Origin of the sequence: Paraburkholderia sp. BL21I4N1, from assembly GCF_002973525.1 — a bacterium.
In the GTDB taxonomy this organism is placed as follows: domain Bacteria; phylum Pseudomonadota; class Gammaproteobacteria; order Burkholderiales; family Burkholderiaceae; genus Paraburkholderia.
The window spans coordinates 228,664-285,250 of sequence record NZ_PVEN01000006.1; the positions used below are offsets into that span (position 1 = coordinate 228,664).

54 protein-coding genes (1 of these 54 cut by a window edge) are annotated in these 56,587 nt (G+C 63.3%); 25 read left to right on the plus strand and 29 right to left on the minus strand.

Annotated elements, in window-relative coordinates; translation table 11 throughout:
- The 10 genes from motB to B0G83_RS38670 all read left to right on the plus strand — a co-directional run.
- Positions 1-535, plus strand: partial view of a flagellar motor protein MotB gene (gene motB / locus B0G83_RS17885; RefSeq protein WP_105508936.1) — the 3' portion only. 455 nt of this gene lie to the left of the window's left edge; the window shows 535 of its 990 coding nt (coding positions 456-990); its start codon lies beyond the left edge, outside the window; it ends in the stop codon at positions 533-535.
- 93 nt (positions 536-628) lie between these two features.
- Positions 629-1,312 carry a Pr6Pr family membrane protein gene (locus tag B0G83_RS17890; protein WP_105508709.1) on the plus strand — a complete coding sequence of 228 codons (684 nt, stop codon included), beginning with the start codon at positions 629-631 and terminating at the stop codon, positions 1,310-1,312.
- 179 nt (positions 1,313-1,491) lie between these two features.
- On the plus strand, positions 1,492-1,770 hold the full coding sequence (locus tag B0G83_RS17895; RefSeq protein ID WP_105508710.1) for a CsbD family protein: 279 nt from the start codon (positions 1,492-1,494) through the stop codon (positions 1,768-1,770).
- A gap of 390 nt (positions 1,771-2,160) precedes the next feature.
- Positions 2,161-2,931, plus strand: a complete 771-nt coding sequence (locus B0G83_RS17900; RefSeq protein ID WP_105508711.1) for a 2Fe-2S iron-sulfur cluster-binding protein — start codon at positions 2,161-2,163, stop codon at positions 2,929-2,931.
- Positions 2,932-2,944: 13 nt separating this feature from the next.
- Complete coding sequence (locus B0G83_RS17905; RefSeq protein ID WP_105508712.1) at positions 2,945-3,946, plus strand: xanthine dehydrogenase family protein subunit M; 1,002 nt, start codon at positions 2,945-2,947, stop codon at positions 3,944-3,946.
- Positions 3,943-6,165, plus strand: a complete 2,223-nt coding sequence (locus B0G83_RS17910) for a xanthine dehydrogenase family protein molybdopterin-binding subunit (RefSeq protein ID WP_105508713.1) — start codon at positions 3,943-3,945, stop codon at positions 6,163-6,165. Before B0G83_RS17905 ends, B0G83_RS17910 begins: the two co-directional genes overlap by 4 nt.
- 194 nt (positions 6,166-6,359) lie before the next feature.
- Positions 6,360-6,947, plus strand: a complete 588-nt coding sequence (locus tag B0G83_RS17915; RefSeq protein WP_105508714.1) for an NTP transferase domain-containing protein — start codon at positions 6,360-6,362, stop codon at positions 6,945-6,947.
- Positions 6,948-7,007: 60 nt separating this feature from the next.
- Positions 7,008-8,489, plus strand: coding sequence for a UdgX family uracil-DNA binding protein (locus B0G83_RS17920; protein WP_105508715.1), 1,482 nt, complete (start codon positions 7,008-7,010; stop codon positions 8,487-8,489).
- Positions 8,490-8,661: 172 nt separating this feature from the next.
- Positions 8,662-9,366, plus strand: a complete 705-nt coding sequence (locus B0G83_RS17925) for a PIG-L family deacetylase (RefSeq protein WP_105508716.1) — start codon at positions 8,662-8,664, stop codon at positions 9,364-9,366.
- A 139-nt stretch (positions 9,367-9,505) separates the two neighbouring features.
- On the plus strand, positions 9,506-9,658 hold the full coding sequence (locus tag B0G83_RS38670; protein ID WP_167444599.1) for a hypothetical protein: 153 nt from the start codon (positions 9,506-9,508) through the stop codon (positions 9,656-9,658).
- Between the two features lie 74 nt (positions 9,659-9,732).
- Here B0G83_RS38670 and B0G83_RS17930 read toward each other — a convergent pair whose 3' ends face one another.
- From B0G83_RS17930 to aepX, 3 genes are read right to left on the minus strand one after another with little or no spacing between them, the layout of a single operon-like run.
- Positions 9,733-10,800: a 2-aminoethylphosphonate aminotransferase gene (locus tag B0G83_RS17930; RefSeq protein WP_105508717.1), complete on the minus strand. Its 1,068-nt coding sequence runs from the start codon at positions 10,798-10,800 to the stop codon at positions 9,733-9,735.
- Between the two features lie 29 nt (positions 10,801-10,829).
- Entirely contained in the window at positions 10,830-11,993 is a 1,164-nt protein-coding gene (gene aepY / locus B0G83_RS17935) for a phosphonopyruvate decarboxylase (RefSeq protein ID WP_105508718.1), read from the minus strand.
- Complete coding sequence (gene aepX, locus B0G83_RS17940; RefSeq protein WP_105508719.1) at positions 11,990-13,705, minus strand: phosphoenolpyruvate mutase; 1,716 nt, start codon at positions 13,703-13,705, stop codon at positions 11,990-11,992. Before aepX ends, aepY begins: the two co-directional genes overlap by 4 nt.
- Between aepX and B0G83_RS38205 the strand changes: the two genes are divergently transcribed.
- From B0G83_RS38205 to B0G83_RS17955, 4 genes are all read left to right on the plus strand, one after another.
- On the plus strand, positions 13,704-14,012 hold the full coding sequence (locus tag B0G83_RS38205; protein ID WP_146120255.1) for a hypothetical protein: 309 nt from the start codon (positions 13,704-13,706) through the stop codon (positions 14,010-14,012). The genes aepX and B0G83_RS38205 overlap by 2 nt on opposite strands.
- A gap of 328 nt (positions 14,013-14,340) precedes the next feature.
- Positions 14,341-15,882: a methyl-accepting chemotaxis protein gene (locus tag B0G83_RS17945; protein ID WP_105508720.1), complete on the plus strand. Its 1,542-nt coding sequence runs from the start codon at positions 14,341-14,343 to the stop codon at positions 15,880-15,882.
- 424 nt (positions 15,883-16,306) lie between these two features.
- Positions 16,307-16,930 (plus strand): trimeric intracellular cation channel family protein, encoded by a 624-nt coding sequence (locus B0G83_RS17950; RefSeq protein WP_105508721.1) that lies wholly within the window; start codon positions 16,307-16,309, stop codon positions 16,928-16,930.
- A gap of 25 nt (positions 16,931-16,955) precedes the next feature.
- Positions 16,956-18,689, plus strand: coding sequence for a penicillin-binding protein 2 (locus B0G83_RS17955; protein ID WP_105508722.1), 1,734 nt, complete (start codon positions 16,956-16,958; stop codon positions 18,687-18,689).
- 45 nt (positions 18,690-18,734) lie between these two features.
- Here the strand turns inward: B0G83_RS17955 and B0G83_RS17960 are convergent, their stop codons facing one another.
- Positions 18,735-19,865 (minus strand): diguanylate cyclase, encoded by a 1,131-nt coding sequence (locus B0G83_RS17960; protein WP_105508723.1) that lies wholly within the window; start codon positions 19,863-19,865, stop codon positions 18,735-18,737.
- Positions 19,866-20,204: 339 nt separating this feature from the next.
- Here B0G83_RS17960 and B0G83_RS17965 point away from each other — a divergent pair, with 339 nt between their 5' ends.
- From B0G83_RS17965 to B0G83_RS17970, 3 genes are all read left to right on the plus strand, one after another.
- Positions 20,205-20,462: a DUF2866 domain-containing protein gene (locus B0G83_RS17965; RefSeq protein ID WP_035555897.1), complete on the plus strand. Its 258-nt coding sequence runs from the start codon at positions 20,205-20,207 to the stop codon at positions 20,460-20,462.
- Positions 20,463-20,564: 102 nt separating this feature from the next.
- On the plus strand, positions 20,565-20,687 hold the full coding sequence (locus tag B0G83_RS39170) for a hypothetical protein (RefSeq protein WP_258167934.1): 123 nt from the start codon (positions 20,565-20,567) through the stop codon (positions 20,685-20,687).
- A gap of 144 nt (positions 20,688-20,831) precedes the next feature.
- Positions 20,832-21,200 carry a hypothetical protein gene (locus B0G83_RS17970; RefSeq protein ID WP_105508724.1) on the plus strand — a complete coding sequence of 123 codons (369 nt, stop codon included), beginning with the start codon at positions 20,832-20,834 and terminating at the stop codon, positions 21,198-21,200.
- A gap of 65 nt (positions 21,201-21,265) precedes the next feature.
- Here the strand turns inward: B0G83_RS17970 and B0G83_RS17975 are convergent, their stop codons facing one another.
- A complete protein-coding gene (locus B0G83_RS17975; RefSeq protein ID WP_105508725.1) occupies positions 21,266-21,892 on the minus strand; it encodes a LysE family translocator in 627 nt (208 codons plus the stop codon).
- Positions 21,893-22,210: 318 nt separating this feature from the next.
- Between B0G83_RS17975 and B0G83_RS17980 the strand changes: the two genes are divergently transcribed.
- Together B0G83_RS17980 and B0G83_RS17985 are read left to right on the plus strand one after the other, a co-directional pair.
- Positions 22,211-22,792, plus strand: a complete 582-nt coding sequence (locus B0G83_RS17980) for a YigZ family protein (RefSeq protein ID WP_105508726.1) — start codon at positions 22,211-22,213, stop codon at positions 22,790-22,792.
- A gap of 341 nt (positions 22,793-23,133) precedes the next feature.
- The gene (locus tag B0G83_RS17985; RefSeq protein WP_105508937.1) at positions 23,134-23,640 is read left to right on the plus strand and encodes a hypothetical protein; all 507 of its coding nucleotides are present in this window, start codon (positions 23,134-23,136) and stop codon (positions 23,638-23,640) included.
- On the opposite strand, the gene B0G83_RS17990 is transcribed toward B0G83_RS17985, so the two are convergent.
- The 11 genes from B0G83_RS17990 to B0G83_RS18040 all read right to left on the minus strand — a co-directional run bounded on the left by B0G83_RS17990 (position 23,624) and on the right by B0G83_RS18040 (position 36,636).
- The gene (locus B0G83_RS17990; RefSeq protein WP_181156941.1) at positions 23,624-24,394 is read right to left on the minus strand and encodes a heparin lyase I family protein; all 771 of its coding nucleotides are present in this window, start codon (positions 24,392-24,394) and stop codon (positions 23,624-23,626) included. The two genes, B0G83_RS17985 and B0G83_RS17990, sit on opposite strands and share 17 nt — an antisense overlap.
- A gap of 28 nt (positions 24,395-24,422) precedes the next feature.
- Positions 24,423-25,145: a WecB/TagA/CpsF family glycosyltransferase gene (locus tag B0G83_RS17995; protein WP_308701465.1), complete on the minus strand. Its 723-nt coding sequence runs from the start codon at positions 25,143-25,145 to the stop codon at positions 24,423-24,425.
- Between the two features lie 41 nt (positions 25,146-25,186).
- Positions 25,187-26,254, minus strand: a complete 1,068-nt coding sequence (locus B0G83_RS18000) for a glycosyltransferase family 4 protein (protein ID WP_146120256.1) — start codon at positions 26,252-26,254, stop codon at positions 25,187-25,189.
- Positions 26,221-27,483 carry a hypothetical protein gene (locus tag B0G83_RS18005; RefSeq protein WP_105508730.1) on the minus strand — a complete coding sequence of 421 codons (1,263 nt, stop codon included), beginning with the start codon at positions 27,481-27,483 and terminating at the stop codon, positions 26,221-26,223. Before B0G83_RS18005 ends, B0G83_RS18000 begins: the two co-directional genes overlap by 34 nt.
- The gene (locus B0G83_RS18010; protein ID WP_105508731.1) at positions 27,480-28,751 is read right to left on the minus strand and encodes a hypothetical protein; all 1,272 of its coding nucleotides are present in this window, start codon (positions 28,749-28,751) and stop codon (positions 27,480-27,482) included. Before B0G83_RS18010 ends, B0G83_RS18005 begins: the two co-directional genes overlap by 4 nt.
- Positions 28,752-28,798: 47 nt before the next feature.
- Positions 28,799-30,043 carry a UDP-N-acetyl-D-mannosamine dehydrogenase gene (gene wecC / locus B0G83_RS18015; RefSeq protein ID WP_105508938.1) on the minus strand — a complete coding sequence of 415 codons (1,245 nt, stop codon included), beginning with the start codon at positions 30,041-30,043 and terminating at the stop codon, positions 28,799-28,801.
- 31 nt (positions 30,044-30,074) lie between these two features.
- Positions 30,075-31,220, minus strand: coding sequence for a non-hydrolyzing UDP-N-acetylglucosamine 2-epimerase (gene wecB / locus B0G83_RS18020; RefSeq protein WP_105508732.1), 1,146 nt, complete (start codon positions 31,218-31,220; stop codon positions 30,075-30,077).
- Positions 31,221-31,246: 26 nt separating this feature from the next.
- Positions 31,247-33,454: a polysaccharide biosynthesis tyrosine autokinase gene (locus B0G83_RS18025; protein WP_105508733.1), complete on the minus strand. Its 2,208-nt coding sequence runs from the start codon at positions 33,452-33,454 to the stop codon at positions 31,247-31,249.
- A 3-nt stretch (positions 33,455-33,457) separates the two neighbouring features.
- Positions 33,458-33,895: a low molecular weight protein-tyrosine-phosphatase gene (locus B0G83_RS18030; RefSeq protein WP_105508734.1), complete on the minus strand. Its 438-nt coding sequence runs from the start codon at positions 33,893-33,895 to the stop codon at positions 33,458-33,460.
- Positions 33,892-35,091, minus strand: coding sequence for a polysaccharide biosynthesis/export family protein (locus B0G83_RS18035; RefSeq protein ID WP_374954925.1), 1,200 nt, complete (start codon positions 35,089-35,091; stop codon positions 33,892-33,894). The genes B0G83_RS18030 and B0G83_RS18035 overlap by 4 nt, the downstream gene beginning before the upstream one ends.
- 129 nt (positions 35,092-35,220) lie before the next feature.
- On the minus strand, positions 35,221-36,636 hold the full coding sequence (locus tag B0G83_RS18040) for an undecaprenyl-phosphate glucose phosphotransferase (RefSeq protein ID WP_105508736.1): 1,416 nt from the start codon (positions 36,634-36,636) through the stop codon (positions 35,221-35,223).
- A gap of 308 nt (positions 36,637-36,944) precedes the next feature.
- Here B0G83_RS18040 and B0G83_RS18045 point away from each other — a divergent pair, with 308 nt between their 5' ends.
- Positions 36,945-37,922 carry a 2-dehydropantoate 2-reductase gene (locus tag B0G83_RS18045; RefSeq protein WP_105508737.1) on the plus strand — a complete coding sequence of 326 codons (978 nt, stop codon included), beginning with the start codon at positions 36,945-36,947 and terminating at the stop codon, positions 37,920-37,922.
- Positions 37,923-38,028: 106 nt separating this feature from the next.
- On the opposite strand, the gene B0G83_RS18050 is transcribed toward B0G83_RS18045, so the two are convergent.
- The 3 genes from B0G83_RS18050 to oxlT all read right to left on the minus strand — a co-directional run bounded on the left by B0G83_RS18050 (position 38,029) and on the right by oxlT (position 42,027).
- Entirely contained in the window at positions 38,029-39,480 is a 1,452-nt protein-coding gene (locus tag B0G83_RS18050; RefSeq protein ID WP_105508738.1) for an aldehyde dehydrogenase family protein, read from the minus strand.
- A gap of 93 nt (positions 39,481-39,573) precedes the next feature.
- Positions 39,574-40,653 carry a LysR family transcriptional regulator gene (locus B0G83_RS18055; RefSeq protein WP_105508739.1) on the minus strand — a complete coding sequence of 360 codons (1,080 nt, stop codon included), beginning with the start codon at positions 40,651-40,653 and terminating at the stop codon, positions 39,574-39,576.
- Between the two features lie 30 nt (positions 40,654-40,683).
- Positions 40,684-42,027, minus strand: a complete 1,344-nt coding sequence (gene oxlT / locus B0G83_RS18060; protein ID WP_105508740.1) for an oxalate/formate MFS antiporter — start codon at positions 42,025-42,027, stop codon at positions 40,684-40,686.
- A gap of 417 nt (positions 42,028-42,444) precedes the next feature.
- Here oxlT and B0G83_RS18065 point away from each other — a divergent pair, with 417 nt between their 5' ends.
- Positions 42,445-43,392, plus strand: a complete 948-nt coding sequence (locus B0G83_RS18065; RefSeq protein ID WP_105508741.1) for a LysR family transcriptional regulator — start codon at positions 42,445-42,447, stop codon at positions 43,390-43,392.
- Between the two features lie 167 nt (positions 43,393-43,559).
- On the opposite strand, the gene B0G83_RS18070 is transcribed toward B0G83_RS18065, so the two are convergent.
- The 4 genes from B0G83_RS18070 to B0G83_RS18085 all read right to left on the minus strand — a co-directional run bounded on the left by B0G83_RS18070 (position 43,560) and on the right by B0G83_RS18085 (position 46,835).
- Complete coding sequence (locus B0G83_RS18070) at positions 43,560-44,381, minus strand: fumarylacetoacetate hydrolase family protein (protein ID WP_105508742.1); 822 nt, start codon at positions 44,379-44,381, stop codon at positions 43,560-43,562.
- Between the two features lie 11 nt (positions 44,382-44,392).
- The gene (gene frc, locus B0G83_RS18075) at positions 44,393-45,640 is read right to left on the minus strand and encodes a formyl-CoA transferase (protein ID WP_105508743.1); all 1,248 of its coding nucleotides are present in this window, start codon (positions 45,638-45,640) and stop codon (positions 44,393-44,395) included.
- A gap of 276 nt (positions 45,641-45,916) precedes the next feature.
- Complete coding sequence (locus tag B0G83_RS18080; RefSeq protein ID WP_035555864.1) at positions 45,917-46,636, minus strand: GntR family transcriptional regulator; 720 nt, start codon at positions 46,634-46,636, stop codon at positions 45,917-45,919.
- A complete protein-coding gene (locus B0G83_RS18085) occupies positions 46,614-46,835 on the minus strand; it encodes a hypothetical protein (RefSeq protein WP_105508744.1) in 222 nt (73 codons plus the stop codon). The genes B0G83_RS18080 and B0G83_RS18085 overlap by 23 nt, the downstream gene beginning before the upstream one ends.
- A 369-nt stretch (positions 46,836-47,204) precedes the next feature.
- Between B0G83_RS18085 and shiA the strand changes: the two genes are divergently transcribed.
- From shiA to B0G83_RS18100, 3 genes are all read left to right on the plus strand, one after another.
- A complete protein-coding gene (shiA, locus tag B0G83_RS18090) occupies positions 47,205-48,524 on the plus strand; it encodes a shikimate transporter (protein WP_105508745.1) in 1,320 nt (439 codons plus the stop codon).
- 355 nt (positions 48,525-48,879) lie between these two features.
- Positions 48,880-50,283, plus strand: coding sequence for an OFA family MFS transporter (locus B0G83_RS18095; RefSeq protein WP_105508746.1), 1,404 nt, complete (start codon positions 48,880-48,882; stop codon positions 50,281-50,283).
- A gap of 10 nt (positions 50,284-50,293) precedes the next feature.
- Positions 50,294-50,422, plus strand: coding sequence for an oxalate:formate antiporter (locus B0G83_RS18100; protein WP_105508747.1), 129 nt, complete (start codon positions 50,294-50,296; stop codon positions 50,420-50,422).
- Between the two features lie 65 nt (positions 50,423-50,487).
- Here B0G83_RS18100 and B0G83_RS18105 read toward each other — a convergent pair whose 3' ends face one another.
- The gene (locus B0G83_RS18105; RefSeq protein ID WP_105508748.1) at positions 50,488-50,913 is read right to left on the minus strand and encodes a DUF3830 family protein; all 426 of its coding nucleotides are present in this window, start codon (positions 50,911-50,913) and stop codon (positions 50,488-50,490) included.
- Between the two features lie 518 nt (positions 50,914-51,431).
- Complete coding sequence (locus B0G83_RS18110) at positions 51,432-52,343, minus strand: helix-turn-helix domain-containing protein (protein ID WP_105508749.1); 912 nt, start codon at positions 52,341-52,343, stop codon at positions 51,432-51,434.
- 184 nt (positions 52,344-52,527) lie between these two features.
- Between B0G83_RS18110 and B0G83_RS18115 the strand changes: the two genes are divergently transcribed.
- The gene (locus tag B0G83_RS18115) at positions 52,528-53,529 is read left to right on the plus strand and encodes a LuxR family transcriptional regulator (RefSeq protein ID WP_105508939.1); all 1,002 of its coding nucleotides are present in this window, start codon (positions 52,528-52,530) and stop codon (positions 53,527-53,529) included.
- A 145-nt stretch (positions 53,530-53,674) separates the two neighbouring features.
- Here the strand turns inward: B0G83_RS18115 and B0G83_RS18120 are convergent, their stop codons facing one another.
- The 4 genes from B0G83_RS18120 to B0G83_RS18135 form a co-directional block, all read right to left on the minus strand.
- Positions 53,675-54,199: a phenylacetic acid degradation protein PaaY gene (locus tag B0G83_RS18120; protein WP_105508750.1), complete on the minus strand. Its 525-nt coding sequence runs from the start codon at positions 54,197-54,199 to the stop codon at positions 53,675-53,677.
- A 60-nt stretch (positions 54,200-54,259) separates the two neighbouring features.
- Positions 54,260-54,652 (minus strand): nuclear transport factor 2 family protein, encoded by a 393-nt coding sequence (locus B0G83_RS18125; protein WP_105508751.1) that lies wholly within the window; start codon positions 54,650-54,652, stop codon positions 54,260-54,262.
- Positions 54,653-54,661: 9 nt separating this feature from the next.
- On the minus strand, positions 54,662-55,447 hold the full coding sequence (locus tag B0G83_RS18130) for an SDR family NAD(P)-dependent oxidoreductase (protein WP_105508752.1): 786 nt from the start codon (positions 55,445-55,447) through the stop codon (positions 54,662-54,664).
- Positions 55,448-55,520: 73 nt separating this feature from the next.
- Positions 55,521-56,399, minus strand: a complete 879-nt coding sequence (locus B0G83_RS18135) for an alpha/beta fold hydrolase (protein ID WP_105508753.1) — start codon at positions 56,397-56,399, stop codon at positions 55,521-55,523.
- Positions 56,400-56,587 lie beyond the last annotated feature (188 nt).

Genomic DNA, 56,587 nt, shown 5'->3' on the forward strand with positions numbered 1-56,587 from the left:
GAAGGCGTTCAAGGATCAGATCCGCATTTCGATCACCAACGAAGGTTTGCGCATCGAGATCGTCGACTCGCAAAACCGGCCGATGTTCGCCTCCGGCAGTTCGAAGCTGCAGCCTTATGCGGTGACGATCCTCACGCAGATCGGCGCGGCGCTCAACGACGTCGACAACCGTATTTCGATTGCGGGTCATACGGATGCGGTGCCGTACACCGCGGGCCCGGACGGCTACTCGAACTGGGAGTTGTCGTCGGAGCGCGCCAACGCGGCACGCCGCGCGCTGGTGGCGGGCGGCATGCATGGCGAGAAGCTCTTGCAGGTGCGCGGCCTCGCCGATGTCTTGCCGTTGAACAGCAAGGTTGTCGACGAGCCGACCAACCGCCGCATCAGCATTCTCGTGCTGAACAAGGCGGCGGAACTGGCCTTTTTCCACGATGGCGGCCGTACCGCGATCGATGAAGCCACGCCGGCAAGCTCGGCCATTCCAGCGGTCGTGGAACGTCTGCAGCCGGTGAGCGGCGTGCCCGGCAAGCCCTAACGTTCTGCGTCGGTGTTGGAGCGGCGCAACCTGAACGCATGCGATCGATAGCGCACACTGCGCAGCCCCAAGGGCGCGTATAAAATCGATCGCATGCGCCCTGCCCCTCATCAGCAACGGGAGCCCGATCTTCCGCTGCATACGCCCAGTGTTTCGTCGGTGACGTTAGCGGCGATTATTGCCGTCATCGCGTGGCTCGCGATCGTCGCGCAAGCCGAAGTGACACTCAACCGCACGCTATCGCGCGGGCTGACCGTGCTCGACGGGCTGGCCCGCATGAGCAGCTACCTGACCAACCTCACGGTGCTGGCGTGCGCGATCTGTTTCACGTGTGTGGCGCTGCGTGGACAGCGGTCGCCGCTACCGCGTTTTTTCCGGCAGCCAACCGTCGTGACCGCGGTGGTAGGCTACATGGTGTTTGTCGGCATCGCCTATAACCTGCTGTTGCGCGGCTGGTGGACACCGACCGCATTCCGGATGCTGCTCAACGAATCGCTGCACAGCATTTTGCCGATGCTGTCCGCGCTCTACTGGCTGCTGTTCGTACCGCGCTTCCAGTTGAAACTGCGCCACGGTCTGCTATGGCTCGTGTATCCGCTGGCCTATCTCGCCGTGACCTTCTGGCGCGGCGGTCTGTCCGACTACTACCCCTATCCGTTCATCAACGTCGGGCGGCTGGGTGTCGCGCACGCGGCGCTCAATTCCGCGCTGCTGTTCGGCGGATTTCTGATGCTGATGGCGGTGTTCGTCGGCATCAATTCGCGTCGCAGACGTTGAGTCCGTCACGCGCTTAATCCCTTTTTCGGCCCTGTTCCGTGATATTCCCGGGCGCACTTCTTGCGCCCTGTCTGGTGGACGTACGCCGCCTTTCGCGAGGCGGTTGCGCGAAACCCTGGTGTGGCGCGTTGCGATGAGAAACGCCCCACGCGTAAATATGACAATGGGAGCAAAAACGTATGGACACCAATTCAGCGGAAGGTGCGGTCAACGAAGTGGCAGGCAAGGTGGAAAGTGCGGTCGGCGACGTGTTGGGCGATACCGGCACGCAGTTGGCCGGCAAAGCGCGCGAGCTCAGCGGTAAGGCGCAACAGCTGTGCGCGAGCACGACGAGTCTCGTGCGTGAGACCACGGCTGAAAGTCCGTTCACCGCGATTGCGGTGGTCGCGTTGGCCGGGTTCGTGGCGGGCGCGCTGTGGGCGCATGGTGCGTCCGGGCGCGATTATCGTCGGTATTGAGTCACGGCAAGGACGATCGGCGGCCAATGAAATTTGGCCGCCGGTCGCCCCCCAACCTCGCGCATGAGATTGCCGCGCCTTTAGCACGGGTGCCTCGATCAACGAAGCGCAGCGAACACCCGCCGATTCAAATCTGAATGCGCAAAACTGTAGTGCGCGAACCGGCAGGCATCGCCGAAGGGCGCGCGCCTGCTCGGCGTTCCGCGCACAACACAGCACCCACACCGCCGCCGGTCACTGAGAATCGCTTTGCTGTCTCCCCTTTTTTCTAATACCGTTGTACTCACAACGGCATCCAAATTGCTGTATGAAATCCGTTGGATCGCGATGCCTCGGAGTTCGACGCTTCGCTAGCCTGCATTGACCTTTCAATGGAGTCGACAGAACGTCATGCCCACGCATACCGATCATCCGGATTCGAGCGACGTACCCGCCGCCACGCCCCATCAACCTTCACGCCGCCGCTTTCTGCAAACCGCCGCCGCTGCCGCGACGGTCGGCGCGGCACCGCATCTGCACGCGCAGACCCAAACGCCGGCCGCACCGCCCGCGCCGGTCCGGCAACCCGTGCCGCCGCGTCCGGTCACGTTGACCGTCAACGGCCGGCCTTACACGCTGCAACTCGAGCCGCGCGTGACTTTGCTCGACGCGCTGCGCGAATACGCGGGCCTGATGGGCACGAAGAAAGGCTGCGACCGCGGGCAATGCGGCGCCTGCACGGTGCTCGCCGACGGCCGCCGCATCAACGCCTGTTTGACGCTCGCGGTCATGCACGAAGGCGAGCAGATCACGACCGTCGAAGGACTCGCCAGCAACGGCGTTTTGAGTCCGATGCAACGCGCGTTCATCGAACACGACGCGTTTCAGTGCGGCTACTGTACGCCCGGGCAGTTGTGTTCCGCGACTGCCCTGCTGAACGAATTCCGCGGCGGCACGGCCAGCACCGTCACCGCCGACGTGCGCAGCCGCCCCGCGCAACTGTCCGAGGCTGAAATCCGCGAACGCATGAGCGGCAATATCTGCCGCTGCGGCGCCTACGCGAACATCGTCGCCGCCGTACGCGCGGTACACGAGGGCGGCGGCCAGCCCGGCAACGCGGCCGCCGGCCAGTTGCAAGGTCAGCAAGGCGAGGCGCAAGACAGCGCCCAGCGCAACGCGTAACGGAGCGACCAGCATGGATGCGATCTCTTACGAACGCGCCGGCGACGTCGCCGGCGCCGTGCGCGCGGCGCAGCAGCCGGGTGCGGTGTTTATCGGCGGCGACACCAATCTGCTCGATCTGATGAAGGGCGGTGTGGCGCGGCCGCTGCGGCTGATCGATATCACGCATATCGGCGGACTCGACACGGTCACGACGCAACCCGGTGGCGGCATTCGCATCGGCGCGCTGGTGCGCAATAGCGACGCGGCCAATCACGCGGTGGTGCGCGAGCAATACCCGTTGCTTTCGCAAGCATTGCTGGCGGGCGCGTCGTCGCAATTGCGCAATATGGCGACCGTTGGCGGCAATCTGCTGCAGCGTACCCGCTGCGGTTACTTTTACGACATCGCCTTCACGCAGTGCAACAAGCGCATGCCAGGCAGCGGCTGCGCGGCGCTCGAAGGCCTGAACCGCACGCACGCGATTCTCGGTACGAGCGCGCAGTGCATTGCCGTGAATCCGTCCGACATGAGCGTGGCGCTCGCGGCGCTCGATGCCGTGGTTCGCGTCAGCGGTCCCGCCGGCGAACGCGTGATTCCGTTCGCCGAGTTTCATCGGCTGCCGGGCGATCGCCCCGACGTCGACACGACCTTGCAGCCCGGCGAATTGATCACCGCCGTCGATCTGCCGCCGCCGCTCTTCAGCAGCCACGCGCATTATCTGAAAGTGCGTGACCGCGCCAGTTACGCATTCGCGCTGATCTCCGTGGCGGCCGCTTTGCAGATGGACGGCGATCGGGTGAGCACCGCGCGTATCGCGTTGGGCGGCGTCGCGCACAAACCGTGGCGCGCGAGTGCGGCCGAACAGATGCTCAACGGTCAGACGCTCACGCAGGACACGCTGCGCAACGCGGCCGCCGCCGCATTACGCGACGCACGTCCGCAGCGCGACAATCGCTTCAAGGTGCAGCTCGCGCAGCGCGCGATCGTGCGTGCCGTGAACCAGGCCGCCGGCCTTGCGGGAGGTGTCGTATGACTCTGATCGGACAACCGGTCGACCGCATCGACGGTCTGCTCAAAGTGACCGGCGAAGCGCGCTACGCCGCCGAATTCCCCGAAGCGCGTCTCGCGCATGCGGTGCTCGTGACCAGCACGATTGCGCGCGGCACGATTGCGTCGATCGACGCGAGCCGCGCGCAGGCGCTGCCCGGTGTGCTACTGGTGATGACGCATCAGAACGCGCCGCGTCTGCCGAACGGCGGCAAACCGGCGCTCGCGCCGCCGGCGGGCCGGCGTCTTTCGCTGCTACAGGACAACGAGGTCCACTACAGCAACGAGCCGGTCGCGGTAGTGGTCGCGGACACGCTCGAACATGCCACCGATGCCGCGCGCCAGTTACGTATCACCTACCAAAGCAGCGCGGCGAGCGTGGACTTCACGCAGGCGAAACCGAACGCGCATGCACCGGATCGGCCGCAAGGCAGGCAGACCGATACGCAACGCGGCAGTTTCGACGACGGCATGCGCAGCGGCGCCGTGCAGGTGGACGCGACCTACACCACGCCGATCGAGCATCACAACCCGATGGAGCCGCACGCCACGATGGCGCGCTGGGACGGTCCGCAGCTCACGCTGTACGACGCGACGCAGGGAGTCAGCAGCGCGGCGCAGGCCATCGCCAAAACGTTCGGCATGTCGCCCGCCGACGTGCGCGTGATTTCGCCGTTTGTAGGCGGCGGCTTTGGTTGCAAGGGCTCGTCGTGGTCGCATGTGTCCTTGTGCGCGATGGCCGCGCGGCAGACCGGCCGGCCGGTGCGGCTCGCGCTCGAACGGCCGCAAATGTTCGGCCCGGTCGGCGCGCGGCCGCATACGGAGCAGCGCTTCATTCTGGCCGCGCGCCACGACGGCGCGCTGACCGCCATGCGTCACGACAGCATGTCGAATACTTCCGTGATCGAAGACTGGACCGAGACCTGTTGCATGGTCACGCGCATGCTGTACGCGGTGCCCAACCAGGTGACCACGCACCGGATCGTGCCGCTCAATCTCGGCACGCCGACCTTCATGCGCGCACCGGGCGAGACCACCGGTTCGTTCGCGCTCGAATCGGCCATGGACGAACTCGCAGCCGCGCTGAAGATGGATCCGCTCGCGCTGCGTCTGAAGAATTACGCCGAGGCCGATCCGCAGGAAAACAAGCCATGGTCGGGCAAGTCGTTGCGCGAGTGCTATCAGATCGGCGCGCAAAAATTCGGCTGGTCGCGGCGCAACGCCGCGCCGCGCTCCATGCGCGACGGCAACACCCTGATCGGCCTCGGCATGGCGACCGCGACCTATCCGGCCAACCGCAGCGAAGCGGCGGCCATTGCGCGAATTCTGCCGGATGGCACCGCAATGGTGGCCTCCGGCACGCAAGATCTCGGCACCGGCACCTACACCGTGATGACCCAGGTCGCCGCCGATGCGCTCGGCTTCGCGCCCGAGCACATCCACTTCGCGCTCGGCGATTCCTCGCTGCCGCGTGCGCCGGTGTCGGGCGGTTCGCAATCGGCGGCGAGCGTGTCGCCGGCCGTGCGCGACGCGGCCAACCAGGCGCGCAGCCAGTTGATCACGCTGGCGCTCGCCGACGAGGCTTCCCCCGTGTTCGGTATCGCGCTCGAGAACATCACGGTGATCGACGGCTGGGTGACGAGCCGTTCGCAACCGGGCAAACGCGATCCGGCGGCCGCGATCATCGCGCGGTCGGGCGGCAAGCCGATCGAAGCGACTTCGACCGTCAAACCCGGCGACGAAAAGCAGAAGTACTCGTTCCACTCGTTCGGTGCGGTATTCGTCGAGGTGCACGTCGACGCCGACTTGGGCACGATTCGCGTGCCGCGCGTCGTGGCCGCTTACGACGTGGGCCGCGTGCTGAATCTGAAGACGGCGCGCAGTCAGTTGATGGGCGGCATCGTCTGGGGAATCGGCGCGGCGCTGCAGGAGGAAACCCTGCTCGATACGCGCCATGGACGCTTCACCAACGCGAATCTCGCCGAGTATCACGTGCCGGTGAATGCGGACATCGGTTCGCTCGACATTACGTTTATCGATCGGCCCGATCCGTACATCAACTCGCTCGGCGTGCGCGGCATCGGCGAGATCGGGATTACCGGCGTGCCGGCCGCGATCGCGAACGCGGTGTATCACGCGACAGGGGTACGGGTACGTGATTTGCCGGTGACGCTCGATAAGGTGATGGGGGCGATGCCGGTGTGAGAAAGGCACGCTCGTTGGCCGAACACGTTTCGTCGTGAGGCGATGAAAGCGTGGCCGCGTGACCTCGAGAAGCAGCAACCTTCGACGAAAGCGATGTGAATTTAGACGGCAAGCGCCGGGCGTCTGCATTGGCGCTTGCCTGTGTCTGGGTTGCATCGCACAATCGGTCTCATTCTTTCTACCGGTGCCCGCCCATGGCTTACGCCTCACTTGCCACTGGCGTGTTGCTCGCCGCCGGCTTCGGCTCCCGTTTCGATCCCGAGGGCCTCCACAACAAACTTTTAGCGCGCATGCCCGACGGCACGCCGGTCGCGCATGAAGCCGCGCATCGGCTGCTGCGCGTAGTGACGCGCGTGCTCGCGGTGGTGCGGCCGGGCTCGGACGCGCTCGCGCGGCTGCTGAACGACGCCGGTTGCGACGTGGTGTTCGCCGCCAACGCCGAGCGCGGCATGGGCGCGAGCCTCGCCGCCGGCATCGAAGCCAGCGACGACGCCGAAGGCTGGATCGTCGCACTGGCGGATATGCCGCGCATCGCCACCGCCACGATCGAGGCCGTCGCCCATTCGCTCGATGGCGGGGCGTCGCTGGTCGCACCGTTTTACCAGGGGCAGCGGGGGCATCCGGTGGGTTTCGGGATCGAACATCGCGAGGCGTTGCTGACGCTCGACGGCGATACCGGCGCGCGCGCTTTGCTGATGTCGCAACGAGTGACGCGGCTGGATGTCGACGATCCGGGCATTTTGCGGGACGTGGATACGCCGGAAGATCTGCTCAAGGTCTAGCGGCTTGATCTCTGCGGCGGTTTAGGCGGATACTGTATATTTATACAGTATTTTGCCGGCATGAACCGCATTCCAATCGAACCGTTTTTTGCCGCATGGCGTCGCGAGGCGCGAGCCCTGCTGCGGCAGCAGATCGAGCCGACGCAGATCGAGTGGGTCGAGCTGGAGGGCGATCGTTTGGACGCGGGGCAAGAGACGTTGCGACCAGCGGCGGTTGGTGCGGCAGACGTGACGGCCACAGCGGCCACCTCGGCGACTCCGGCCGCCACCGCTCCGCCCGCCATCCCACGCGAATTGCTTGTGCGGCTAAAAGCGGCCGCCTGCTACCGCGCCCCCGACCGCTGGGCGTTTCTCTACCGCATTCTCTGGCGCTGGACTCACGGCGAGCGTCAGGCCATTGCCCTCGACGATCCCGACGGCGCTCAACTCGCACAACGCATCGAGTCGGTCGATCACGAATCCGAAGACCTGGTGGCCCTCACGCTATTCCGGCGGCGCGATCCGTCGATGGGGCCGCCGGAGTTCGTCGGCTGGTACGAGCCGCATCACGATCTGCTGGAACGCGCCGCTGCGTATTTCGGCAAGCGTATGGGCGACTCCACGTGGATGCTGGCCACGCCGCAGGGCGCGGCGTTCTGGAACGGAATGCTACTGCGGATCGGCCGCCCGGCCACCGAGGACAGCACGCACGCCCTTCACGCCTTAGCCGCCAGCGCCATGACCGGCGAGGCGATCACCAGCGAACCCACCGAGGCGCTGTGGCTCGCCTATTACGCCAGCGCCTTCAACGCCGAACCGGCGCCCGTGCCGTTGCGCTACTGGCGCATGCCGGCCGCCGGCCCACCGTTGCCCGCACGCCTCGCGCGCGAGCGCAGCCGTCTCGGCGCGCAGCGTGCCGCCGTTACCGTGCCGGAGAGGCCGCCCGTCGAATATTCAGCGGTGACGCCGCCGTTGCGCGAGCCCACCGGACCGCTCGCTACCTGCCGTCGCTGCGCGCTGTGGCGCAACGCGAAACAGGCGGTCGCGGGTGCCGGACCCGATCGGGCGGCGCTCATGGTGGTCGGCGAACAGCCCGGCGAGGATGAGAACCAGCACGGCGAGCCGCTCACCGGACCGGCCGGTCAGTTGCTGGACACCGTGCTCGCGCGCGCCGGTCTCGAACGGTCGGCGCTGTACCTGACCTATGCGGTCAAACATTACAAGTGGGAAACGCTCGACCAGCAGCGCATTCATCGCACGCCCGCGCCGCGCGAGGTCGAGGCTTGCCAGTACTGGCTGGAACGGGAGCTGGCGCAGGTCGCGCCGCGCGTGGTCGTGACGCTCGGCGCGACCGCGCTGAAGGCGCTGACCGGCGCGCATGTCAATCTGTCGGAATACCTCGGGCAGACCATTGCGCGCGACGGGCGCCTGATCGTGCCGACGTGGCATCCGTCGTACGCCCTGAGAACGGCCGATACCCGCTTGCGCGAGGATATCGTCGCGACCATCGTGAGCGCGTTCAGGCGTGCGGTGGAATTGACGGGCCCAGAGACCCGACGGTGAGCCTTTGCGGGAAACATGCAACGTGCAGGCACGTCGCTTGCACATCCCACAACGGCCGCGCAAATCGCGCTGTTTCCGCCTAAGCTGATGAGACGCCGCGATTTCCACGCCGCGCCAGCGCCACGCCAGCGCCCCACACAGGGCAGGCGTCCCTGAAACCACCACACGTCCCATGAGCGAAACCAGCCCGCGTCTGTTCATCGTCTCGCCCCATTTCGACGACGCCGTCTTCAGTTGCGGCGAACTCCTCGCCGCGCATCCCGACACGGCGATCTGCACGGTCTTCGCCGCGCCGCCCGAGCAGGAGATGCAAACGGAATGGGATGAAAAATCGGGCTTCACGGGCGCCTTTCAGGCCATCCACGCGCGCACGCGCGAAGACAACCTCGCACTGGAAATACTCGACGCGATTCCGCTGCGCATGCCGTTCCGCGACGGCCAGTACCGCGACTCGCCGTCCATCAGCAAACTGGCCGCGGCGCTGGAAGAGACCATTTACCGAACCACGGCGAACACCTTGCTGATGCCTCTCGGTCTGCATCACGACGACCACGTGCGGGTTTTCGAAGCCTGCTGCGAAATCCTGCCGCGGCTGTCGCATCTGGAATGGTTCGGTTATGAGGAAGCGATTCACCGGCGCACGCCCGGCGTCGTGCAGGCGCGCCTCGCCGATCTCGTGCAGCGCGGTGTGGTCGCCACACCGGCCCAGCCGAGCGCGGGCCACACGATCGACGCCCAGCGTCGCGCGCAACTCAAACGCGAGGCGGTCAATGCGTATGGAAGCCAGTTGCAGGCGTTCGGCGCAGGCAATTACGACGACGTCTTCGCCGCCGAACGCTATTGGCAACTGAGCGTGGGGCGTCGGACGAGAAAGTAAGCGGACAAGCCGTCGTGCGAACGGCTAGGCTTGAAGAGGAAGGAGCAGCCGGCGCGAGGTGCGGCCGCGGTTGAAGGTTGAACGTCTCGACCGCGAGCCGTTAGCCGGCCTGCACATCGCTCAACCATGAGGTGAAGCCATGAGCTACGACATGCATACCAGTCCGATTCCCGATCCCAATGCCGATCCGAATCGCGACCCGGAAGCCGATCCGCTGGTGCCACCGTCGCCCGGCCATCACCCCGAGGAGCCGCAGCGGCCCGACGGGCCGCCGGACAAAGATCCGGTGTAGAAACCGCGTGGCCGACGGCGCGACGTCGCACCAGCGAGGAAGCCGCCGCGCGCGAAAAGCGGCGGCGGCCCGAATCAGCCCATCAGCTCGGTAAAACCCTGCAACAGACGATCGATATCGGCGGCGTGAATATTGCCCATCGTCGAAATGCGGAACAGTTCGGCCGACAGCCCGCCTTGCCCCGCATAGATGACGAAACCGCGCGCCTTCAGCGCATCGTGCAATTGCGGATACGCAATGCCCTTCGGCAAGCGATACGCGCGCAGCACCACCGACGACTGCTCCGGCGGCAACACGCTGTCCATGCCGCGCTCCGCCAGCCCGACCCGCGCCTGCTCCGCGAGCGCCGCGTAGCGTGCGTGACGCGCGCGCCAGCCGCCTTCGTCGGCGAGTTCGCGCAGCGCTTCGACGAGCGCGTAATACGCGTGCACCGAAGGCGTGAACGGCGTATTGCGCTGGTCCTGCAAACGCGCGAGACGGCCGAGGTCCAGGTAGTACGTGCGGCTCGCCGCCTGTTCGAGCGCCGCGCGCCGCACCAGCACGAACGACGCGCCCGGCACGCCATGCAGACATTTATTCGCCGTGGCGGCGACCGCGTCGAGACTGCTGTCGGCGAAATCGATCGCTTCCGCGCCGAAGCTGCTGACGCCATCCACCAGCAGACGCAGGCCGCGTTCGCGGCACAAGGCGCCGAGCGCCGTCAGATCGTTCAGGCGGCCGGTGGTCGTCTCGTGATGAATCACGGCGAGGTGCGTGAACGCCTTGTCGGCATCGAGACGTTCCGCGATCTTCGCCAGATCAGGCGCCTGCATCCATTCGTGTTTCAACGACTCGTGCGCAATGCCGTACTGCGTCGCGATCTGCGAAATACGCTCGCCGTACACGCCGTTTTCCACCACCAGCAGCTTGCCGTTTTTCGGCACCAGCGCCGCGGTCATGCTTTCCACGGCAGCCGTGCCGGAGCCGGTCATCAGCACCGCTTGCCACTCGCTGGCGTCGAGGCCGTACAGATCGACCAGACGCGTGCGCGCCTCTTCCTGCAAGTCGAAAAACTCGCTTTCGCGATGGCACAGATCCGTCTGCAACAGGCTGTTGCGGACACGTTCGGTGAGCGTCACCGGGCCGGGATTGAGTAGCAGCATGAGCGTTCCTGGACAGGTACTTGGGTACGTTAAGCGGCGCCGATGTGGCGCATCAGGCGCGTCTTCACATCGGGCGGTGTGATGGTGGGACGCGGCAGGCCGTCGGGCGTGCCACGGCGAATCGCCAGACGCGCGAAGCGCGGGCCGTCGAGCGGTGCGCCATCGAACAGTTCGTCCAGCACGCCGACGTCGTCGCTTTCAACCGCCGACGCGTAACCGCAAGCGGCAGCCACGCCCGCGAACGAGACCTGCGACGACACCGTCGCCTGGCCGCCGGTGGAATCGTGCGCGCCGTTATCGAGCAGCACGTGGGTCAGATTGCCGGGACCGTACGCGCCGAGCGTCGCAAACGCGCCCATGCGCATCAGCGCCGCGCCGTCGCCGTCGAGTGCGACCACGTGCAGATCCGGACGCGACAGCGCGAGGCCCAACGCGAACGGCGTCACGCAGCCCATCGAGCCGACCATGTAGAGCTGGTTCGCACGGTCGTCGATCGCGTAGAGTTCGCGCCCGCAAAAACCAGTCGATGCGAGCACAACCGTCGAGTCCAGCGGCGTATGCGCGATCACCTTCTGCAACGCGTCGTGACGCGAAGCGAGTTCGTTCGCCGCGACGTTGCCGAATTGCGAACGCGCCTCCACCGGCACGCGACGCTCGCTCGCGCCGTTGTCCTTCAACTCGTACGGCGCCACGCTGCCCTTCTGCATGACGAGTGCGTACGGGCGGCCGGTTTCGTCCATATGCGCGATCGCGCGATCCAGCGCCGGGCCGATTGCCTCGGCCTCGGTCGGGAACGTCTCCCATGGAATCTCCATGGTTTCCAGCATCTGCGGCGTGACCGGTCCCATCAGCGCATGCTGCGGCTCATCGGCCACACCCGGCTGACCACGCCACGTGACGATCAGCAACTGCGGCAGACGGAACGTCCACGTCAGCGAGGTCAACGGGCTCACGGCGTTGCCGAGCCCGGAGTTTTGCATCATCGTGATGCCACGCCGGCCTTTCCGCGCGCCGAGCGTGACGCCCGCGATCAACGCGACCGCGTCGCCCTCATTCGCCGCCGACACGTAGTGCAGCGATTCGTCCTGCAACACGTAGTTGATGAACGGCGTCAGATACGAACACGGCACCCCCGCATACCAGTCGAAGCCGCGCGTGCGCGCCGCTTCGACGAACTGTGCTGCCTCGATCATTGCGCGGCTCCGCTCGCGGCGTCCGTGGCGGCAACGTTGGCCGCGAACGGCGCTTGCGCATGCGCGAAATCGCCGGCACGACGGAAGTCTTCCAGGTCGTTCACACCGCGCCAGTGGCCGTGCACGTATTGCACTTCGATCGATTCACCCGCTTCGATCAGCGCGTTAAGCAGCGCGGGCATGTCGAGCGTGGCGAAATCCGCACGCGCCTGCAACTGGCTCAACACCGCCTGCAAACGCGGCTGACCCGCCTCGCGCACGTTCAGCAAACCGACCCAGCGACCGTGCGGCGTTTGCGATGCGATGGCCGACGACGCGTCCTGCCCGCTCGACACATGACGCAGCGTCACCTTGTTGCCGAACAGACCACGATCGTCGCCCGCCGAGCACCACGCGAAATCGCGCACGCTAGCGTTTTCCGCATCGGTCAGCGACGAATCGACCACCACGCTGAAGGCCGCTTCGCTCTCCACCAGATCGCGCAGAATGTAGCTGCGGAACAGCAGATCGCCGTACGAGATCACCGTGTCGCCGCTCAGCTTGCCCGTGGCGCAGGCGAGCGAGGCGAGTTCGCCGGTTTGCGCGTGCTGCTCGTTGACCACCAGCTTGATGCCGGCGGTGTCGATCGCATCGGCGCGATAACCGCCCACCACCGTAATATCGTTGACGCCCTGCTTCTTGAACGCGTCGACGAGCCAGCGCAGCAGCGGCTTGCCGGCGATCGGCAGCATCACTTTCGGACGGTCTTCGGTGACGGCTTCGAGGCCCTTGCCGCGGCTCGCGGCGAGCACCACGGCGGAGCCGGCCGACGCGCTCGACAGATAGCGGTCTTCCGCTTCCGAATACTCGTCGGCGTCTTGCAGACGGAAGATTTCGTTGACGGCGGCAATGCTGTCTTCAACGTTGACGAGCGTTTCGCTCGAATGAATTTCCTTGGCGACCGCCTGCATCGCCGAGGTCGCCGCGCGAATCAGATGGTTCGCCCAGATCACCGTGCTGATGCCCGCTTCGCGGAACACTTCGGTCGGCGTGCTGTAGTACTTGGTCGGCACGATCACGAGCGGACCGCGGCCGGCCCATTCGCGCGCGAATTCGAGGATTTCGTCGGGACGCGACAGCTTGCTGTGAATCAGGATCGCGTCCGCGCCGGCTTGCCGGTACGCTTCCGCGCGGCGCAGCGCTTCGTCCATGCCCCAGCCGGCGATCAGCGCTTCGACGCGCGCCACGATCGAAAAGTTTTCGTCCGACTGCGAGTCTTTGCCGGCCTTGATCTTGCCGCAGAACTCGTCCATGTCGGCGAGCGGCTGCGCTTCGCCGTTAATGAAGCTGTTGGTCTTCGGGAACTGCTTGTCTTCGATACATACGCCGGCAATGCCGCGTTGTTCGAGCTTGCGCACGAGACGGCGTACGTTGTTGAAGTTGCCGTAGCCGGTATCGCCGTCCAGCAGGATCGGCAGGTCGCTGGCGTCGGCCATGAATTCGAGGTTGTCGACCACCTGGGTCCAGCTCGCTTCGTTGTTGTCGCGCACGCCGAATTGCGCGGAGATCGCGAGGCCCGAGCCCCAGATCGCCTTGAAGCCGGCTTCGCGAACGATGCGCGCGGAGAGGCCGTTATGTGCCTCCATCATGAATTCGAGTTCGTTGCTGACAAGCATCTGGCGCAGGCGCGCGCTACGGGACGTGGGGACGAAAGCGGGTTCGCGGGCGTTCATGTTCTTTACTCCTGATGGCGGGCTTATTGGTGCTCTTTTTTGCCCGGCTGGCGACTGGAAAATGGCGACTATAGCGGAATTTTTATTAATTCGTCTTTTTGACGCCGATAGCGCGCATTTCTTGCGATTAAGTGGAAAATTGTGTCGTTTTTTGCATTTCCGAGTCGCGTCGGCGCACTTGCGATTTATTGGCATAATGTGCGATTTTGACGCAAACGCCGCCAGTCAGGCGAGGCATGGGCGCGCGGAGTGCGCTGCCGGTTTTTTGCAGACAAGCGGGCGCGACTCAATCCGCCTTATTGAATAAACCATTTGTTTTTACGGGTTTTCATTTTTCAGCCGCTTTAATTGCGTGATATCGGCGGTATTAGCGGCAATGCGCGCCCTACAGAAAAACTCAACAAGCCGATATAAATCAAAAATAATTGACGCACCCCGGCGTATAAAAACATCGCCGCTTCCGGCTCGATGCGTGTTTGGTAAGACAAATGAAATCGCAACACAGCGGGTTTCCCCTCCCCTGCGATTCCGATCCCGACAAGCCGTAAACACAGTCAGCGACAAGCGACTCGCTGAATGCCCATCAGCGAACCCAAACCTGACCGACCACCTTGCGAAAGCAACAAGCCATTGCTATGACTCTGAACAAAAAACTGGCCTCAATGATCGCCGTTCTCTGGATCGGTCTGATTCTGATCGGCGGCTTCGGCGCATGGCAAAACCGTGCCTCGATGATTTCGGATCGCCGCGAACAACTCACCTCGCTGATCGACCAGGCCAATCACATCGTGACGCGTTACTACACGATGGCGCAGCAACACACGATCACTGAAGACGAAGCCAAAAAACAGGCGCTCGACAGCCTCGGCGCGATGCGCTACGGCAAGGACGGCTACATCTCCGTCAACGATTCGCAGCCGGTCATGCTGATGCATCCGATCAAGAAAGAGCTGAACGGCAAGAACATGGCGCAGTTCACCGATCCGGCTGGCAATCATCTATTCGTCGATATCGTCAACGCGGGCAATCATGAAGGCGGCGGCTTCGTCGATTATTTGTGGTCCAAGCCCGGCAGCGACAAACCGGTGGCGAAGACCAGCTTCTCGCGGCACTTCACGCCGTGGGACTGGTACATCGTCACCGGCATGTATATGGACGACGTGCAAAGCGCGTTCTACGCGAATCTGCTGCGCTGGCTCGTGATTACCGTAACGCTCGGCGCGATCGCCACGGCCGTCATGCTGCTGGTATTGCGCAGCATTCGCCGCACGCTCGGCGGTGATCTCGAAGTGGCGGTCGAACACGCGCAACTGATGGCGCGCGGCAATCTCGCGACTCGCGTGCCGGTCGATTCGGACCAGCCCGGCAGCCTGCTGCATGCGTTGCAGACCATGCAGGCCGGGCTCGTCGATACGGTGTCGCGCGTGCGACTCGGTACCGACAACATCAATATCGGCGCGACCGAAATCGCCGCCGGCAACACGGATCTGTCGCAGCGCACCGAGGAACAGGCGGCGGCGCTCGTGCAAACGGCGTCGAGCATGGACCAGATGACGGTCAACGTGAAGCAGAACGCGGACAGCGCATTGCAGGCCGCGCAACTCGCCGGTCAAGCCGCCGACGTCGCGACGCGCGGCAGCCGCGTGGTCGACGACGTGGTCCGTACGATGGGCGAGATCACCACCAGCTCGCGGCAGATCGGCGACATCATTGGGGTGATCGACGGCATCGCGTTTCAGACCAATATTCTGGCGTTGAATGCGGCCGTGGAGGCGGCACGTGCCGGCGAACAGGGACGTGGTTTCGCGGTGGTCGCGGCCGAGGTGCGCAGCCTCGCGCAACGCTCGGCGACGGCGGCAAAGGAGATCAAGGCGTTGATCGAGACGTCGACGGGCACGGTGGAAGCCGGTGCGTCGCTGGTCGCGAATGCGGGCTCGACGATGGGAGAGATCGTGCAATCGGTGCGCCGCGTGAACGAGATTCTCGAAGAGATCAGCAATGCGTCGCGTGAACAGAGCGCGGGCATCGAGCAGGTGAATCGCGCGGTCGGCGAGATGGATCAGGTGACGCAACAGAACGCGGCACTGGTCGAGGAAGCGGCGGCGGCGGCGCATTCGTTGAAGGATCAGGTGGGGGTGCTGCGCGAGGCGATTTCGAGTTTCGCATTGCCGGCTTGATGCGGCGTTCAGGGCTCGCCGCAGGCTAAATGAGCGGTCCGGCGGAACGGAAAGAACCTCGGTAAAACAGTTGCAAAAACAACTGCAAAAAAAGAAGGCGCTCTACAGGCGGAGAGCGCCTCTTTAACACGCCGCGTCGGAGTCGACGCATCAATCGAACGAAGCAGCCGCGCGGATTTTTCAAGTCCGCGCGGTTTTTTTATGCCCGCGCGCGTCTTGCATCTCGTGCCCTGCCGATTCAGCAAACGCTTAGCCCACCTCAAGCCGCAATCAACTTAAGCCGAATTTGGCATAGCGGAATTCGGCTTAAGCGATTTTCATCTTGACGGTCCGCTTACGATAATGGCCGCTTTCAACGCGCGCCAGGCCGCGACTCCTGCTAACGGAGCCGCCCTCGCGCCCCGCTCCGTCGAGACTCGCCGTCATGCTGCTCCACCTCCTCTACCTCATTGCGATCGTCGCCGAAGCCATGTCCGGCGCGCTGATGGGCATGCGCCGCGGCATGGACCGCTTCGGCCTGTGCCTCGTCGGCACCGTCACCGCGCTCGGCGGCGGCACGGTGCGCGACGTCCTGCTCGGCCACTATCCGCTTGCATGGATCTCGCATCCAGATTACGTTCTTATTACAATCGGGGCAGCGTCGGTGGCGGCGGCCTGCGCGAAGTGGCTGCGCAACTGGCAGTGGCTGTTCGTCACCGTCGACGCCATCGGCCTGATCGCCTTCACCGTGATCGGCTGCGACGTGGCCGCCACGCTGGACGTCAGCCCCGCGATCGTGGTGCTGGCCGGCGCGATCACCGGCGTGTGCGGGGGCATGTTGCGCGACCTGCTGTGCAACCAGATTCCGCTGGTGTTGCGTCAGGAGTTGTACGCCAGCATCGCGCTCGGCGCCGGCACGTTGTACGTGGCGTTGCAAAGTTGCGGCATGGAGCCGGGACCGGCCTCCGTCGCGGTGCTGTTGGGCGGCTTCGCGGTGCGCATGCTGGCCGTGCGGTTCCGCTGGCAACTGAAGGTGTTCACCGCCGCCGATTCGGGCGGCGCAAGTTAATCGAGCTGTACGTTATCCGCACCCCATGACCCAGAAGAAGAAGTCGCAGTCGCACGATCCCTACGCGCCGGTCGCGAAGAACCAACTGCTGGCCGCGCGCCTGCCGATGTGGCGCTCGAAGCTCGTCGTCGTGCTGATGTTCGCCGCGTTCGCGTCGCTGGCGGCCCGCGCGTTCTGGATTCAGGTGGTGAACCAGGATTTCTACGTCGATCAGGGGCAAAAACGCTATCAGCGCACCCTCGAACTCGACGCGACCCGCGGACGCATCGTCGATCGCAACGGCTCGATGCTCGCCGTCAGTCTCGCGACCTACGAAATCTGGGCCTCGCCCAAGCTGATCGACGAATCGGCGTTCGCGCCGCTGTCGAAACTGCTCGATCTACCGCCGGAGGAATTGCGCCGGCGTCTGGGCGGCGACAAGACCTTCGTGCTGCTCAAGCGTCAGGTGGATGCCGATACCGCCGGGCATCTGTCCAAGCTGGGCCTCGCCGGCATCACGCAGATCGCGGATTCGAAGCGCTTCTACCCCGAAGGCGAATCCGCGGCGCACGTGGTCGGCTTCACCGATATCGAGGACAACGGCCAGGAAGGCGTCGAGCTGGCCGCCAACGAGCAACTGCTCGGCGTGCCCGGCCAGCGCGAAGTAATCCGCGACCGGCTGGGCCGCGTCGTGTCCGAGACCCGGCCGCTGGTGCCGGCGCAAAACGGCGACACCATCCACCTGACGATCGACCGGCGCATTCAGCAACTCGCCTATGCGCAGTTGAAGGACGCCATCGCCAGAAATCACGCCGAGGCGGGCAGCGTGGTGGTGCTCGACGCGCGCAACGGCGAGATCCTCGCGCTGGCCAACTATCCGAGCTTCGATCCGAACGACCGCGCGCGTCTGACCGGGCGGCAACTGCGCAATCGCGCGGTGGTCGATACTTTCGAGCCGGGCTCGACGATCAAGCCGGTGGTCGTCGCGTTGTCGATCGACGAAGGCAAGGTGCGGCCGCAAAGCATCATCGACACCGCGCCCGGCTGGTACAAGATCGGGCCGGCCGTGATTCACGACACGTCGAACCACGGCGCGATGACGGTCGCGGAGGCGGTGCAGAAATCGAGCAATATCGCGCTCGCCAAACTCGCGCTGAATCTGCCGGCCGAAACGATCTGGAGCAAGTATCAGGAATACGGACTCGGTTTGCGGCCCGAACTCACGTTCCCCGGCGTGGCATCGGGCAAGGTGCGTCCGTACAAACGCTGGCGTCCGATCGAACAGGCGACCATGGCGTATGGCTATGGGCTGTCCACGTCGCTGCTGCAACTCGCTCAGGTCTACACCGCTTACGCCGGCGACGGCACGATGCATCGCGTCAGTCTGGTGCACGACAGCGCGAACGGGGCGGCGCAATCCGCCGACAAGGGCCACGCGGTCACCACGCCGGCTACCGCGCGTGCGATCCGTTCGATGCTGGAAATGGCCACCGGAATCGGCGGCACAGGCCGCGCGGCGACGGTGGCCGGTTACCGGATCGGCGGCAAGACCGGCACGGCGCGCAAACAGATCGGCGCGACCTACGCGAAAAACCGCTACCGCGCGCTGTTCGTCGGCATGGCGCCGATGAGCGACCCGCGCCTGGTCGTGGCCGTGATGATCGACGATCCGGCCGGCAAATCGTTTTATGGCGGGACGGTGGCCGGTCCGGTGTTCAGCGGCGTGACCGGCGGCGCACTGCAGTTGCTGGGCGTGCCGCCGGATGCGCCGGAGACTTGAGGGGCTTCGAGTGTTGACTTGGGCTCGGGCTCGGGCTCGCGTTGCTCAATCGCCCGCTTTTGCCAACGCCTCGATACGATTGCGGCCGTTGCGTTTGGCCTGATACATCGCGCGATCGGCTTCTTCCAACATCGCACGGCCGTACGTGATCGCTTCGGCCGGCGCACCGCTAATCGTGCGCGCCGCCACGCCGATCGACACGGTCAGCGCAATGCGGTCGCCGCGATCGTCCTGCAACGCGAGCCGTTCGACCGCGAGCCGCACACGCTCGGCGACGGTGAGTGCGTCGGCCCGATCGCCTTGCAGCAGCGCGGCGAATTCTTCGCCGCCATACCGCGCGACGGTGTCGCCCAGCCGCACCTGCTGACGCACGCAGGCCGCCACCGCGGCTAACGCGCGGTCGCCGGTCTGGTGGCCGTAGGTGTCGTTGATCCGCTTGAAACTGTCGATGTCGATGAACAGACACGCCACCGGCACGCTATACCGGGCCGCGCGCATGATCTCTTCGCGCAACCGTTCGTCGAAATAGCGGCGATTGGCAAGACCTGTCAGCGAATCGGTCATGCCGAGCTGCTTGAGCCGCTCGCGATGCGCGACATTGTCGAGACTCGCGGTCACGATGCTCGCGAAGCGCTCGAGAATATCGGTGGCCATGCCCTCGCCGAAACGCTCCGGGTCGTCGCTGCCGAGACACAGATAGCCGCTGACGGTGTCGCCCGCGGCGAGCGGCAGCAGAATCGCGCTGGCGGGTATGGTGCTGTCGTGCGTATGGCTGTCGTGCGTACGAACCTCGCCGAAGAATGCGCGGCACACGGCGTCATCCCGTTGCGCGGGTCTACCCAGCCAGGGCCGGCCTTCGTCGCACAGACCTTGCGCGGCGAGCCCGCCTTCGCGCGAAGTCTTCAAACCGGGTAGACCGAGTGCGCGCATAGCGCCCGGCTCTAGTAATTCGAGCAGCATCGGCGCACGGTCGTCGAGCCACAGCGTCACGCTGGCCAGCGAGAATTCCCGCGGCAGATGGCTGAACAAGGTGTCGAGAAAAGACGCGAAATCCTGCGCGCCGATCAAACGCAATTCGACATTCTGGAAACGACGCAGCGTGCGCTCGTTGTGCTGGACAGTATCGACGAGCGAGCGAAGGCGGTCGGAGAGCGGCGTTTGAGCGGAATTCGTCACGTTATCAATAAGGCGCGCCCGAAGGCCAAGCGGGGACCACGGCCCCAACCGCTTTAATAACGGCCGAATTCACGAGGTCTTGAGGGTGGGAATCGAGACGTACCGCGGTTGCGTGAGTTTCTACGTGCGTTTTCGCGCAGGTTCGCGCGCGGTTTCCCGAAGCTCCACATCGACTCGCCCGCGCTTTTCCACGCTCTTAAGTCTGGCTTAATTCTTTGCTGTAACTATGACTGCACAACATCCCCTGTTGAGCCGCCAGAACATCGGCGGCGCTTTTTCTCCGGGGTGTCGGGGACGCGCCGAAAGGCAGGCAGCAGGCCTGCGAAGAAGGAGTCAAACATGGTTGAAGACACGGTATTCGAGCATCTGCGTGCCCTACCTGGCAATGAATGGGTCCGGCAGATTCACTCGTGCAAGGTCTCTGATCCACTGCAGCCGCCTTGGGGACGTTCATACCGTCTCGTCGAATGGACCATGAAACACACACCTGAATCGAGTCGCCGGGTCGTGCCCGCCGAAAGCACGCCGTTCGAGATCGCTCAGGCTGTCGTCTCGCATGTGCCGGGGCGACGTTTCTGCCAGCATGGCGACGAATAAACGCTCGCGTTTCGAAGCGCATTGAATTACGCCGCATCACATTCGTTTATCGAACAAGCGGGGTCTTGCAATGCTTGACATTTCCCCGCCACGCTTCTGCCTATGATGGATGCTTCCGCCGACACGTTAGATGGTTACGCCATGAACTATCCGTACGACATCCTCACTGCCGCATGTCTGTTCATCATCGTCGTCTCGACGTCGATCATGCTCGCGTTGAGCTGAGTTGATCGAAACCGGCCGCGACGCGGCTTTTTTCGCGGCGACAAAGTGGCCAACGCGCGGCCGACACAACGCCGCCGCGCGCTACGCGCTTCCGTAAAAAGACGGGATATACTGTACATATATACAGTATTTTTCGTCTGAGCAATGCGCCTTCCTCCCTTCGATCCTCCCACGCTCGCCGAACTGCGAGCCTGGTGGCGTACGCGCGACGAACACGCCGTACAGCGGCTCATCCTCGAAATTCAACGTCAGCGGCTCACGCTGCTGGAGCTGCGTCTGCTGATCGATAGCGGCGTTCAGCAGGCACGTGCCGCAGATCGCACGCTGGTCGAACGCGGCGAACCGCTAATGACGCTACGCATCAGAATCGCCCAGGAAGTGCTGCGGGTCGGCGACATCGACGATACGCGGCGAACGAATCGCGCCGCGCAGGAAAAGGTCGCGGTTCACACCGAGGGGCAAATGGAATATGCGCGTGAGGGCCGCCTGAGACGGCAGCGCCGCAATATCTAGCACAACCCGCGGTGTCAACGTCCGCTTTGCACGCAAAGAGACGGACGTAACACCGCGCGATTACTTCAACGCGTTTGCGTGGCGACGCGCAGACCAAGCGAAATAAACAGCACGCCGATGATCTTGTTCTGCCAGCGGCTCAACCAGGTCAGCCGCTTGACGAGCTTGCCGAGCGGACGAATCGTCAACACGATCAGCGTCGTATAAAGCGCGCTCATGCCGACGAAAATGAGTCCGAGCGTGGTGAATTGCAAAAACGTGGAGCCGTGTTCGGGTCGCACGAATTGCGGCAAAAACGCGAGAAAAAACAGCGCGGTCTTGGGATTCAATACTTCGGCGGGAATGGCCTGAAAGAAGGCTTTTGAAGGCGACACCGGCGCGACCGTGGGTAAATGCGCCTGGGTCTGCTTCTCGCGCAAGGCACGAATGCCGAGATAAACGAGGTAGGCCGCGCCGGCGAATTTCACTGCGTTGAAGGCGAGTGCCGAGGTCATCAGCAGCGCCGAGAGTCCGACCGACGCGGCCAGCGTATGAACGAAATCGCCCGTGGCCACACCGAGGCCCGTGAGAATGCCGGCCTTGCGGCCACCATGCACGGTACGCGTCAACACCAGCAAGACCGCCGGACCGGGGATCAGAAAGAGCCCGAGTACAACGGCAACGAAAGTCCCTAACGTGGATAAGTCGAGCATGTCGTCTCCTTGATGGCGCGCCGGGTTCAATGTGCCAGCGCGCGTTCTGCGAAACATTGTAGACGAGTGTGTTCCGACGCTTCGCAAACCGCCCGACCCGACAACCGGTCTTTCGCGCAAAAGCGTCGACTCGATCTACCTGGTTGGCGCGCGTAAGCTTTGATACGCTCCGCCGTGAGGTTCTCTTTTCATCGCCCGTTCATGTCGGCGCCGCATCGAAGGAGCACGTCGTAGCCGGCCCAAGCGCAGCGCTGCGAATGCAGCGGATAATCGACCCAGGCAGCTGATTTAATTTGTTTTAATTCAACCTATATCAACGTGAGTCACACCCTTTCAACGTCCGTATTGTCGGAACTCGAGATCCGCAAGAGCCGCTTCATCGCGTACGCGATTCCGGTCGCCGATCGCGACGCCGCGATGGCTGAATTGCGTCGTCTGCGTGACGAGCATCCGGCCGCCACCCATGTGTGCTGGGCGCTGCTGGCCGGCGGCCAGTCCGGCATGTCGGACGACGGCGAGCCGTCCGGCACCGCGGGCCGGCCGATTCTCGAAGTGCTGCGGCATCACGATCTGGACGGCGTGCTGGCGGCCGTCGTGCGTTATTACGGCGGCGTGAAGCTCGGCGCGGGCGGTTTGGTACGAGCGTACACCGACGCGATCGCATCGGCTTTGCTGGACGCACCGCGCGTCGAACGCATCGCGCAGATCACGCTCACGGTCGAAGTGAGTTACGCCGACGAGGCGAAAGTGCGCCGCTGGATCGACGCCGAGGGCTATACGCTGACCGACACCGGGCACGCCATGCTGGTGAGGATGACGATCCGTCTGCCCGTCAACGCACTCGAAAACGCACGGCGGGCACTGGTGGATATGACGCAGGGCAAAGCCGGTTTCTTCTGAGCGCCCCAAACCCGCAGCGCGACCACGCCGCTACCCGCCTCGAATGCACCCGGACGATTCCCGTGTAGCAGCAGCGCTCTAATGACGCGATGTCGATCGGCGCGCCGCCTCGTTATGATGCCGCCGAAGGCACGGAGAATATGTCCGCGCCCGGCTCGCTGTTACCATGCTGCTCTGTACCGGATGACTTTTTCCAAAAGGCAAATCTTCTGACCTCGACCGCCGCTCATTCCAGCACAGCACCTGAGACGCCACGACGGAGCCTGCCGTCGCCCCGCTCACTGCGTTCGCCCCGCCGGTCCACCGTCCTCAAAGGCTGCGGCGTGATCGCGCTGCCGTTGATGCTGTCCGCCTGCTCCTGGTCCTGGTTCGGTCTGAATTGCGCGCCGCGCGCGAATACCGCGCATCCCACCGGCTCGTTGAGCGTGGCGCCGGCCCACGACTTCGCCTACATGGCGGCACGCAACGGCACGGTATCGCCGAACCGGATAGAAAACACCGCCATGACCGGCATCGTGCTCAAGGACGATATCAATGAGGCTGTGCACAACGGGATCGTGCGCAGCCTGCAGTTGTCCGGTTTTCATCTCGACTCGGGCAAACGCATTCTGAGCGGCAGCATCGAGAAATTCACGGTAGACGACGAACGCTCACCCGCCTCGTGGACGCTGAAAATGCACTACGTGGTCACCGACGCCGCAACCCGGAAAGTGGTGTTTTCAACCACCAAAACGGTCAGGCAAAAGTCGCCGAAATTCACCAGCAACACCATTGCGATCGAAGATACCGTGAAGCTGAGCATCGACGCGTTGATCGGCGACCCGGGCTTTGTCAAAAGCGTGAATTGAACGGAACACGCCTAGCTTCGCCACGCTCCACGATTTCCACGTTGCCGTAGTACATGGTGCGATCGCTGACATCGGAGGGCCGCGTTTTCCACCACCATTTGTAAATGCCGATCTTCAGATAAGCGCCCTTGTCGCCGGGATAGGCATTGGCCACACCGACGCTGTGCACCACGCGCACGCCATCCTTGTACAACTCCGTCAATGCATTCGTGCCTTCGTCGTCAGGACGATAGCGCAGGAACCAGTTCACGACCTTGCCGGCGTCGGCCGCGGGTGCGCCGAACGTGACCGACTGATTCGCCTCGCTTGCAGCGCCTCTCACATCGACCTGGTAATGATCGCCCGCAAGGATGAGCGCAAATGGCGGCGATCCGGTGAAGCCGCCTTGATGCAATTGCGTAATGATCTCCGGCTGCCGCGTGTCGAGTGGATAACCGGCTGGGATCATGGTGGACCACCGAACTTCGTATTCCTTGCCCACCGCAAAATGCACGACCGGCGCAAAGACAACTTCCGCGCGAGGCGTGCCGCTCGCCACACGAGAGAAATCTTCCGAGCGGCGCATCGTCGTTTTCAACGCGATACCGTTGAATTGCGGCATGGCGACGGTCGAAACGGAATCCTCCTCAGGGGCCTGAATCGTCAAGCGCGGATCGATGCCGTTACGCCACGCGCTGCGATATAGAACCGTGTATGCGCCGCTGTCTTGCGGCGTCGGCCGCGACGCACCGCACGCCGCCAATAGCACCCACATTCCGGCGACCGCGATCGTTCTATGTGCCTTATCCACCCGCCGACCCACCATTCAGGCGACGAAGCGTCATGGCAATACGCGCCTTGAGCAGCATCAGCGCGAACCGGCTGTTGGTGACGAAATAGCGCCTCCACATGCGGCGCGGTTCCTGCGTGACACGATAGGCCCATTCGAGACCATTGCGCTGCATCCAGTCCGGCGCACGACGCACCTTGCCGACGACGACGTCGAACGTACCGCCCACTCCCATCACGAAGTCGACCCCGAGATGCGACTTCCAGCGATTGATGAACATTTCTTTTTTCGGCGACGTGATCGCGACGAACAGCAATCGCGCGCCCGAGCGACGGATCATGTCCACGACCGCGGCTTCATCGTCCCAGAAGTAGCCGTGGTGATAGCCGACGATCCGCAGCCCGGCATAACGCGTTGAAACCGCCGCGGCCGCGCGCGTCACCACCGCGTCCGTTGCGCCGAGCAGGAACACCGGCAATGAACGTTGTGCCGACAGCCGTAACAGCCGCTCGAACAGATCGATCCCGGCCACGCGTTCGCGCACCGGCAGCCCCAACAGCCGTGCGCCCCACACCACGCCCATGCCGTCGATATTGACGATGTCGCACGCGCGCACCGAAGCCGCCAGTTCCGCGTCGGTCTGCAGATGGACTAGCTTTGCCACGTTGACCACGACGTGCTGCGTAAACTGCTTGCGTTCGATCCGCGCGCCGATCCAGTCGACGGTCTCGTTCATCGTTGCAATGTCCAAGGGACAGGAAAAGAGTTCGACGCGTTTCATGAGAGATCCTGCTGTTTCGAAGGGTGAGCCGAGTCAGTGGAGGTGACGGAAGACAAACGTTGCCGACCGCCGCGAACGTCGCCCGAAATCGCTCGATAGAGCCGGTCGATCCGCGCCGCCACGTCCGCTGAGAAATAGCCAAGCGACTTCAACCGTGCTCTTCCGTTTGAACGTATCGCGCGTTTCAGCACGTCGGCCGTGGCGCGCGCGAGCGTCGCCGCGTCACGGCCCTCGATCACCGCGCAGTTCGATACGCCCTGAAGCAAATGCCTGACGTCGCCCACATCGACAGACACGATGGGTAGATTGACCGCCATTGCTTCCTTGACCGACTGCGGCGAGCCTTCTCTTTCGGAGGTCATCAGGAGACAATCGGCCTGCAGAAGCAGGTCGCGTACCTCGCCGCGATTGAGGCCGTCGATATGCCGTTCCTCCACATCGCATCCCAACGAGCCCGACAACTGCGCCATAACCGCGCTGAAAAGCGGGTAGTCTTTCTCCGCTCTTTCCGGCGATGAAGGAAAGACCACGATTTTGCGGCGAGTCGCGGCTTTCCCGTAGTCGATCGGCTCCACGAATAGCGTCTCGTTGACGGCACAGGGAATGGTCGAGCAGCATCGTGAAATGCGGCTTACTCTCGTGGAGATCTCATCGCTCACGCCAATGCAAGCGTGCGCGAAACGTGCCGCGGCGAGCGATATCGCTTTGATCCAGCCGGGCCTCATGACGTCGGAACCGTGAAACGTCACCACGACTTTCGAGCGGGACAACAGTCTGACCAGCGGCGCGGAACAGGCGCTCAGCCCGAAGTGATAATGCACGACGTCGTACGCGTTACCCTTGACCCGTCCTGCCACACGAAAAAGAGACCCCAGGTACGCGAGCCGGCCGCGCCAGCCTTCGATCAGAAAAACGTCGACCTCATCGCCGTGCAGTTCACGCAACGCCAGGACCTGTTCGGTCACAAACACACCTTGAGTGGGTTGGGCTGCGTTGCGTCCGGCGTACATGTTCGTGACTACGAGAATCTTCATCGGCGCCTTTCGAAGTTTTGGCGTGAGCAAACCACGCCTGAACCATGTACTTTGTCGCCGGATCGCGAAAAGGCGTGCATGACGAGCAACGCCGAAAAAACATACGAAGGCGAGACAAAGGCCATTGAGAAGATGTTGTCGAAGCAGAACGCCAACACGACGAACAACCACGGCATGCCGACCCGTTGTCCCTGGCCATAGCGCAACACGAACCCTAGCCACACGAGTGCGCCCAGCAAGCCGATTTCGACGAAAAGGTGCGGATAGAAAGTGTCGGTTGTCTTCAGGATGCTGCCGAGCCCATACCAGTTGAAGTGGTAGTAGCCATAAAGCGGCGAACCGTACTTGACCGATGCGGGACCGCCGAACGAACCGAGCCCTTCCCCAAAAAAATTACCTTTGGCCAGCGACTCGAACATCACCCGGTAAGACTCCGCCCGCGCTGAATTGCCTTCGACGATATAGAACGAAATCTTGGCCGACGCCACGTTGAGCAGCGAGTCCAGATAGCCGTTGGCAATCACCCAGAGTGCCGCGCCTGCCGCCGCGCCGCCCATCAGCCAGACACGTGGGCTCACTTTCCTCGCGATCAGCGGATAAACCGCCAATGTCGCGAACATCTTGAACGAGAAGCCAAGCAGCGCGAACAGAACGAATAACCACGACAGGGCACGGGACCGCTCCGTCGGCTTGTACTGCCGGCACAGCAGGAACGCACAGAAGTTGATGAAACTGAACTCCGAGAAGAACCCCATCCAACCTTGAGCCCGCAGGAACAAACCCGAATCGATACGGATCGGCAACAGCACCGGCAGACCGGTGAGATACGCCAGATAGAAATAGCATTGAAATAGATCGTTACTGAGTACGACAACGAAAAATACCGTCAGAACCGTATCGATGCGGTCGCGATAGGCAAATAGCGCAACCGTGATAACGATTGGAAACAGAAAGCGGAGAAACTCTTCCATTCCCGCGTCGGCGTTGAACGAGCGCACGAGGCCGATCCAGAGCACGAACAGCAGCGGCGCGGCCAGCACGATCAAACGATGCAACCTCGGCCTGAGCGAAATCGCCAGCAACAGCAGGCAGAAAGCGAAAATCTTGACGAGTTGCGCGCGCTCGTCTTCGAGTGTGAGCATCGTGTCGCTGATGCAGAACACCAGATAAGCCAGCGCGACGCCCCACGCGCCGATTGAATGGAGCGTCAACGGCCGCCGTGTCGTGGCGCCGGACACGAACCCTCGCGTGGCGCTCATGATCGCGCCGCCTGCTTGATGGACACCGGGTGCATCCGGTCAAGCTCAGTACCGCCGCGCTGCATTGCGTATTGGCGGACCACCTCGGCTGCCTTGCCGCAGACAAGCCAGTTGCGAAGGCCTGTCACCGCAATGGCCGACACCAGCACAAGCAGAAATCCCACCTGGCCGCCTCGGCAGCTGCAAAGCGCGAAAAGCACGGCGAACGCCCCGGTGGTCGCCAGGTTGATCCTCGCGGTGTCGGCGCCTTTCTCGAACGCCATCATTACGCTGCTGCCGACCATGCCCATCATCCCGACCGCGCACTGCACCGCGAGCAGCAATCCGGCGACGATCGCGGCCGTGCGCTCGGCGCCGTCGGGCAGATGCCGAACCGTCATGCCGACGACCACGACCACATTGACCGCCAGCACCGCGCCGTTCGACCACCCGATGTTGCGGCGCATGTCACGCAGCGTGTCGTCGAACGGCAACCCCGCCGACTTGCACATCGCCAGCTCGGGCAATTGCGCGATCGAGATCGCGCGTGGCAACAGCATGCCGACCGCCGTCAGCGAAGCGAGCAACGACAACATACCCGCGAACGACGCACCGCACATCAGCGTTGCCGCCGGCACGAGAACCAGCGCCATACCACCGGACAGAAAGTTCGTCAGACCGAACTGCAGGCCTTTCATGTCGAACGCCCGCCACCACGCGCCGCGCGACGGCAGACCGATTGCCATGAACATACCGGCGGCAATAAGGCCAAGCGCGGCAGCCAATCCGAAAGACGGCGGCCATCCATTCCGTTGGCCCAGATACAGCAATAAGCTGGAGCCTGCGATTAGCGCCATGTCCCATAGAACCGCCGTCCGATAGCGCTTGTACGCGACAAGGTAATGGCGCGCGACCTGATATGCCGTCCATCCCCACAGCAGGGACACGAAGCCCGACATGTCGAATTGCAGCAGACCGGACAGCCCTAACGCGCTACTCGCCAACGTCACTGCCAGCGTTGTTACGACCGCCATTGCCGCGAGCGGATAGAACGCGTCGACGGCGGCCTGCTCGTCGGCCGCACCGGGCAGGCGCACCAGAATCAGCGTGGCCCAGCCGATCGCCGTGAAAAACCCGGCCATTTGCGCAACCGACATGGTCGAGGCGACCTGCCCCAATTCGGCCAGCGAGTAGATATGCTGCACGGCGAAGAACGTCACCACGCGATATAGCCCCGGCGAACCGGTGCATAAAAGCGCTTCGAACCGTTTGATCACGGCGTTACGCATGGCCCGATCCCGGCACCACCGCGCACCACTTTCGCCACGTCGGTCGCTTAACCATTCGCCAGCAATCCGCGCGTATCGATCACCACCTTCGCCTGCAATCGCACCGGATCGACGCGCTTGAACGGCGCATGATCGACCAGAACCAGAATCACGTCCGCCTCAGCAAGCGCGTCGTTCAGCTCGCAAAGACGAGCCTTGCCCTCCAGCACGCCCGGCAAGGTCCTGATGTTCGGTTCGACCACCAGCACCTGCCCGGCAAACCGCTCCGCCAACTCACGCGCGATTTCCAGCGCCGGACTCTCGCGCAGGTCGTCGATATTCGCCTTGAACGCCAACCCGAGGCAGGCAATGACCGGTTCCCTGAAACGCTTCGCCGCACGTTCGACCCGCTCGATCACGTAGCGCGGCTTGTCGTCGTTGACGTTGCGCGCGGCGCGGATCAGACGCGCCTGCTCCGGCGCCGAATCGACGATAAACCAGGGGTCCACCGCAATGCAGTGCCCGCCGACACCCGGTCCCGGTTGAAGAATACTGACGCGCGGATGGCGATTGGCCAGCCGGATCAACTCCCATACGTTGATATCGAGCTTGTCGCAAATGACCGACATTTCATTCGCAAACGCGATATTCACATCGCGAAACGAGTTCTCGGTGAGCTTGCACATTTCAGCGGTACGCGCGTCGGTCAGAATGCATTCGCCGCGGACGAAGCACTGGTACAGATCACGCGCCCGTTCGCCGCATTTCGGCGTCATGCCGCCGATCACGCGGTCGTTCTCGACCAGTTCGCGAAGCACATGCCCCGGCAGCACGCGCTCGGGACAGTGCGCGACGCGGATGTCCGAGTTTTCGCCGGCCTGCTGCGGGAAGGTCAGATCCGGACGAACTTCGGCCATCCATGCGGCCATCCGCTCGGTCGCGCCGACCGGCGAGGTCGACTCGAGCACCACCAGATCGCCCTTCTTCAGCACCGCTGCAATCGCGCGGCTCGCGGCTTCGATATAGCTGAGGTCGGGTTTATAGCCGTCGGCGAATGGCGTCGGCACTGCGACCAGAAATGCGTCGGCCGGCTCCGGCGTCGAGGTCGCGCGCAAATAGCCTTGCGTCACCGCCGCGTGCACCAGCATGTCCAACTCGGGCTCGACGATGTGAATCTCGCCGAGGTTGATCGTGTCGACCGCGTGCCGGTTGACGTCCACACCGATCACCTGCTTTCTGCGTGCCGCGAAAACCGCCGCCGTCGGCAATCCGATGTAGCCCAGGCCGACCACTGAGATGACGTCGAAACTCATTGCTTCTCTTCCTTCCATTTTTTGGTCTGTTTCATGCTGCGATCGCGTCGTTCCAGAACGTTGCGAGCGCATCGACAATGCGATCGCTAGCGTCGCCATTTCCATATGGGTTGCCGCCGCGCGTCATGGCGCGATAACGGTCGGCGTCGTTCAGCAATTGCGCGACGCCGTCGGCGATCCGCCCCGCGTGGGTGCCCACCAGCCGCACGACGCCTGCGTCGACCGCCTCCTGACGTTCGGTCGTTTCACGCATCACGAGCACCGGTTTGCCGAGCGATGGCGCTTCTTCCTGCACGCCACCCGAGTCGGTCAGAATCAGCGAGGCGCGGTCCATCAAGCGCACGAACGGCAGATAATCGAGCGGCTCCAGCAAATGGATATTCGCCACGCCGGTCAACAACCGGTTCACCGGCTCGCGCACGCCCGGATTCAGATGCACCGGGTACACGATGTCGACATCCGGATACGCGCGCGCGATCTGCAGCAGCGCGGCGCAAATCTGTTCGAAGCCCGAGCCGAAACTTTCGCGCCGATGCCCCGTCACCAGAATCACGCGCCGTTCACGCGCAAAACGCGGCAGCAACTGCTCCGCGGCACGACAGAGCGCGGGGTCCGTCGCGAGCCTGCCGCGCACCTGCAGCAACGCGTCGATGACGGTGTTGCCCGTCACCACGATCCGCTGCGCCGCGACGCCTTCCGCCAGCAGGTTGTCGCGCGCCCGTTCGGTCGGCGCGAAATGCAGCGAGGCCAGCACACCGGTTATCTTGCGGTTGGCCTCTTCGGGCCACGGCGACAACAGATTGCCGGTTCGCAAGCCTGCCTCGACATGACCGACCGGAATCCGCTGATAGAACGCCGCGAGCGTCGCGGCCAGCGTCGTCGTGGTGTCGCCGTGAACCAGCACCATGTCGGGCCGGCACGCGTTCAACACGTCGCGCATGCCGAGCATGATCGACGCGGTCACGTCATACAGATCCTGGCCGCGCTTCATCACGTTCAGATCGAAGTCCGGGCGAATGTCGAACAGGTCGAGCACCTGGTCGAGCATCTCGCGATGCTGGCCGGTCACGCACACGAGACACTCCACAGCGGCGGTCCGTTGCAGCCGCTTGACGAGCGGCGCCATCTTGATCGCTTCGGGGCGGGTGCCGAACGTCAGCAACACTCTTCTTCTCATCGATTCATCTCCAACGCGACGTGGGCTCAACCCGCCGTCTCCGGCATGCTGTGATAGGGGGAATAGGCGTAATCGGACGCACGTTGCGGCACGTCGCTCAGCACGATGCCGTCGACCGGCACGCCGGCCGCGCCGAGCAGCCGGGTGGTCTCGCGCAGTTCGGCGACGCTGTGGCGCGCATGACGCATCACCAGCAAGGTCGTGCCGGCGTGTTTGCCGATCAGCGCCGAGTCGGTCACCGCGAGCACCGGCGGCGTATCGAGAATCACGATGTCGTACGCTTTAGCCATCTGCTCGACGACAATGCCGAGGCGCTCGCCGAACAGCATTTCCGCCGGCATCGGCGTGCCGCCGCCGCGCGTCAGCACATCGAGGTTCGGCAACACCTCGCGGCACACCAGGCTATCGAGGCTCGCGCCGCCGATCATGTCCGGCAGCCCGCGTTCGCGCGGCAATCCGAAGTACTGATGCAGCTTGCCGCGCCGCATGTCGCCGTCGACGATCAGCACCCGCTTGCCCACGGACGCCAGCACCACGGCGAGATTGCTGGACAGGAACGACTTGCCGATGCTGGGCCGCGGCCCGGTGATCATCACGACGTTATTCGGCGCCTCGGCAAGCCGGAACTGCAGCGCCGTGCGCAAACTGCGCACGCCTTCGACAGCAATGTCGTCCGGCGCGGCCACCGCCAGAATGTGAGCGCCCGGTTCACTCCGGCTGGCGGCACGCTGCACGCGTAGTTGCCGCTCGCTGTGGGAGATGACCGCATAGACCGGGGCGTCGGCAATCTGCTCGATTTCAAGCGGGCTTTCGAGGCCATTCAGCAACGCGCGCCGTACCAGCGCGGCCGCCACGCCCGCCATCAAACCCAGCGCCGCGGCGGCCGCGATCACGATGGCCTGCTTCGGTTTCACCGGTTCTTCGGCCGTCACCGCGTAATCGACCACGCGCACGTTGCCCTGCTGCCCCGCCTTCATCACGCCTAGCTGCTGCGCGCTGTCCATCAGATTCGTGTAGAGACCCGAATTGATGTCGACTTCGCGCATCAACCGCACGGCCGATTGCTGCGTATCCGGCAGCGCGGCAACCTTCGCACCCAGTTCGGCCTGCCGACGCCGCAGACCGGCCAGTTGCGCGTCGATCGCGGTGACCGACGGATGCGACGGCGTGAAGCGTTGCAGCAATTCCAGGCGTTGCTGTTGCAGCGCGGACGTTTGCGTCTTGCCGTCGGCGATCGCCTGCAGCAACAGGCGGCCCTCCGCGTCGAGATCGACGGTGCCCTTGCGGTTGCGAAAGGTGTTGTAGCGCTGCTCCGCCTGCTCCAGGTCGCCCCTCAACTGCGGCAACTGATTGCCGAGGAAACCGAGCATCTGTTGCGCCTGAGCGGACTTCCAGCCGACGTTGCGGCGCACGTAACCACGTACGATCGCGTTGACCGTCGCCGCGGTACGCGCGCTGTCGTCGCCGTCGAGCCGGATCCCGATGACACCGGACTGCTTGGTCTTCTCGGCGACATCCAGGGCCTTTTGCAATAGCGCCGTGGTGAGTTGCGTCGACGCGCGGCTCAAGCGAAACTCGGTCCCCGCGCGCGCGACCACACCCTCCACTCGCAGGCGGACCGGTCCCGCCGGCGTCATGCCGTCCAGCACCTCGCCGACGCGCCCTTTCAAAACCGGATCGCCATGCGGGTCCAGCACCTGAAATTGCTGGCCGGCGCCGGCGATCAGCGTGAATTTTTTGTCGTAGAGGCTAGGCGGTACGTCGAATTGCGACACCTGCAGCGCCTCGCCGCCCCAGCCGAAGCGCGCCAATCCCCATATCGGCTCGGCCAGCGTGTCAGCGGACGCACTTCGCGCGATCCGTCGACCGATCAGCGGGAAATAGCGCGGCCTTGCATCGATATCGAGGTGCAGTTGACGCACCGCGTCGTCCACCACACCGCGCGAGCGGAGCAGTTCGATCTCGGCGTCGGCGCTCGCCTTGCCGTTGAACATCTGCGCGAGATCGCCCAGCTTGTCGTTAAGCGCGTCGTTGGCGTCGTCGACCTGGACCGTCGCGTCGGCTCGATACACCGGCGTGGCAAGAAAGGCATAGGCGACGCCGAGCGTGAGGATCGCCGCGGTAATCGTCGCGATCAGCCCACGGTTTTCGATCATCACGGACGTGACTTCGGACAGGTCGATTTCATCGTCGTGGCGAGCCGCGACGGGAACAGGGTTAGTGTGAATGCTCATGATTCAGTGCTGCAGCCCGGCAATCGCATCCAGCCAGCGCCGCACGCCCTGCTCGATCTGCGCCACCGCCATTTCAAAGGTGAATCGACCGCGTTGATACGGGTCGACGATATCTAGCCGATCGTGCTCGCCGAGGCGGTACACCTTGCCCCGCGCAAACGGAAAGACGCGTTCGATCGTCCCGCATTGCGCTCGCGTCATGGCCAGAATCAATTGCGCGCTACGCACCTGCGCCGACGTTAGCGGCGCCGCCACATGCGGGCGCAGATCGAGTCCCCGCTCGTCCATCAACGCCACGGCGAACGGCGCCGCGCGGCGACCCGCGAGCGCGCGCGTGCCGGCCGAGCGCGCGGGGATTTGCGGCAACGCCTTGTTCAGCAGAGCCGCCGCCATCGGGCTACGACACACGTTGCCTTCACACACCATCAGCACGCCGCTCATTTCGCGATCACTCCCGCGGTCAAACCGGAGCTGATCAACGGCATCAACAGCGTCAGCACACGGTTGAAGCGAACGAGGCCACTGCCGTCCACATACACGACGTCTTTCGGCTGCAAGTCGAAGTCTTTGGCGAGCAGCATCGCGACAGGCGAACGGCCGTCGAGATGGAACACTTGCGGTGTGCCCGTCGACGAACCACGAATCACGAACATCTGCGCGGCGTCGGCGGTCGAGGCGTTCACGCTGCCGGCTTGCGAGAGCGCGTCGGCCAGCGTGATAACACCGGTTCTGCGCGGCACGGCCGAGACCGGTTTGTTCACTTCGCCCATGACATACACGCCGTTTTCATCGCGCGGCATGACGCGCAGCACGTCGCCGGGATTCAGAAACAGCCGCGACGGGCTCACACCCTGTTCAAGCAACCGAGTCAGATTCACGCGATGCGATTGGCCGCCGCGCACCAGCACGAGGTCGCTTTGATCGGCCGTGTCGCTGAAGCCACCGGCGCGACTGAGGGCTTCGTACAGCGTCATGGGCACGTCGTTCACGGACAGCGCGCCTGGGCTATGCACTTCACCGTCCACATAAACCTGATGCGCCCGATAAGAAGCCATCCGCACAGTCACCTGCGGTTTGACGAAATATTTGCCGAGCGTAATGCTCAGGCGCTGCTGGATCTCGTCGGTGCGTAGACCCGCCACTTGCAGCGTGCCCGCGTACGGAAACGTCAGACTGCCGTTCTGATCGACGATGAAACCGGCAAGCGGATCACCGGGCCGCGCCGACGACTGGATCTGCGACGATCCGAGCGCGGCCGCGAATTCCGGATGATCCCAAACCACGATCTGCAGCACGTCGCCCGCACCGACCACGTATTCGCGCGGCGTGCCGGACAGCAGTTGCGACAGTTCGAGTTGTTGCTGCCGACGGCGTTGGGCCAATTGCGAGATCAGCGCCGCGTCGACTTCAGTGATCGCAATTTCTGGTGTGGCGGCCGTCGCGTCGATTTTCTCGCTCACTGCGGCCTGACTGTTTTCCCCCACGGATTGTGACGAATCGGTCGTATTCACAGCTGCCGCCGCCGAGGTCTGCATACGCATACCCGGCGCCACCGCGCATGCGCTGGTCAATAGCGTCACCGCGATTGTCAGCATCCCAAAGCGATAGCGGGACAGGTTCTTCTTTAAAGCAAACATCGTGTTCAACCTACTCCTCGAACGAGCGCGCCAAAGCGCGGCTCTCGCCCGCCACACCGTGGCAGGCTGATTCATGATCTGATGAGACGTAACCTCTACAGGCTCGGCAATGCCAAGTGCCGACGGGCGTCAATAAGCATTGCGATTCAGAAACCCCTTCACGATCGTCGCGACGACAATGCGCATGTCCAATCCGAACGACCAGTTGCGCAAGTAATACAGATCGTGCTCGACGCGCCCGCGCATTTTTTCGATTCGATCGGTCTCGCCGCGAAAGCCGTTAACTTGCGCCCAGCCCGTCATGCCCGGCTTGATCCGGTAGCGGTGGATATAACCGTCGACCAGACCGCGGTACTGATCGTCGTGCTCCAGGGCATGCGGTCTTGGGCCGACCACCGACATTTCCCCGCGCAGCACGTTGAAAAATTGCGGCAACTCGTCGAGGCTCGTGCGCCGCAAGAACGCGCCGACGCGCGTGATTCGCGAATCGCCACGCGTGGCCTGGCGAACCACACCGGGTTGCAGCGCGTGCGCGCGCATCGAACGGAACTTGTAGATGCGAAAGACGCGGCCGTCGGCGCCCTTGCGACGTTGTGTAAACAGCACCGGCCCTTTCGACGTCGTCTTCACGGCAATCGCGATCGGCAGCATCAGCGGCGCCAACGCGAGCAGTGCCACGGCGGCAAACAACCGGTCGAACAGCGCTTTCTGCAACCGCGCATAGGGCGTCATCGGCGAGGCCATCAGATTGATTGCCGGCGAGCCGAGCAGATCGACCACGTTGCGATCGAACATCACGAGACTGCGGACGTCAGGCAGAAAGCGCACATTGACGAGGTCGCCGCTGAACGCCGCCAGGACTCGCAACACCGTGTCTTCATCGGACATGGGCAGCGCAAGCCAGACCTCGTCGACCTGCTCGCGGCGCACCCAGTCCGCAAATTCATGCAACGGCCGGAACGCGGGCAAACCCCCGACATCCGGTTCGCTATCCGGCCAAGCGTTAAAGCTCGCCACGGCGCGAAAACCCGCCTCGGGCGCGGCCGCGATCTGCGCGATCACGCCGTCGCGATGAGCGCCGGCGCCCACCACGGCGACCGTACGCAGATTGCGGCCCGCACGCCGCATCCGGCCGAGCGCGGCATGCACCAGCAGCCGCGATACCACCAGACCGCAGGCCGTAAACGCCGTCCACGCCACGCACCAGAGTCGCGACAGCGACGCTGTGCGGTGCAGCAGAAACATGACCGTAAGGCCACACGCCTGAACCGCGATCCAGCCGAACACGATGCAGGCACTCAAGCGCCATTTCGAACGGCCGCGCCACGAGTCGTACACGCTGAACCACGGCAGCAGCAGGATTGCGATGGCCATGTCGAATGCCACGAACGACGTTTCGACAATCGAGTGACCCGACTCGGCGAGGCAAAGCAGCGAAGCCAGTGCCGCCCCCAGCGCGACCAGCATGACGTCGAGCAGGCGCGCGAGAGCGCTCTCCATATCGGCGAAATCTCGGCCTGTGGTTTGGTGAATCACTGTGTGCATTGCGCTGTCGAATACTTCGTTTTGCAGAGGGACTCGCATTCTGCCTTCGGGTTAGCAAGTTAGGCCCGCGAAATTTCCCAATTCGTCGCAGCATTCGCCGGGACGCTTCCTGGTTTGCCCGTGAGCAATCTGAATGTAAGCCGCGATGGCCTACCCGGCTTCCATAACCGATACGCAATGCATGGACGGAGAAACTTTAACTATCCGTATCGTCCCCGTATCCGTATGCTCATGCTGAGACCCGCCGCCGCGCATGACGCATTTCCGGCATCGGTTCAGCGACTTTTCATCGTCACAGGAGCGGCACCATGAAGATCTGCGTCTTCGGAGCGGGAGCAATAGGTGGGTTGATGGGCGTGCAACTGGCACGCGCCGGCGCCGACGTGAGTTTTGTTGCGCGCGGCGCGCATCTGGCAGCCATGCGCGAGCATGGCGCACGGCTGATCATGGACGGCGAAACGATCAGCGCGCCGGTGCGCTGCACGTCCGACCCGAGTGAACTCGGCGTGCAGGACTTCGTGATCATCACGCTGAAAGCGCACTCGCTGCCCGGTGTAGTCGATGCAATGCAGCCGCTGCTCGGCAAGCACACGGCAATCGTCACGGGCGTCAACGGCATTCCGTATTGGTACTTTCATCAGCATGGCGGCAAGTTCGCCGGCACGCGTCTCGCCAGCGTCGATCCGGATGGCTCTCAGTGGACCAAACTCGGCCCTGAACGGGCGATCGGTTGCGTGCTCTATCCGGCCGCCGAAATCATCGAACCGGGCGTCATCAAGCATGTGTACGGCAAGAAATTCCCGATCGGCGAGCCTGACGGCGAACGCACGCCGCGCATTCAGCAGTTGCACGAGATCATGCAGGCGGCGGGTTTCGAAGCGCCGATTCGCGACAATATCCGCGACGAGATCTGGCTCAAGCTGTGGGGCAATCTGTGCTTCAACCCGATCAGCGCGTTGACGCACGCCACGCTCGACGTGCTCACCAGCGACCCCGGCACGCGCGCGGTATCGCGCACCATGATGCTCGAGGCCCAACGCATTGCGGAGCAGTTCGGCGTGCATTTCCGGGTCGATGTGGAGCGGCGCATCGACGGCGCGGGCGCGGTCGGCGCGCACAAGACGTCGACGCTGGTCGATCTGGAGAACCGCCGGCCGATGGAAATCGATCCGCTGCTGACCGTCGTGCAGGAAATGGGCCGACTCGTCGCCGAGCCGACGCCGACGATCGACGTCGTGCTGGCACTCGTCAAACTGCGTGAACGGATGGCGTTGCAGGGCGCCTGATCACTTTCAGGTTCGAGTGCTTGATGCGATAAAAGGATCGAACGCCGTGCGCGTTCGATCCTTTTTTCATGGGTGATTCGTTTGCGATGAATCCGTTATCTGGCGGCTATTGGTCAATCGCGAGCCACACCGCTTTCGGCTCGGTGAAGTTCTCGATCGCCACATCGCCGTGCTCGCGGCCGAAACCCGAGTCGCCCGAGCCGCCCCAGGGCAAACGCACGTCGGTATAGCCGTACGTATTGATCCACACGGTGCCCGCTCGCAGATCGCGCGCAACCCGATGCACCCGTCCGATATCCGCGCTCCACACGCCCGCCGCGAGGCTGTACAGCGTGCCGTTGGCAATACGTAGCGCGTCGGCTTCGTCGTTGAAGCGGATCACGCTGGCAACCGGGCCGAAGATTTCCTCCTGCGAAATACGCATTTCATGTTCGACGTTCGCGAATACCGTGGGCTCGACAAAAAATCCGCGCTCGCCGATTCGCGCGCCGCCGGTAACGAGCGACGCCCCTTCCGCGCGGCCGGTTTCCACATAGCCGAGCACCGTTTTCATCTGCGCTGCGGAGATAAGCGGCCCCATCGACGTTTCCCGCGCCGACGGATCGCCGACCTTGATCGATTTGGCCCGCGCCGCCAGCCGCTCGACCACTTCGTCGTACACATCGCGATGCGCGAGAATCCGCGAGCCCGCCGAACACACCTGGCCGGTATTGAAGAAAATGCCCGACGCCGCCGCGCGCACCGCATTGTCGAGATTCGCGTCGGGGAAAATCAGATTGGCCGACTTGCCGCCGAGTTCCAGCGTGACGCGTTTGAAGTTGCCGGCCGCGCCTTGCAGAATGCCGCGTCCTACCGAAGGCGAACCGGTGAACGTCACTTTATCGACGCCCGGATGCGCGACCAATGCGTCGCCCACCACGCGTCCCTTGCCGGTGACGATATTCAGCACACCAGGCGGCACGCCGGCTTCTAACGCGAGTTCGCCGATCCGCAACGCGGTGAGCGGCGTGATCTCCGCCGGCTTGACGATCAGCGTGCAACCGCACGCGAGGGCCGGCGCGATCTTCCACATGCCGATCATCAACGGGAAATTCCATGGCACGATCGCGGCGACCACGCCGACCGGCTCGCGCAACGTGTACGTCAACGCGTCGGGGCGAACCGGCACGACCTGGCCGTTGATCTTGTCACACCAGCCGGCGTAGTACTCGAGCGTATCGATCGCGGCGGGAATGTCCTGACGCATCACCGAGGCAATCGGCTTGCCGGCGTCGAGACTTTCGAGCGCGGCGAGTTCTTCCAGATTGGCGCGCATCAGTCCGGCAAGACGCGCCAAGATGCGGCCGCGATCGGCGGCACGAATACCGTTCCACACTTTCAACGCGGCGCGCGCCGACTGCACTGCGGCGTCCACGTCGGCGGCGCTGCCTTGCGCGACCAGCGCGATCGGCTCTTCGGTCGCGGGGTTGATGTCGACCGAGTATTCGCCGGTGCCCGGCGGCAAGCGCTTGCCATCGATCAGCAGATCGTGGCGCTGGAGTTCGGTTGCGGTGTCCATGGTGAAGCTCCTTGCGTGGCATGTTGCGTGGGCTGGCCGGCTGCGGGTCGCCCGGTGAGCGGCCGGCGGCTGGGGCAAAGCGTGAGGTCGGGATTAAGGCTCATGTAGTGCGGCGCCCCCGCCGTGCAGCGCGGCTGACCGCGTGAATTCGGCAGAAGCGGCAGGCTGTGCGCCGGTCGCGGGCGACGACATCGCAGCGGACGAGTGAGAAGACACAGCGGCCGCCGCACGCGACGGCGAAGCGCTAGTCGCGTGCAAGGTCATCGCCGCGTCCTCATGCACGGGCGCGGCAGCCACGGCAAACTGCGCCCACGCCGCCGACGCATTCGGCCGAAGCGAACGATTGCGGCGATGCACGAGCCACGTGGTCAGGTTCATCTCCGGCACGAGCGGGCGACTGACCAATCCGGCACCCGGCACAGGCCAGCGCGCGTCGACGGGCAAAACGCCGACGCCAAGCCCGAGCTCGACCATACGCAACACCGCCGCGACGTGTCCGAGCTCCTGCATCGGCCGCCGTTTCATCCCATTCGCACTCAACGCGAGTTCGAGCGCCGCGCGCACGCCGGCATCGGCGTTGAGCGTGACGATCGGCGACTCGTTCAGTCGTGTCCATGCAACGCCGCTTTGCCGGGCCAACGCGTGCGTCGCCGGCAACACCGCGTGCAGCGGCGTCGTGAAGATCGCTTGCGCGTGCAACAGATCGCTGTCCAGCGGTTCCGCCGACGACACCACGCCGAAGTCCACCTCGCCCTGCTCCACACTCGCGAGCACGCTGCTCTGCGGCTGATCCCTGACCGACACGATCAACCCCGGAAATGCCGCCGCGCAAGCCGCCAATCCCTGCGCTACCCAGGCCGACGACAACACCGGATTGCTTGCAACCACAACCACACCGGTGTGGCCGTCGAACGCCGCGCGTTCTTCGCGCAGCGTCAATTCGATTTCGTCGAGCAGACGGCCGATTCTTCGTTCGAGACTCGCGCCCGCGTTGGTCAACTCGACCTGGCGCGTGGTCCGGTCGAACAGTTTCAATTCGACGGCGTCTTCGAGTTCGCGCACACAACGGCTCACCGCCGACTGCGTGAGATCGAACTCACGCGCCGCGCGCGTAAAACTCCGTTCACGCGCGACGGCGACAAACACCTTGAGCTGTTGCAGCGAAACGTTCATGACATCACGGCCAGGTGCGATCGACTCACGCTATTCCCCGGTCTGCTCAGGCCAGTGGCCCAGACGTGAAGCGTTGCCGGCGCTCGCTGGCGCCAGCACGCCTTGCGGCTGATTGTGCGATTCGATCCAGCGCGAGCGCATCGGCGCGAGAATGAATTTCGCCGAGACGCCGGCGGCGATTGTCACGACCGAGGAGACGATAAAGACGAGATTCCAGCCGCCGGTAGCGGCCAGCACCGAAGCAATCGGCACGATCAGCGAAGCCGTGCCCTTCGCGGTGTACAAGGTGCCCGCATTGGCCGCCGCGTATTTGCTGCCGAACGTGTCGGCGCAGATGGCCGGAAAGATCGAGAAGATTTCGCCCCAGAAGAGGAAGATCAGCGCGGCGAACGTCATGAACGCATAGGGGTTGCTGCCGTATTGCATCAAGCCGAGCAACGCGAGGCCTTCGCCGATAAAGATCACGAACATCGTATTCTCGCGGCCCATCTTGTCGGAGATGAATCCGCACAGCGGACGCGTGAAGCCGTTGCAGACGTTGTCGATGGAGAGCGTCATGGTGAGCAGCGGCAAGGTCATGCCGAACATCGTCATCGGAATGCGCGCGAGTCCCCAGTCTTTTGCGATCGGGCCGATCTGCGCGGTCGCCATCAAGCCGCCCGCCGCCACGGCCACGAACGACACGTAGATCACCCAGAACACGGGCGTCTTTATCATCTGGCCCGGCGTGTAGTCGACCTTCGACACCGCGAACTTCTTGCGCGCCGCCACCTGCTGACGCAAGGTCGGCTTCTTCAACAGCAGCGCGAGCGCCAGAATGCAGCCGCCTTGCAGAATGCCGAAGAAAAAGAACGTATGCTCGTAACCCGTGCGCGTGATCATGTTGGCGATCGGAATCACCGTCACCGCCGCGCCCGCGCCGAAGCCCGCCGCCGTGAGCCCCGCCGCGAGACCGCGACGATCGGGAAACCACTTCAACGCATTGCCCACGCAGGTGCCATACACGCCGCCCGCACCGATCCCCGCGATCACCGCGGACACGTACAACATCGGCAAGGTGGTCGCATACGAATTCATCACCCACGCGAGTCCTGCGCACACCGCGCCGCCCGCGACGACCGGCCGGGGTCCGAACTTGTCGACCAGCCAGCCTTCGAGCGGCACGAGCCAGGTTTCGGTGAGAATGAAAATCGTGAAGGCGAGTTGAATGGACGCTTCGCCCCAGTGGTGGCGCGAGTTCATCGGCGTGACGAACAGCGTCCATGCGTATTGCAGGTTGGCCACCAGCGCCATGCACACCATGCCGATGACGAGTTGCCACCAGCGGTTCGTCCAGAAGGCGCGCGTGGGGGCCTGCTGAGTAACATCGTCCATGAGACTTGTCTCCGCCATTCATACAGTGCGGCGCTTCAACCTGCCGCACTGCATGCGTCCCACCTTATGGTTATGACCCGAAAAGCCTTGCTATTCGGGAATGTTTAATATTTGCGTCTTTATTCCGCCTGCTTTTTATTTCACCGGACCGCTGAATGACATCGCTTTCCGGGAAGTACTTTATTCGTATCAATTAATCGCCCGCACGGCAGGTCATTTGTGCCTGTCTTGCCGTTTCATGCCTTGATCCAAGCGTTAACCCGACTACATCGATCAGAACGACTACCCGCCGAGTACTTCTCCCAATACCGCAATGGCAATTCCACTTCTTATACGAGCCCATGCTAGGGTCATTGCTGAATTACGAATAATTAAAGTTTGTTATTATGTCGATTCACGTTTGCTTATACATCGGCCATGACGATGCGCAATGCGACTCTGCGGCAATTGAAGGTTTTCGAAACGGTGGCACGCCACCTGAGCTTCTCGCGCGCCGCGGAGGAATTGCATCTCACGCAGCCCGCCGTCTCCACTCAGGTGCGGCAACTCGAGGAACATGCGGGGCTGCCGCTGTTCGAACAGCTCGGCAAAAAGATCTACCTGACGCCGGCCGGCACCGAAATGCTCCACTACAGCCGCGCGATCATCCAGCAGTTTCACGAAGTCGACGAGGCCATGAGTCAGCTCAAGGGCGTCTCTGGCGGCAAGCTGAACGTCGCGGTGATCAGCGCCGGCGACTACTTTTTTCCGCGCGTGCTCGCTGAATTCACGCGCCGCTACTCGGGCGTCGTGTTGAATCTCGCGGTTCACAACCGTGCGGAACTGCTGCACCAGCTTGCCACCAATCAAACCGATCTCGCGGTCATGGTGCGTCCGCCGCACGAAACCGACGCCACCAACGAGCCGTTCGCGCCGCATCCCTACGTGATAGTGGCGGCGCCCACGCATCCGCTCGCGCACAAGCGCAACATCAAGATGAGCCAGTTGGCGAGCGAGGCGTTTATCGTGCGCGAGCGCGGTTCCGACACGTGGAATTCGATGGAAGAAGGTTTCGCGGGACGTCTTGCCAATCTGAAGATCGCCATGGAGATCAAGAGCACCGAGACGATCAAGCAGGCGGTGATTGCCGGCATGGGCATCGCCTTTCTGTCCGCGCATACCATCAGCCTCGAATTGCAACTCGGCCATCTGGTGGTGCTCGACGTCGAGAGCTTTCCGGTCATGCTCAACTGGTACGTCGTGCATCGCAAGAACAAGCGGCTGCCGCCGGTTGCGGTCGCGTTCAAGCGCTTCCTGATGGAAGAAGGCGCGAATCTGATCGAGAAGATTACGCGCGTGAAGGAACTGAGTGTGTATAAACAGTAGGCTCCGGCAATGCAGCAGAGCCTGCAAAAGAAGGCGCGGCACCACGGCGAATTCTTCCTGGCCGTCGATCGAACAGGTTGAGACGATCGTACCTTGCGGCATGCGTACTCCCCGTATTGCAACGCCATCACGCGCGGCCAATTAACCGCGATCTTCTATTGCGCCCGTCAGGACGCTGCGATCGTCGCGGCCGATTTCGTTGCCACCTCGATGGCCGCCTGCGTGGCGGTCAAGGTATTGCTGAGTGTGCCGATGCCCTCGATCGTGATCGATACCGTTGCGCCGTCCTTGATCGAGCCGACGCCCACCGACGTACCGCACGCGATCACGTCGCCCGGTTCGAGCGTGAGATCCTGCGACAGCAGACTCACCTGCTCCGCCGGCGAAAACACCATATCGTCGAGCGGATAGTTCTGCCGTTCGACACCATCGAGCAAGGTCACGAGACGCGCTTGCCGCCAGTCGAAACCCGAGACGATCGCCGGGCCGATACAGCAGAACGTATTGAAGCCTTTCGCGCGCGCCCATTGCGGAAAATGCGGGTTCTCGTTCAACAGATCCGCGGCGGTGACGTCGTTGACGAGCGTATAGCCGAAGATCGCGGCGTCGGCTTCCTCGATGCTCGCATCGCGGCAACGCCGCCCGATCACAATGCCCAGTTCGCCTTCGTAGACGATCTTGCCGGCGTAACTGAGCGGCCGACGAATCGGCTCGCCCGCACCGATCACCGAGCCCGCCGGCTTCAACAGAAACAGCGGATGCGTGGGCACGGGCTTATCGAGCTTCGCGGCCAGCGCGTGATAGTTGTTCCACAACGCAACGATCTTGCCGGGCGCGCACGGCGCGAGCGGCGTGAGCGCCCGCGTCGACAGCACCGCGCCGGTCGGCACCGGGTGATCGAGACCGGCGTATTCGTGCAGGTAGCCGCCTTCGACGCGACCGAACACAATGCCGCCGTCGCTCGACATGAAACGCATCCATGTATCCATATCGTTCGCTCCTAGATCGCGCCGGCGGTACGCAATGCACTGATCTGCTCGGGCGAATAGCCGAGTTCCGCCATCACCTCGTCGGTATGTTCACCGAGCAGCGGCGAGCGTTTGACTTCGGTCGGGCTGTCCGACAGTTTGATCGGATTGCCGACCGTCAGATACTTGCCGCGAGTCGGATGATCCACTTCGACGATCGTGCCGGTCTTGCGCAGCGAAGGTTCTTCCGCGATTTCCTTCATCGACAGGATCGGGCCGCACGGAATGTCGTACTTGTTGAGGATCTGCATGGCCTCGAACTTGGTCTTGGTCATGGTCCAGCGCTCGATCTCCGCGAAGATGTCCTTCAGATGCGGCAAACGCGCGGCGGGTGTTGCATAGTCGGGGTGAGTGGCCCACTCCTCCTTGCCGATCACGCTGCAGATTTTCGCCCACACCGGCGCCTGCGTGATGAAGTAGATATACGCGTTCGGGTCCGTCTCCCAGCCCTTGCACTTCAGAATCCAGCCCGGCTGTCCGCCACCCGACGCATTGCCCGCGCGCGGCACCGCTTCGCCGAACGTGCCGTTCGGATACTGCGGATACTCCTTCATCTGGCCGTTACGCTCGAGCCGCTGCTGGTCGCGCAGTTTGACGCGGCACAGATTGAGCACGCCGTCCTGCATCGCGGCGAGCACGCGCTGGCCGCGTCCGGTTTGCGTGCGTTGAAAAAGCGCCGTCACGATGCCGAGCGCCAGATGCAAACCCGTGCCGCTGTCGCCAATCTGCGCGCCCGTGACGACCGGCGGGCCGTCGTCGAAACCGGTGGTCGACGCCGCGCCGCCCGCGCATTGCGCCACGTTCTCGTAGACCTTGCAGTCCTCGTAAGGACCGGGGCCGAAGCCCTTCACCGAGGCGACGATCATGCGCGGATTCAATTCCTGAATCCGCTCCCACGTGAAGCCCATGCGATCCAGCGCTCCCGGCGCGAAGTTCTCCACCAGCACATCGCATTTCTGGATCAGCGCTTCGAGCACCTGCTTGCCTTCGGGGTTCTTCGTGTCGATCGTGACCGAACGCTTGTTGTGGTTCAGCATCGTGAAGTACAGGCTGTCCACGTCCGGAATATCGCGCAACTGCTCACGCGTGATGTCGCCGGCGCCGGCCCGCTCCACCTTGATCACATCCGCGCCGAACCACGCGAGCAATTGCGTGCAGGTCGGGCCCGATTGCACATGCGTGAAGTCGAGAATGCGCACACCGTCGAGTGCTTGGCTCATGTCGTGTCTCCGTTCGGCCAGAGTCGGTGCGTCGGCGCCGACCCTTGTCCCATGCAAGATAGTTGCGGAAGCTGCGTCTTATTTGTCCATCGGTTGATTCTTCGTGCCCGTTCGCCAGTTGATATATCACATACCATATTTTAAAGACCGTCAAGCGCGGCTTTTCCCGTAGCGCCTCCGCTGCGTGGCAACAAAAGGCCATAAAAAAGCCCGCGGTGTTCGCACACGCGGGCTCGATTCAATCCATGGAAACCGGTCAGACAAACGCTTGAGGCATCAATCCAGAAAGTCGCAATTCGCCTCGACGAACGCGGCCAGATCCAGCGAATGCTGACGCGTGAGACGCTCGGCCAGTTCGGTATCGCGCTGCTCGAGCGCCTCGATAATGCGCAAATGATCGACAATGGAACGTGAAGCGCGATCGCTCTGCGAGATGGTCATGCGGCGGATCGCGCGCACGTGAATGAAGATGTTCTTGATCGTGTCGAGGATGATCTGCGACTTCGACAACTCGACGATCGCCTGATGAAACGCGATGTTGGCGTCCGAATACTCGGCGATATGCTCGGCCGGCGTGGCGTCGCGGAAATGGTCGAACATGTGCCGCAAACGGGCGATTTCCTCGTCGCTCGCGTGCAGCGTGGCGAGGCGCGCCGCCATGCTTTCGAGCGCGGCCCACATCTGAATCATTTCGACGATTTCACGCTTGCTCTTGCGCACGATGTAAATACCGCGGCGCGGCACCATGCGCAGAAAACCTTCCTGTTCGAGCAACGTCATCGCTTCGCGCACCGGCGTGCGACTCACGCCGAGCGATTCGCTCAGCACGCGTTCGTCGAGGCGGATTTCTTCGCGATTCTGATAGATGTCCGCGTCGGCGATCGCCTGGCGCAGCATGGCATACGCCTGATCGCGCAAGCTCACGCTGGCGCCGATTGGCTGCAACGACAAAGTCAGCGGTGTACCCACTGCTTCAGTTTGAAGTTCTGACGACATTCATCGCCTCTTGTTGACCACGCGCACGATACGGTGCGGCTGCTGCGCTCCCGTATTGTTCACCCAAACCGACGAACCGGCCATGCTGCGCCGCGAGTTGGGCGACCGGCTGCGGAATCCAGCGGGTCAGCAGAACGGTGGCGGCAGCGCCCAAACCAACGGCCGAAACGGCCAGCAGCGCGAGAGGAACAAATTCCATTTGCAACTCCGAATGATTGAGTGAACGAATTTCTCAATCATATGCTGCGGCGCCGCATTTATCAATATTCCGTATGTAGTATATCAGTGATTGTTGTTTTCAAGATGACATCTTCACGGCAGCACGGGTGAGTCGCCGGTGGTCCACCCCGCCATTCAAACGCTCGACGCGCCGTCCGTGCTCGGTGTAAACGCGGAAAACGCGCGCTATGCGCGCAGAAGCGTCCGATAATCGCGCAATTTGCCTTCGATGCCGATTGTGAGATCTGCCACGCATCATTAACCTTCGGGGAAATCCTGCCATGTGGCAACCGCGGCCACACCGCCCGGCCACCTCACAGCAGCTCGAAAGTTACCAGGAGACACCGCCATGAGCACTACCCATCCGACGGCCGCGCCGGCCGACAACCGTACGGCACGCAGCCAGGCTCGCAAGGCCGCGCTCGGCAGCTTCATCGGCGCCGTGGTCGACTGGTACGACTTTCTGCTGTACGGCATCGTCGCCGCGCTGGTCTTCAACGCCGAGTTCTTTCCGAAGGTTAGCCCGGCGATGGGCACGCTCGCCGCCTTCGCCACCTTCGGCGTCGGCTTTCTGTTCCGGCCGCTGGGCGGCTTCGTGTTCGGTCATTACGGCGACCGCCTCGGACGCAAACGCATGCTGGTGCTCACCGTGATGATGATGGGCCTGTCCACGGCGGCAATCGGCCTGCTGCCGGCATTCTCGACGATCGGCTGGTGGGCGCCGGTGCTGCTCGTGACCTTGCGCGCGATCCAGGGCTTCGCGGTGGGCGGCGAATGGGGCGGCGCGGCGTTGATGGCGGTGGAAAGCGCGCCGGAAAAGAAAAAGGCCTTCTACAGCAGCGGCGTGCAGGTCGGCTATGGCGTGGGTCTCGTGCTGTCGACCGGACTGATCGCCATCATCAGCCGCTCGATGGACAACGCGTCGTTCCTGAACTGGGGCTGGCGCCTGCCGTTCCTGTTCAGCGTGGTGCTGGTGCTGATCGCACTGTGGATCCGCTCGAGCATGGAAGAGTCGAAGGAGTTCGTCGAAAAAGTCGGCCAGCATGGCGAACGCAGCGTACGCCTGCCGATCGTCGAGGCGTTGCTGCGGCATCCCAAGGCGTTCCTGCTGATCATCGCGCTGCGTCTGGCCGAACTGTTCACCATGTATATCGTGACCGCCTTCGCGCTGAACTACTCGACCGCGAACCTGCACATGCCGCGCGAATTCTTCCTCACGATCGGCCTGCTGGTCGGCGCGCTGAGCTGCGTGACGATTCCGTGCTTCGCACTGCTGGCGGACCGCTTCGGCCGTCGCCGCGTCTATATGATCGGCGCGCTGATCGGCATGCTGAGCGCGGTGCCGTTCTTCCTCGCGCTCGAAGCACGCGCGACGGTCTGGATCGTGATCTTCGCCGTGATGCTGGCGAACGTCGCGCACGACATGGTGGTCAGCGTGCAGCAACCAATGTTCACCGAACTGTTCGGCACCGAGTACCGCTATAGCGGCGCGGGCGTCGGTTATCAGGTGGCGAGCGTCGTGGGCGGCGGCTTCACGCCGTTCATCGCGGTCGCGCTGGTGAACTTCGCGGGTGGCTCGTGGCATCCGGTGGCCGCTTATCTCGCGGGCGGCTGCCTGATCTCGGTGTTGGTCGCGGCCAGAATGAAGACGGGACGCGGCATCGCCTGAGTCTTTTCTCCTTCACTGTCGAGCCGGGCCGGCGTGGCGATATTGCCACCGCCGGCCCGTTTTTTTTGGGCGACCGGTAATGCGTTCTGCGGGTTTCTACCGCGCGCCGCCGCAATGGGACAGATTACGGTCGTATTTCACCAGGCTAATGCCTTATGTTTTTGCATCTCATATTGCAAACGCATACTTAGCGACCTATCGTTCGACGAAGCGGGTCCGCTCCAGGATTTGCCCACGTCATATGAAATACAAATACATATATTGACGCCCTACAACACTGTAATTTTTACGCCGCGAGACCTAAAGCATTCTGTATGGAAGCCGATAACAAAGAATTCGTATCTGGAGACCGACCATGAGTAGCATCACCGAGCCGAGCGGGAATTCAGGCTCAGCCCCCTTCTTTTCCAAACAGGCCACCGTCGCGAAACCGGGTTTTTCGCGGTGGATGGTTCCGCCCGCGGCGCTGGCCGTGCACCTCTGTATCGGTCAGGCGTACGCGTTCTCCGTGTTCAACGGACCGCTCACCAAAGTAATCGGCATCACGCAGTCCACGGCCGACGACTGGACGCTGACCTCGCTCGGCTGGATCTTTTCGCTGGCAATCGTGTTCCTCGGATTGTCGGCGGCGTTCGCCGGTAAGTGGCTCGAACATGTCGGCCCGCGTCGCACGATGTTTACCGCGGCGTGCTGCTTCGGCGGCGGCTTCCTCGTGTCGGCGCTCGGCGTACATCTGCATCAGATCGCGCTGCTGTATCTCGGCTACGGGGTGATCGGTGGCATCGGGCTCGGGCTCGGTTACGTGTCGCCGGTGTCGACGCTGATCCGCTGGTTTCCGGATCGTCGCGGCATGGCGACCGGCATGGCGATCATGGGCTTCGGCGGCGGCGCGATGATTGCCGCACCGTTGTCGGTGGCGCTGATGAAGCACTTCCAGAGCGCGACCAGCATCGGCGTGGCCGAGACGTTCGTCGTGCTCGGCATTGCGTATTTCATCTCGATGTCGATCGGCGCACTCGCGATCCGCGTGCCGCCGGCGGACTGGAAACCGGCCGGCTGGACGCCGCCCGCGACCAATCAGAAGAAGATGATTTCGCGCAATCACGTGCATATCGATCAGGCGTTGAAGACGCCGCAGTTCTATCTGATCTGGCTGGTGCTGTTCCTGAACGTGACGGCCGGCATCGGCATTCTCGGCCAGGCGTCGGTCATGATTCAGGAGAGCTTCAAGGACACGGTCACCGCGTCGGCGGCGGCGGGTTTCGTGGGCCTGCTGTCGCTGTTCAACATGAGCGGCCGATTTGTGTGGGCGTCGGCGTCGGACTGGATCGGTCGCAAGAACACCTACTTCATCTTCTTCGCGCTCGGCGCGGTGCTGTACTACCTGGTGCCGACGTTCGCCGCATCCGGTCAGATCGCGCTGTTCGTGCTCGCCTACTGCGTGATTCTGACGATGTACGGCGGCGGCTTCGCGACGGTGCCCGCGTATCTTGCGGACATGTTCGGCACGGCGTTCGTGGGCGGAATTCATGGCCGCCTGCTGACGGCGTGGGCGGCGGCCGGCGTGGCCGGTCCGGTGCTGGTGAACTACATCCGCGCGTATGAAGTGGCGCACGGCGTGGCCAAGGCGGATGCGTACACGATGACGGTTCACATCATGGCCGTGCTGCTGGTGATTGGCTTCGTCTGCAATCTGCTGGTCAAGCGTGTGGACGACAAGCACCACATGACCGACGCACAACTCGCCAAAGGCGCCTGAGGAGACCCGCATGTCGACCATTCAAACCGCGCATCCGACCAACAAGGCCAAGCTCGTCGTGTTCTGGCTGTATGTGACGTTGCCCCTCGCATGGGGCGTGTTCAACACGCTCACGCAAGCGATGAAGCTGTTCCACTAAGCTCAGCAAGTCGCGTTTCGGCGCCCCGCCTTTTCATACGGCGGGGCGTTGCGCTTCCAGCGCCTTCAGATTTTTTCGAACAGCACGTCCTGTGCGCCTTCCCACAACACCTTGGTGCCGAGCTCACGCAGCTTCTCCTGACCTTCGACGATGGTCAGGAAATGGTTGCCGGCGAGTTGCCCCATCTTGCTCGCGAAACAGCACGAGCCGTACGCGAGAATGATTTCGGTCTCGCTATAGCCGCCCGGATAAAACAGAATGTCGCCGACCGACGGATGGCTCGTGTGATTCTCGAAGCCGACCGCCGCGCCGTCGTTCTCGAGTTTGAAATCGCCGAGCGGCACCCAGCAGCCTTCGCCACTCCAGCGCACGTGAATGATCTTCTGACGGTACGGCAGGAGCTTCAGAAAAGCCGCGACGGTTGCCGGCGCGTCAGGATGAGTTTCGGCGGTAAAGACGTGGCCGCAGGAGGTGATTCGAAGTCGTGTCATCGCTAGATATCCGGTGAGACGGTTGATGAAATGGTCGGTCGGACGCTGGCAAGGGGTCATGCTGTAGGCGGCCTATTCTGTCGTCCGATGCAAGGCTTCGACAGATACAGTTGCCCGCCATCCGGTCAGGCCAGTTGGACCAGTTGACGCGACCTGTGCGCTATGCGGCCTAAATCGTAGGATGCCCGCCCCATGCCAGCTTCAAGCATCCTCGGCCACGAAAGTTCGTAGTTTGCAAGCCGCGCAATGCACAGCACACTGCGCAAGGTGCGTGATTACCCTCAGGATGATTCATCGGCTTGCTTACCCCGGTGAGCGACCCACGGCCCGTCGCCGTACGTATGGGCGACAGCGCGGTGCGGCAATGCAAAATCGTCGTGCCGCCCGGCGGCGACACCGGCTGATATCCGGCGCCTTCAACTAGTGTAGTTAAGCGTCGGCGGCGACCCAGACTTTGTCTGCCGGCCCACCGGAACGCCGACCCGCTGGTCACCCCTGCCGCCGCGCAGTCCGTACCATCAGCCGCGCAGCCGGTAAGCGAGCGGCGTCACGCCGTAGCCACGCTTGAACTGCACGGAGAAATGACTGGCGTTCTCGAAACCAACCGCAAGAGCAATCTGCAGCACAGTCTGATCGGTGGCGCGAAGCAGTCTCGCCGCTTCCTCGAGCCGTAAACGCGTCACGAACTGATGCGGCGTCTCGCCGGTCTCGCGGCGAAACACCCGCGCAAAATGAAAACTGCTTAGCCCGGCCTGCACGGCCAATTCGCTGATTGCCAGATCGCCGACGAGATTCGCGCGTATGTAGTCGGTCACGCGGCGAATCCGCCGCGGCACCAGCCGTTCGGGTGGCACGGGCAAACCGGTGGAGGCGCCGCGGCCGCGCGCATAGTGCTGCAACAGGTGCGCGGTTAGCGCGTGAAGCAGCGTGTCGACATACAGGCGCGAGTCGGCCGGATCGGCGGCGGCGCGATGGAGGGCGGCCAGCATCGCGGCCACCAGCGGATCCTGAAACCGCATCGCGTCGCCGAGCGACAGTTCGTGGGAGCCGTTCAGCTCCATCTGCTCCGCGACGTTGTCGATCAGGCTGCGCTCGATATGCAGGTGAACGGTCGACAGCGGCTCGTCGCTGATCGAGCGCCAGCGCCACGAGATCGGCACGGGCGGCACGAACCAGACGTCGCCCACCCGCAGATCCGCGCTCTCCCAGCGTCCGTTCAGATTACGTTCGAGATGCTCGGCGCCGCTCGCGAGCGTCATCAGCGTGAGGTCCTGCAAGCCGGGCGCCTCCAGCAGTTCCTGCTCGTTCGGTTCGAGATACGAGCGCAACACCAGATGCCGCCACGGGCGGTCGACGCTCGACACCAGATTCTGTCCCGCCATGTAGCGATCGTAGGCGAGCGTCGTTGTCAGCTTTGGAATTCGTGCCATGACGTCTATTCCCAGGAGGTGCCGTATGCAAATGAAAGAAGCCAGCCACACCCGAGTTGCCGGTCAACTATCGGAGCAAGAACTCAAAAATGATAGCAAGGAACCGGCTACCGTAATTTTTGGAAATAGCTAATCATTCAGGTTGTCGTCTTTCACGCGTTTCGAACGCTGGAGCTACCGTTTCATGGAACACGAATGCGATGCGCTGCCGCATTGGCTGACCGGTTCGCCGTCTGGCGAAACCGGGCATACGCCGGCGGCATACCACTCCGCGGTGTCCGCTCAACCGGCTTACCCGGCCGGCACGCGGCAACCCGGAAAGTCGGCCCACGCGGCCGAAGCACCCAGGGCGTCAAGCCGTACCGCGGCAGGCGCGGCGCCCACCGGTTTTCTCACGCTCTTTACTGAAGAAGAGATCGGCACGCCCTCGCCCGCCGCACGGCGAGCGGCGCCGGTCATTAGTCCGCTGGTGCGTTTTGGCAGTGCGCAGGACCGCATCGACTTCGTGCGGCAGCGCATCAAGCAACTCGGCTTCGACTCGTTCAGCTATACGGCCACGCGCACGTCGGCGCATCACAAGACGATGTTCGTGCTGACCAGTTACGAGTCGCAAACCTGGCTCACGCGCTATTTTCGCGAGCGTTATTTCGAGCTCGATCCGCGCGTGGCGTCGGCGTCGCCGACCGGTTTGCCATTCATCTGGAACACGGCCGACATGCGCGCCGACCTGCCGCGTGCGCAAATGCGCAGCGAGCGGCTCGGCGGCCTGATCGACATGCTGGAGGCAACCGGCCGCAAAAGCGGGATTCTCACGCAGATGCCGCTACCCGAACCGGAGCTGTCCGCCAGCCTGTGCTTCAACGCGGAGATCGGCAACCCGCGCTGGATGACGGAGTCGATCGTGGCGGAAACGCTGATGTTCGCGCACACGATCCACGAGTTCATCTGGACGCACGCGAAGAGCGTGATCGGCCTCGCGCCCGAGCAGCAGCGGCGCGTAACGCTGAGCGAGTTGCAGCATGCGGTGTTGCGGGCGGTCGTGCAGGGGCAGCGGGACAAGGAGATCGCCTACTTCCTTGGACTGTCGCCGCATAACGTCGACTACCATCTGCGTCGCTTGCGGCAGTTGTTCAACGTGCGTAACCGCGTGCAGTTGATCAATGTCGCGCAGGGCTATGTGTCGTAGGGGCCGGTATAAGGCGTTGAGTTGAGACCCGCCGTGCAGCAATGAAGTAGTTAAGCTAAAGCAGTCAGCGTCGCGGCCGGCCCGATTGGCGGGTCGGCCGCGACGAATTCCGCGCGACAAGCGCGCAAAACAGAATCGCGCACCGTCAACCCACTTCGCGCAGCGTGCGCAAACAGTCCGCTGCGAGTTGTTGATACACCCGCGTTCCCGACGACTTCGCGCGAATCTCTTCGTCGTTCAGCAGGCGCGCCACGCGCCCCGGTACACCCGCCACCAGCACGCGCGGCGGCACCCGCCAGTCCTTCTTGACGAACGCGCAAGCCGCCACGATGCTGGCCTCGCCAATCACCACTCCGTCCATCACCACCGCGTGCATACCGATCATCGTATTCGGCTCGAGCGTCGCGCCGTGAACGATCGCACCGTGACCCACATGGCTGTCGACGCCGAGCCAGCAGTGGTTATTCATGCCGGTGTGCAGCACACACCCGTCCTGCACATTGCTGCCGCGCTCCACCACCACCGCGCCGAAATCGCCGCGCAGGCTCGCGAACGGCGCGATGTAGCAGCACGGGCCGATCGTCACGTCGCCGATCAGCACCGCGCCCGGATGCACGTACGCGGAGGGGTCGACGCGCGGCCGCTTGCCGTTGAACTCATACAGTGCCATGGCGTGAATACGAAAGAGAGTGTGAACGCGGACGTGAATGCATAAGCCCCCGCGCCCGCATCAAGCCGCGCGCTCCGTCAGGTGGTAATCGTCGGCGCCCCAATACGCGCGCATGCGCACGATCTTGCCGGCGGCGTCGAAATCCATCACGTCGGTCACGTCGATATGAGCGGCTTGTCCGTCCTGCGCGGTGATATGCACGCGAAAGCTGATCGACGCGCTTTGACCATGCGAGCCGCGCGGCGGCGCCATCAGTTCGAGTCGCGCGCCCACCGAGGTCGCATACGCGTAGAACGCGTCGACCTCGGCGCGACCTGCCTTGAGCGGCGTACCGACCGGATCTTCGATGCTTGCGTTATCGGCGAACAGCGCCGCGACGCGCGCGGCGTCGGCCGCGTTGAAGGCGTCGATATAGTCGAGCAGACGCGCCTTCATGGTTTCGCTGGTGTTCATCCTGGCTCCTTAGCGCGCGGTGTAGCCGCCGTCGATCACCAGCTCCGTGCCCGTCACGTAGCGGCCGGCCGGCGACACCAGATACAGGATGCCCGCCGCGATATCCTGCGGATCGCCGATCTTCGCGAGTGGCACGAGCGTTTTCATATGCGCGAAAATCTGCTCCGGGTCGCCGAGTTTGGCGAAGGCTTCTTCGAGCAGCGGCGTGCGGATAAAGCCGGGGTGCACGGAATTCGCGCGAATGTTCTGCGCTGCGTACAGCATCGCTTCGGTCTTCGCCATCAAACGCACCGCACCTTTCGACGCGTGATACGCGGGCACGTCGGGTCCGCCGACCAGCCCGTACATCGACGACAGATTCACGATCGAGCCGCCGCCCGCAGCCAGCAGGTGCGGAATCGCGTACTTGGTGCAGAGGAACACGCCGGTCACGTTCACGTCGATGACTTTCTGCCATTGCTGCAGCGTCATTTCGTGCGTCGGCAGATTCGCGCCTTCTATACCCGCGTTATTCACCAGCGCGTCGAGCCGGCCGAAACGCGCGGCGATTTCTCCGAACACGCGCTGCACGTCGTTTTCCTGCGTGACGTCCATTTTCCAGAATGCCGCCTTGCCGCCCGCTTCGTTGATCTCGGCGACCAGTTGCTCACCGGCTTCCGTCAGCACGTCGAGCACCGCGATGGCCGAACCGGCCGCCGCCAGCGTGCGCGCCGTTTGCGCACCGATGCCGCGCGCGCCGCCGGTGATCGCCGCCACCTTGCCGCTCATGTCGAATAGTTGGTGGGGAAATGTCATACCGTCTCCTTCGTGTTGTAGTGGGATTGCCGGGCCGCGTCGAACCGGACGGCGCCGCAGCCTGCAGGATGCCTTAGGCGGCTCGCCTGTCCGCGAGAAATTCCAGGCATTCGCGATTGAAATACTCGCGATGCTCGACCATCACCCAGTGGCCGCAACGATTCATCAGCACGAAGCGTGCGTCGGCGCAGTGCTCGAGAAAACGCATCGCGCCGCTGGCCGGATTGAAGCGATCGTCGCTGCCCCAGAAACCGAGCACGGGGCATTGCAGTTCGGCGAGACGTCCGGTGAGATTCGGCACGCGCATGGTCGACAGCACTTCCGGTGGCTGCTGCTCGCACACGCGCAGACGTTCGTCGACCAGCGCGTCGGTCACGAGGCTGCGGTCGTACACCAGCATTTCCAGCAGTTGACGCATGGTCAACCGGTTCATCTGCCGGTTCGTGAAGAGCGACACCATCTTCTGGATGCCGTCCATTTTGAAGTACGTTTCGCGCTCTTCGACGCCGCCCGGCGCCATCATGATCAGACTGTCGACATCGTCGGGATAGTCGAGCGCGTATTGCAGCGCGATCGCGCCGCCCAGCGAATTGCCGAGCAACGTGGCGCGGCCGATGCCGTTGGCGCTTAGTTGCGCGCGCAACGCTTCGACGAAAAAGTCGAGCGTATAGAGCGCATCCGAAGGCTTCGACGACGCACCGTAACCCGGCAGATCGACCACGATCGCCCGGTGACCGGCGGCGGCGAAACGCGGATAGTTGTGTTTGAAATTGCTGAAGCCGCTCGCGCCGGGCCCGCTGCCGTGAATGAACACGACGGGCGCGCCGCTGCCGGCTTCGAAGTGATGGAGCGTGAGGCCGCCGGGCACCTCGGTAAAAATCCCGACGGGCGCTGCCGGGGACGGACGAGTTGTCGGCGTGGCTTCCTGGAAGCCGGTGGGCGTTGCGGTCATGCGCGCTTGTCTCCTTCGACCGGGCTCGGCGCTCCTGCGCTTGCTGCGGTCCATGCAACACGGTTGCGGTCTCGCGCCGCGCTCTCCGGCGCGGCCGATGGTGGGAACATCACCAGCGCAACCATCATCGGCGCGCGAACGCGCGTCGGCATCGTCTTTTCAGACTACGAGGCGCCGCCGCATTTCTC

Coding starts and splice junctions, on each gene's coding strand:
- B0G83_RS17890 (WP_105508709.1), top strand. CDS start 629: ATGCGCCCTGCCCCTCATCAGCAACGGGAGCCCGATCTTCCGCTGCAT.
- B0G83_RS17895 (WP_105508710.1), top strand. CDS start 1,492: ATGGACACCAATTCAGCGGAAGGTGCGGTCAACGAAGTGGCAGGCAAG.
- B0G83_RS17900 (WP_105508711.1), top strand. CDS start 2,161: ATGCCCACGCATACCGATCATCCGGATTCGAGCGACGTACCCGCCGCC.
- B0G83_RS17905 (WP_105508712.1), top strand. CDS start 2,945: ATGGATGCGATCTCTTACGAACGCGCCGGCGACGTCGCCGGCGCCGTG.
- B0G83_RS17910 (WP_105508713.1), top strand. CDS start 3,943: ATGACTCTGATCGGACAACCGGTCGACCGCATCGACGGTCTGCTCAAA.
- B0G83_RS17915 (WP_105508714.1), top strand. CDS start 6,360: ATGGCTTACGCCTCACTTGCCACTGGCGTGTTGCTCGCCGCCGGCTTC.
- B0G83_RS17920 (WP_105508715.1), top strand. CDS start 7,008: ATGAACCGCATTCCAATCGAACCGTTTTTTGCCGCATGGCGTCGCGAG.
- B0G83_RS17925 (WP_105508716.1), top strand. CDS start 8,662: ATGAGCGAAACCAGCCCGCGTCTGTTCATCGTCTCGCCCCATTTCGAC.
- B0G83_RS38670 (WP_167444599.1), top strand. CDS start 9,506: ATGAGCTACGACATGCATACCAGTCCGATTCCCGATCCCAATGCCGAT.
- B0G83_RS17930 (WP_105508717.1), bottom strand. CDS start 10,800: ATGCTGCTACTCAATCCCGGCCCGGTGACGCTCACCGAACGTGTCCGC.
- aepY (WP_105508718.1), bottom strand. CDS start 11,993: ATGATCGAGGCAGCACAGTTCGTCGAAGCGGCGCGCACGCGCGGCTTC.
- B0G83_RS38205 (WP_146120255.1), top strand. CDS start 13,704: ATGTTCTTTACTCCTGATGGCGGGCTTATTGGTGCTCTTTTTTGCCCG.
- aepX (WP_105508719.1), bottom strand. CDS start 13,705: ATGAACGCCCGCGAACCCGCTTTCGTCCCCACGTCCCGTAGCGCGCGC.
- B0G83_RS17945 (WP_105508720.1), top strand. CDS start 14,341: ATGACTCTGAACAAAAAACTGGCCTCAATGATCGCCGTTCTCTGGATC.
- B0G83_RS17950 (WP_105508721.1), top strand. CDS start 16,307: ATGCTGCTCCACCTCCTCTACCTCATTGCGATCGTCGCCGAAGCCATG.
- B0G83_RS17955 (WP_105508722.1), top strand. CDS start 16,956: ATGACCCAGAAGAAGAAGTCGCAGTCGCACGATCCCTACGCGCCGGTC.
- B0G83_RS17965 (WP_035555897.1), top strand. CDS start 20,205: ATGGTTGAAGACACGGTATTCGAGCATCTGCGTGCCCTACCTGGCAAT.
- B0G83_RS39170 (WP_258167934.1), top strand. CDS start 20,565: ATGATGGATGCTTCCGCCGACACGTTAGATGGTTACGCCATGAACTAT.
- B0G83_RS17970 (WP_105508724.1), top strand. CDS start 20,832: ATGCGCCTTCCTCCCTTCGATCCTCCCACGCTCGCCGAACTGCGAGCC.
- B0G83_RS17975 (WP_105508725.1), bottom strand. CDS start 21,892: ATGCTCGACTTATCCACGTTAGGGACTTTCGTTGCCGTTGTACTCGGG.
- B0G83_RS17985 (WP_105508937.1), top strand. CDS start 23,134: ATGCTGTCCGCCTGCTCCTGGTCCTGGTTCGGTCTGAATTGCGCGCCG.
- B0G83_RS17990 (WP_181156941.1), bottom strand. CDS start 24,394: ATGTGGGTGCTATTGGCGGCGTGCGGTGCGTCGCGGCCGACGCCGCAA.
- B0G83_RS17995 (WP_308701465.1), bottom strand. CDS start 25,145: ATGAACGAGACCGTCGACTGGATCGGCGCGCGGATCGAACGCAAGCAG.
- B0G83_RS18005 (WP_105508730.1), bottom strand. CDS start 27,483: ATGAGCGCCACGCGAGGGTTCGTGTCCGGCGCCACGACACGGCGGCCG.
- B0G83_RS18010 (WP_105508731.1), bottom strand. CDS start 28,751: ATGCGTAACGCCGTGATCAAACGGTTCGAAGCGCTTTTATGCACCGGT.
- wecC (WP_105508938.1), bottom strand. CDS start 30,043: ATGAGTTTCGACGTCATCTCAGTGGTCGGCCTGGGCTACATCGGATTG.
- wecB (WP_105508732.1), bottom strand. CDS start 31,220: ATGAGAAGAAGAGTGTTGCTGACGTTCGGCACCCGCCCCGAAGCGATC.
- B0G83_RS18025 (WP_105508733.1), bottom strand. CDS start 33,454: ATGAGCATTCACACTAACCCTGTTCCCGTCGCGGCTCGCCACGACGAT.
- B0G83_RS18030 (WP_105508734.1), bottom strand. CDS start 33,895: ATGAGCGGCGTGCTGATGGTGTGTGAAGGCAACGTGTGTCGTAGCCCG.
- B0G83_RS18035 (WP_374954925.1), bottom strand. CDS start 35,091: ATGTTTGCTTTAAAGAAGAACCTGTCCCGCTATCGCTTTGGGATGCTG.
- B0G83_RS18040 (WP_105508736.1), bottom strand. CDS start 36,636: ATGCACACAGTGATTCACCAAACCACAGGCCGAGATTTCGCCGATATG.
- B0G83_RS18045 (WP_105508737.1), top strand. CDS start 36,945: ATGAAGATCTGCGTCTTCGGAGCGGGAGCAATAGGTGGGTTGATGGGC.
- B0G83_RS18050 (WP_105508738.1), bottom strand. CDS start 39,480: ATGGACACCGCAACCGAACTCCAGCGCCACGATCTGCTGATCGATGGC.
- B0G83_RS18055 (WP_105508739.1), bottom strand. CDS start 40,653: ATGAACGTTTCGCTGCAACAGCTCAAGGTGTTTGTCGCCGTCGCGCGT.
- oxlT (WP_105508740.1), bottom strand. CDS start 42,027: ATGGACGATGTTACTCAGCAGGCCCCCACGCGCGCCTTCTGGACGAAC.
- B0G83_RS18065 (WP_105508741.1), top strand. CDS start 42,445: ATGACGATGCGCAATGCGACTCTGCGGCAATTGAAGGTTTTCGAAACG.
- B0G83_RS18070 (WP_105508742.1), bottom strand. CDS start 44,381: ATGGATACATGGATGCGTTTCATGTCGAGCGACGGCGGCATTGTGTTC.
- frc (WP_105508743.1), bottom strand. CDS start 45,640: ATGAGCCAAGCACTCGACGGTGTGCGCATTCTCGACTTCACGCATGTG.
- B0G83_RS18080 (WP_035555864.1), bottom strand. CDS start 46,636: ATGTCGTCAGAACTTCAAACTGAAGCAGTGGGTACACCGCTGACTTTG.
- B0G83_RS18085 (WP_105508744.1), bottom strand. CDS start 46,835: ATGGAATTTGTTCCTCTCGCGCTGCTGGCCGTTTCGGCCGTTGGTTTG.
- shiA (WP_105508745.1), top strand. CDS start 47,205: ATGAGCACTACCCATCCGACGGCCGCGCCGGCCGACAACCGTACGGCA.
- B0G83_RS18095 (WP_105508746.1), top strand. CDS start 48,880: ATGAGTAGCATCACCGAGCCGAGCGGGAATTCAGGCTCAGCCCCCTTC.
- B0G83_RS18100 (WP_105508747.1), top strand. CDS start 50,294: ATGTCGACCATTCAAACCGCGCATCCGACCAACAAGGCCAAGCTCGTC.
- B0G83_RS18105 (WP_105508748.1), bottom strand. CDS start 50,913: ATGACACGACTTCGAATCACCTCCTGCGGCCACGTCTTTACCGCCGAA.
- B0G83_RS18110 (WP_105508749.1), bottom strand. CDS start 52,343: ATGGCACGAATTCCAAAGCTGACAACGACGCTCGCCTACGATCGCTAC.
- B0G83_RS18115 (WP_105508939.1), top strand. CDS start 52,528: ATGGAACACGAATGCGATGCGCTGCCGCATTGGCTGACCGGTTCGCCG.
- B0G83_RS18120 (WP_105508750.1), bottom strand. CDS start 54,199: ATGGCACTGTATGAGTTCAACGGCAAGCGGCCGCGCGTCGACCCCTCC.
- B0G83_RS18125 (WP_105508751.1), bottom strand. CDS start 54,652: ATGAACACCAGCGAAACCATGAAGGCGCGTCTGCTCGACTATATCGAC.
- B0G83_RS18130 (WP_105508752.1), bottom strand. CDS start 55,447: ATGACATTTCCCCACCAACTATTCGACATGAGCGGCAAGGTGGCGGCG.
- B0G83_RS18135 (WP_105508753.1), bottom strand. CDS start 56,399: ATGACCGCAACGCCCACCGGCTTCCAGGAAGCCACGCCGACAACTCGT.